This window comes from Vibrio sp. 2130-1, from assembly GCF_033339515.1.
On the sequence record NZ_JAWOUT010000003.1, the window covers coordinates 115,344 to 171,288 of the forward strand.

Consider the following 55,945-nt stretch of genomic DNA (forward strand, 5'->3'; position numbering starts at 1 on the left):
AGATGAAAACGACACGGTTGCGCGTGCATTGCTTGAAAAAGCGGTGCTTTACGTCGTACCAAACATGAACCCAGACGGTGGTATTCGCGGTCACTTGCGTACCAACGCAGTAGGCGTAAACCTAAATCGTGAATGGCAAACGCCATCAATGGAAAAGAGCCCAGAAGTCTACCTTGTGCGTCAGCGCATGCTGGAAACGGGTGTTGACATGTTTTTAGATATTCATGGCGATGAAGCGATTCCGTATAACTTCGTCGCTGGCTCAGAAGGTATTCCTTCTTACGATGAAAATCTTGCCGCTTTAGAGACATCATTTAAGCAAGCGTTACTGACTATTACGCCAGAGTTCCAAGATGAGATTGGTTACGATAAAGATGAGCCTGGTAAAGCGAATTTGACGGTCGGTTCAAATTGGGTTGCAGAGCAGTTCAAATGCTTGTCTTACACAATCGAAATGCCATTTAAAGATAACAACAATCACCCAGATCCACTTTACGGTTGGTCTCCTGAGCGTAGTGTTTTGTTTGGGCAAGATGTATTAGCTGCAACGTTAACCGTAGCGGATAAAATTTAGCGCGACGAGTTAACGCTTTTTCATTATTTCGAAAACAGCTCATTTTAAATGAGCTGTTTTTTTGTGCTCTCCATATCCACGCTCCCCTGTAAAAATTTGTTGCCATTCACAAGCTTAAATGATGATTCTTAAATTTGAGAAAGTGGCTTTTTATGGTGATTTGCGTCACAGAAAGTTGGCTTCTTTGTGATATTCTCCGCAACGAATTGACTATGGCTAAACCAACGCAACGAACTTTATTTTTCGGTTGGGTATGCGGATGAAGCTCATGAATAGATGGTCTTGAGGTTACCTTTTTCCGTTTTACGTCATTGGCGTTTGAATATCATTTTTGATTCTTTCCTACGCTATTTAGCTATTTCTATTCGAAGAAAAGAGAAAGTTACGGCTTCATATTTTACGGCAGTATGCTGCCGCGGTGTGTTGCTTTGTGTACAAGAAAAAGGAAAAGAATAATGAAAAAAATCGCTATAGCAGTGGCTACTGTACTTGCTGGTGGTGTGATCTCAAACGTTGCACTTGCTGACACTTACATGGGCGGTAAAGTAGGTTACAACTCTCTAAACGATGCGTGTTACCTAAACGAACCTTGTGACGACGACAGTTTTGCAGCATCTATGCACTTAGGCTACAGCTTCAACAAGTACGTTGCAGCAGAGTATGGTGTTGATTACCTTGGTGACTTCACTGCAAACTTCAAAAAGCCTGGCCTAAACACCGTTGATGGTGATCTTTGGGCGTTGACGCTTGCTCCTAAATTTAACCTACCGCTAACGGATTCTTGGAATCTATTCGCGAAAGTTGGTGCTGCATACATGATGGCTGGTGACGAGAAAGATTTCGTACCAACTGGCTCTCTGGGTGCTGAATACCAAATCAACTACAACTGGAGCCTACGTGCTGAATACCAACGCTACCAAGATATGTCTGATGATGTAATTGAAGACATGGATTCAGATTTCTTCGGTATCGGTTTCAACTACAAGTTTGGCTCTGAGCCTGTCGTTCAAGAAAAAGCCGTTGAAGAGGTGGTAGAAGCACGTCCTGCAACACGCATTGTAGATCACGTTTACCCTGCTCAAACAACAGCGACAGTACAATTCGACTTAGAAAGTGCAGAAGTGAAAGACGCGTCGAACCTTTCTGGTACCGTTGATTTGATGAATACTTACCCACAAGCTCAAGTTGAGATCACGGGTTACAGCGATACGACAGGTTCTGCTGCTTACAACAAGCAACTCACAGAAAAACGTGCGAAAGCCGTTGCTGACGAGTTCCAAGCAAAAGGTATTGCGGCTGAGCGTATGACAGTGAAAGGCATGGGTGAAGCTAACCCAGTGGCAAGCAACGAGACACGTCAAGGTCGTCAAATGAACCGTCGTGTTGAAGTGGTTGTTCCTGCGTTTGAATACCAAACAACTGAAAAAGCAGAATAATTCCTGCTTAAGATAAAGTTCCAAAAGCCAGCGTGTATCACGCTGGCTTTTTTGATCCCGCTTAACAAACTAAGTAGTTGTGTAGAAACATAGTTATATCGGGACGCTTTGACATATGCTCAACATACGTAAACTCAGCACCTTCATCAATTTGTCATCACCAGTTCATAGCATGGCAGCTAAATGTCTGGGAGAATGATATGCAAAGTTTACCGCCGCTCAATTTGCTCCGAGCTTTTGAAGCCACGGCGCGACTACAGAGTTTTACAAAAGCCGCAGAGGAGCTAAATGTGACTCGTGCGGCCGTAAGCCAACAGGTGAAATCGCTAGAGTCACAGCTCAATGCGACGTTATTCGAGCGCAAGGGCACGCACCTTACGCTGACCTGCTCAGCACAAGAATACTGGCCTGTGGTTAATCATGTGCTTCAAACATTATCGACCACGACGCAGCATTTATTTACTCGTCCCAAGAATACGCAAGTTAACTTACATGTCGCTCACAGCTTTTGCTCTCAGTGGTTAATGCCAAGGTTGGCTGATTTTCAGCGACAATTCCCAGACATTTCCTTTAAAATCTCGACCACTGCTAATACGGTTCCAAACGCCAGTGCGATTGCGGATATCGAAATTATTAACGGAGATGGAGATTGGCAAGAGCAAGAAGCCATACGATTAACCCAAGAAAACTGGATTGTTGTCGCAAGCCCCGGCTTTATGCATTTAAACCCGATAAATGACCTCTCGCAGTTAGCTAAAGCGCCTAAAATCTGTACTAGCGGTTATCATGAATCTTGGCAAGAGTGGCTTTCACACCAAGGTTACCAAGGGAAGGTGAGCAAAGTCGTCGCCGAGTTTGAACACTCATTGCTTGCTATTCATGCTGCGATTAATCAACTTGGCGTGTTGCTGGTAAGAGACTTTCTTGTTGAGGATGAGCTGCAACAGGGCGTATTAGTCCAGGCTGGAAATTGGCATATGCCAAGTTCTGGTGCACATTATATGATGGTTCGAGCATCCGAAAAATCACACGTAAACACCTTTGCTCAATGGTTAATACAGAGTCTTTAATGTTCGTTCAGCGAGTGAGTAGAGCGCATGTGTGGTTTAGCTATTATTAGCAGTAGCAAGTCATCAGTCTAGGACTGAGCGACATGCTTAATGACATCTAATAACCACTGATTTACCGGAGCTTGCTGTTGAGAGCGACGACAGCTCATCACGTAGCGAACATCAAGCTCTAGCCCAGCAGGAAGCGCGATACTCCGGCAACCCTTAGGAACATGTCCACTCATCGTTATGCCAAAATGATTCGTTTGCAGAAGCACTTTTTGAATCATCGCTGGATGCTCAATTTCCACTTTAGGTGTGGTTCTAAAACCCATATGTTTGAGCCTTTCCAACACTGGGTATCGGTAGTCATTCCATCCCGGCGTTTTAAAAAGTATAAAAGGGTATTCTTCTAGTTCTTGGGAGTTTTGAGCGGGATGATCTTGTCGAACAAAAAATACCGCTTTTCCTCGCCCTAGTTCGGTCTGAACAATTGACTGTGGCAGATCTTCATCAAAGTAATGAATCGCAATGGCGTTTTCACCGTCAATTAATCGTTTTTTTGCTTCGCTACCCCAGCGCAAACATGAGAATTTTGCGTTTGGGGCGTGCTTTAGTAACTCCAAGTAAAACTTGTCACCAAAGTACTCCCAAAACAATGTGTTGGCATAAATAGTGATTGAACCGTCAAAATGAGCTGGTGAAAAATGCTGTGGTTTGATGGAATCAATACTGTTGATTATTTGCTCAAAATGCGCAATGTTCGCTTCCACAAAAGCTGTTGGTTCAAAGCCATTTTTGGTCTGAACGAATAGCGGATCATTGAGCTGAGTTTTCATCTTAGTCAGATTTTTGCTGATTGCTCCTGACGTTTTACCGAGTGATTCTGCGACTAACCGGACGTTACGTAGCTCATACATCCGTTTTAATACCAAAATGTTTTGAATATCCAGATTAACGCTCATACATTCTCTCGCTTGGCTTTTGTCGACAAATCATATCGCTGAATTTCTTAAGAAAAGACAACGCTCGGTCAATTTAAGTTGCTGCCTTATCCCTGATTTATTGAAGGTAACGATAAGTTATTCTTGGTTACATCAGTTTATTAGCATGGATTTCCATTTGGTAAATAATGGCTTTCCTCGTATGAGCGCGTTTCTGTTGTTACAGTTTTTCCACCGACAGAAAGTAAGAACGATAATAGAGGTGATGTATGAAAAAACTAATCGCACTTGTTTTGATGGTTTGCTCAACAAACGTAGCATTTGCTGGCGATGGGTCATACACGGGCACGATTGATATGACGATGGCAACGAAAAATCAGGTTGACGTAGAGCGTGCAGATTCTCAATTGACGCTGAAGGGTCGCAATGAAATGGCCTATGGCGGTGTAACAATCCATTCGGATGCTGCAACTCAAAAAATTGAACTTCGTGGTCGACGTGATTAATCGAATAGTTTCTTGTTAAGAAAATGCCGCGAAGAACGCGGCATTTCTATATGTAATATCATCAGATCATAATTACCAGATAAGCGCATGGTGAGAAGCTAAGCGCAATGACCACCTGCCATTATTCGCATGGCGGTGCCATATGAATGACAGCTAAGCCCCCCAAAGAGGTTTCACGGTATTTTTTATTCATATCTTTACCAGTCTGATACATGGTTTCGATAACTTTATCTAACGAAATTAAACATTTACTTGTGCGCTTTAATGCCATACGCGATGCATTAATCGCTTTCATTGCTCCCATGGCATTTCTTTCAATACAAGGTACTTGAACCAAGCCGCCAATCGGGTCACAAGTCATACCCAATGAATGCTCCATCGCAATTTCCGCAGCAATACAAATCTGCTCGTTACTGCCCCCTCTTAGCGCTGTTAAGCCAGCGGCAGCCATGGATGAAGAAACCCCAACTTCTCCCTGACACCCCACTTCTGCACCAGAAATTGACGCGTTAGTTTTATATAAGATGCCGATAGCGCCGGCGACTGCGAGAAAGTCTTTTAGCTGTTTAACATCGAGCTCTTTGATGAAGCGATGGTAGTACATCAATACCGCCGGAATCACCCCTGCTGCACCATTCGTTGGAGAAGTGACGACTTGCCCTCCTGCTGCATTTTCTTCACTAACCGCAAAGGCGAAGAGATTGATCCAATCCATGATCTCCATCGGATCGTTTTCAACTGCAGCGTTGGCTTCGAGCTTTTTCAAAAGGTTTGGTGCTCGACGAGTGACATTTAGACCACCTTCCAAAATCCCTTCCGTATCGAAGCCACGTTGCATGCAGAGCGACATCACTTTCCAAATTTGCTCTGCTCTTTGGTTAATTTCTTCGTCTGAGCGAAATGCGAGTTCGTTTTGGAGGATCATGCCTCCCAAGCTGAAACCGTTCGTCTCGGCTTTTTCCAGCATCTCATCTGCGGATGTAAACGGAAATGGTACTGCGACCTCATCTTGTTGCGTGCCGTTCTCTAGTTCGTCGGCGGTGGCGATGAATCCGCCCCCAATGGAGTAATAAATTTCAAACGCTACTTGATCTCCAGCAGCGTCTAATGCCGTAATCGTCATGCCATTTTCATGCAAGGGAAGGTTGTCGCTATGAAAGACGATGTCATGGTCGTAGCTAAACTCAATTTGGTGTGTACCGGCGAGCATGAGCGTATTATTGTCTATGGTATTTTGTAGCGCACTTTTGGCACTGCTCATTTTGATGGTATCAGGTTTATTTCCCATCAAACCAAGGACCGTGGCTCGGTCTGTATGGTGCCCTCGACCTGTCAGTGACAATGAGCCATAAAGGTCCACTTGCACCCGATGCACTTTCGCCATAGAGTCGCTAACTAGCTGAGTGAAATGGAATCCGGCAAGCATAGGACCATTAGTATGGGAGCTGGATGGCCCGACACCAATTTTAAATATATCGAAAATCGACAGCATAATTGACTTCCTTTAGCAGTGAACCTTTATAAAGGTCTCTAGAACAGTATTGTTAACTAGATGTTAAAGCTTGTGGGTCGGGAGTGAAAGAAGATTTTTGTAACACTGCCAACTAAGCGCGAGATTTTAAAATGAAGTTAGACAACATCGTCATCGTTTTAGGTAAACGTCTCGTCAATAACAGGTTGACCTCTGAGGGCATAACAAGAGTCGAAGCTTTGTCTTGTAGGACTGCATCACTACCGACAGAGCGAACGGCGATTATTTTTTGTGGCGGAGTAACGCAAGGACAAAGTGTTTCTGAAGCAGAGGCGATGTACGCGTATTTTAGAACCCTAAACGCAGACTCTGTGAATCCGTTCCCTGAACGTCATATACTCTTAGAAACGGAGTCGTTGAACACGTTTCAAAACATGCGTTATGTTTCCCAAGTTTTGTGCAAAAGTGGGTTGTTCGAGTTATGGTCGGGGCATCCGGTTGAGGTTATCTTGCTGTCTAATGACTACCACCTCGAACGAATCATTGATATCCAGAATTTGATGGATGAGCAAGGCTTATTACGAGTACTTAAATCCGATTGCGAATCCATGGGGGTGACCCTCAATATTCCACTGGATATCAGCAAACATATTAGCGTGCCATACCCACATAAAGGGCTTATGGCGGAGACATTCTTGCTACTCGATGAACTCACAACCTACCGAGTTTATTTAGAAGGGATCAAGCATGGCGCATTTTTCCGAGATTTATCAATTGTCCGAAAAAAGCCACTTATGATCGCAAGAGATGCTATTCACAAATTGCTCTCTTTCCCGCTTGATAAAGAGGCTTTGCAACATATTGAAGAAATGAAAAAGGCCGTCGAAATGACGGCCTTGGATGAATCTGTAGGTGCTGCGGAAAAGGCATTAAGTATCTTCCATCCGATACTGACGGCATTGAACCGTCGCTTTGACCCAGAGTCTATTCATTAAGCTCGCGTTTTGTGCGGACGGCGCTTAATGCGATCAAACAGTAGCAAAGCAGTTCTATACCTTCTTCTGAGATATTTTTAACATCACGGATGTAATTTTCGTCCATCACTTGTTGCCAAAAACTGCCCATACCATACAAACGAGAGAAGACTAATAATAGCATTACAGCTCCAACTAATAGCTTCATATGTGGCACCGTTAAAATGGTCGCCATTTCGTTCATGGTACCTTTACCACCTTGGTAAGCTTTGGCGCAAGCCAGTGCGGTGACAGCAAGTGCTGGGAAAACCCAAGAGCCATGATGAATCATGTCTGTCCAATAGTCCGTTTCGCGAATAATCAGTACTGCAAAAAATCCTGCAATCAAAATAGCCGCATGCTTTAGCTGAGGCTGTTGTTTCGATAAGCTGAAAAACGACCATGATGCAATAGCAAGCATCACAAGCTGGAGCGTTTCTGTAACGGAAAGCTCGCCAAGGCTTGATCCCAACACGACATAATCAAGACGAAGACTAAGGTTAACGAGAATACTTATAGCGACAATCATCAAGGCGTTTAAACTCGATTTATAAATAATGCGCTTTGATTTTTCAGTAACAACGTTGCTTGGGGCTGACTCGGCTTCTTTTACTATTTGTGTTTTCATCTTGCTCACCTGTCCCAGAAAATGTGGAAGAAATGTGAATTAGTGTGATCTGTGTTTGGAATTTTATTGTCCAAGTGGAAAGTTATGTCAGGGGAATGTCAAGAATAGAACACTGTTCGATATAGGGTCGATGTGCGGTAAAGTCAGAGATATGTAAAAACAACGTAAGAACACTTTGATAAATCAAATAAAAAAGGAGCCCAAAGGCTCCTAAGTGATAGAGGGAAGGTGACGTATCGATAAAAATAATTAGTAGTTGTCACCCTCATTTTCTTTGTGATTCTCGCGATAGTATTCCCATTGCTCGACGCGTTCATTGTCCGACAGCACACAGTAAGTGACACGTTCGCCGTTTTCCGACACGGTATCCAGCTCACCACCTTGCTGAACACAGTATACGGCTGCGGGATTTGCAACGGAGGTATACTCAGTTGATCGGGTCGCTCCCTCGTAAGTTGAACAACCAGCCAGTACCAATGTTGCAGCCATAGCCATCATTAAATTTGTCTTTTTCATTCTTTATCTCCGCATGGGGTGGGCGAGTATTGTATTGATTATAGGCAACTTTAAGAGATTATTGTCTTATCGATGTTAAAAGTAAGAGGGACGTATAAGAATTTAGATATTCTCATTTATTGCTGATTAGCACGTCACACTTCTGTTCTTGGCGTATTGTTGTGAAGGTCATATCAATCACTTCCTGACAAGCGCTCGAACGTACCTGGCCTACAACAATGATTTAAAGTGTGAAATTCGGTAATATGCGCACAAAACATTGACCGTGGTATTTTCGATGAGACATTTAAAATCGACCGTTCATCCAGACATAGAGCATTTGGATGACAAAATTGTTTTTCAGCGCAATGCAGCGCGAGCCATTGTACTTGATGGTGAAGATGTGCTGTTGCTCTATACAGAACGTTACCATGACTACACGCTACCAGGCGGTGGTATTGATGATGGTGAAGATGTCATTGCTGGATTAGTCCGTGAATTAGAGGAAGAAACGGGCGCCCAAAATATACATGGTATTAAGCCTTTCGGAATCTTTGAGGAGTTTCGTCCGTGGTACAAGGACGACGCTGACGTGATGCACATGGTGTCGTATTGTTATACATGTAAAATCGAACGTGAGCTAGGCGAAACGGCGTATGAAGATTACGAAGTTAAAAATGGAATGCGCCCGGTATGGATGAACATACACGAAGCAATTGCACACAATGAAAAAACGATGGCAGAAAGCCCGAAAAAAGGCATGAGCATTGAGCGCGAAACGTTTTTACTTCAGTTGATTTCTAAAGAATTACTATAAACAGCTAGTTTGCATCATTACGACTTAGCTTCTGTTGGCGCTATTGTGGGCAAAGATTTTAGAGCAATAAAAAAGTCCGGACTCCCCCCCGGAACCCGGACTTATTCCAGACGCGCAAGCGAAGCGTCATCTTGATATATTAGATTTGTTTCGAACTATGAAAACAATAGCTGTTTTACATTTAGTGTGTAAATAATTATTAGGTCTGACCATTGGTTTTCATGTTTTTTTGCAAACGCAATGTGACGCATATCTACCCAATTGCCAAGCGCAATTGGGGCGCTTTTTAGTAAACCACTACTCTTTCTTATCTTTGAGATACCATACCTCAACTTTTTTGCACACGTTTGCATAGAGATCACGAGTTTTCAAATCCGCCGAACAGGATCTTGTGATTTTACGTTTCTCTGACATTGAGCTCTGTCGTAGCTTTTATCACAAATTAACTAGCGGAGGCAGTCGGCTAAAGTCGACCAGCGGTTGTGAAATCATAGGAGCGTCTGGAGCAAATAAGAGTAAAGGTTGAAATGATGAGGATTGTAACTGACCGATATCTATCAACTTTTCCAATGCATAGAAGCGGCTGACATATTGGCGAGTCTCGTTAGGCAGCGTGAGTTGTTGGAAATCTCGACTTCCTGCTCGCTGAATAGCACGTGCAACACGTCCTTCTCCGGCATTGTAGGCAGCTAAAGTGAGAGCCATATTTTGATCGAATTTGTTGTATAAAAACGCCAGGTACTTGAGCGCGGCCGTTGTGCTGGCTTCTGTGTCAAAGCGATCGTCTTGTTTTGTATTTATCGTTAATCCGAATCGTTTCGCTGTGGTTGGTATCAATTGCCAAAGTCCGGCGGCGTTAGCGTGAGAAACGGCTTTGGGGTTGTAAGAAGATTCTAACATTGGCACTAAGGCTAGGCTATTTGGTAATGAGTGGTTTTGAAGCTGTTTGAAAATGTGGTTAATTACCGGTTTGGATGAATCGATACGCTTGGCAATTTGTGGTTTGTATGGTGCTAATACTTGATACTGCGTTTGAATATCGACAGCATTTGGTTTTGCCTGGCATGTGATTGGAAGGTAGGACAGAAAGGCAATAAAAATAAAAAGGCCTACAGTACTCAGCCGAGATGGCGACTGAATCTGTAGGCAAGACGAACATCGTTTAGAACGATTTATCTTCATAAGTGTGTTGCACAGGTTGTTTGAGTTGACTGACCAACTCATGGAACGCCGCAGAGCTGTGGCCATTGCTCTGATTGTATTGTTGGCACTGACTTACCAACGTTTCCAATAGCGCCCATTGTTTTCTAGCTTGCATACCTATTTGGGCAGGCAAAGCATTGAAAATTCGTTTTACGCTGGCGTCATTACACGCTAACCCCAGCGCTCGCATACACTGGCTTCTGTCATTGGCGGAGCGGCTGAGTTTATTGAGTATCGGCATTTGTTTCTGAACATTGTCGTTCAGTGCCTCTCCATCAAACTTTAAGTACAATACCTTTTGCTGCTGAAGCAAAGGAAGCAGTTGTTGATAAAGCTTAATATCCTCAGATATAGAGCGAACAAATTGTTGAATTCGCTGCGATACTGCGCTTGCCATGATGTCTTCCTAGCGTTTTATTACTCGTGACCTGTATGGAACTGCATGATTGCCTTGGATAGCACTTTTGTATCTAGGCTAAGTTCACCACGCGCTAATGCGTTGCGTACTTGTTCTACTTTTTCCATATCAACATCAGGTAGTGATGCCATTTCAGCTTGAGCGCGATCTATCGCTACGGTATTCGCTTGAAATGCAGGCTCGTGTACTTTGCTCTGTTCGACGACGTCGACAGGCTGTTTGCTTGCTTGCTGTAATTTTGTTTGTGGGACATGACCGCCCGCGACTTTGTCGATTTTCATGCTGTGGTCCTCATCATCATGTTCTAAATTAAGTAGGCGGTTAGAATGTGATAAACATTAAATATTTTTTTTGTACTCGAAGTTCAGTGTTACTGACGAGAGCCAAAATTAAAAAATGTTACCCCGAGTCAAAAAATCAAAATTGAGTATGAACCTGGTTTAATCCAGTTACGACTGCTCTTATGACCTTGCCCGAACTTGGGTTTTCCACGTCAATTTGTTGCCCTTTCGCTCCATCTTCTAAGGCGACTCCTTTTGTGCTGGCACTAAATCCATTTTTGCTCGCAATGACTATGACTTCATTGCCTTTCTCGATTAGAGGTGGGGCCGACAAATTGGATGGATTAACCACTTGTCCAGCCCGCAAACGACGAGAGGTTTCTAAGCCTACTGCTTGCTCGGGGCGAGTATAAAAATCGTCTTGGCGAGAGATGGTTCGGGTTTCAAGCTTTATGTGTTTAGCCGTTACGACTTCATTTCGGCCAACCGTGGTTGTCGCGACCAAAACAGGCAGAGTCAGCGAAGACTTTATCGTAACGTTAATTCGCCATGGTGATGCGATATTGTCGCAGCTGACTGAGCGCTTGAGGTTACCGACTGGCAACGTGTTGTTGTCACGACCTGTGATAACTAAAGGCGATTCACATTCTGGCAAGTGATTGGCTGAACCGGGCACCCATATGTCGAAGTCTAGTTTGTACTCCCCCCACTGATTGGAGAGCGCTACGCGATCCACCTCTTGTTCGAAATCCGTTGCTACAACGGACCTTATCTCTTCAACGCTTAGGGTTTTGTCATTGGTGTTGGCGAATGCTTGTTCTGATGTCAAAGCGAGTAACGTCAGCATTATTGTTGAGGAAGTGGACACTTTCCTCTTGTTTTTAATGCTTTCCGAGAGCCGGAAGTTTGGCTTCCATCCTTGTTTGTAAGTCATTGATATATATAGCTATTTTTTATGGCACGTATCTTGTTTGTATGTTGGCGTATTCGAGCCAACTGTAAGGAAGATGCATGGCGATCACATTTGAAAATGCTTTAGGAGTACATCCAGAGGCACTTAATTTTCGCGTTCAGCGTACCAAAGTCCTCGCCAGTAACCTAGCAAATGTTGACACCCCTGGGTATTTGGCGAAAGACCTAAGTTTCACCACCGTAATGAACCAAGTAACGGCAGGTGGTGTGAACAAACCGGTGCCAAAGTTCCAGGTTCAGGCCCAATACTCGGTGCCTTACCAGAATAGCAAAAATGGCAACACCGTAGAGCTTGGTGTTGAACAAGCAAAATTCACGCAAAACAACATGGACTTTCAAACTAGCCTGACGTTTCTCAACATGAAATTTAATGGCTTAGCGAAAGCGATTGAGGGACGTTAATTATGTCATTCACTGATATTTACTCGATCACTGGTTCCGCGATGACAGCACAAACTGTGCGTCTTAATACGGTAGCCAGTAACTTAGCAAACGCAGATGCAGTATCTGCAAATCCAGAAGATGCTTATAAAGCGCTTAAGCCAGTATTTGCGACTGTGTACCAAAAAACGCAAATGACAACAGAAAATGGAGCTTATCCCAATGCAGAAGTTCGCATTGTTGACGTTGTTAAAAATGCTGGAGATGCAGAGAAGCGTTTTGAGCCGAACAACCCACTGGCTAATGATGAAGGCTATGTGTTTTACCCAGATATTGATGTAGTTGCTGAAATGGCAGATATGATGTCCGCAACACGCAGCTTCGAAACGAATGTTGAAGTATTAGCCAATGTAAAAAGTATGCAGCAAGGTCTGCTTAGATTAGGGCAGGGCAGCTAATGAGTATTGCACAATACACCCCTTTATCGTCTGACGCTCCAGTAAATACAAAAGCAAAAGACAGCAACGGTATCTCACCAAACCCTAAAGACATGAACAGTGCTTCTTCATTGGAGAATGAGTTTATTTCTTTGATGGTGGCTCAAATTCAAAACCAAGACCCACTTAATCCCCTTGATGGTACGGAATACGTTGGTCAATTGGCTCAGTTCTCGCAGGTACAAAGTACCGAGAATATGTCTAAGACAATGCAACAGAGCATGGTGTTACTGGACAACATGCAAGTGCTATCAACAGCGGGCCTTGTTGGGCAAACGGTTTACGTCAACGCGGATGAATTTCAGCTTGGTGAAGACGTACAAAACGGAAAAATCGAACTCGCTCATAGCTCAAACCAAGTCACGTTAGTTGTTAAAGATGAATTTGGTCAATCAACTAAAGTGCCACTAGGTGCTCACGGCAAAGGTGACGTCGACTTTTCAATTAATCCTGAAGAACTTGGTCTTAAACCAGGCAAATACTCAGTGGCCGTAGAAGTGCAAGAAGGGCAAGCAAGTCCAAATGTGCTGATGGCAGGCACTGTTGAGCAAGTGCGCATTCCTAATACTGGTGGCGCAGCATTAGTCAATGTCCATGGCGTTGGCAACGTTCCTTTCTATCAAATCACTCAGTTTGGTGCTTAACCAAATACGGAAATCAGAGGTCTATTTATGAGTTTTAACATCGCACTAAGTGGTCTGGACGCGACCAACACAGAGCTAAACACAATCAGTCACAACATTGCCAACGCATCAACGTATGGTTTTAAAGGTGGCCGCACAGAATTCTCCGCTGTATACAACGGCATGCAACCTGGTGGTGTGGAAGTCGCGTCAATTTCACAGAACTTCGACAAAGACGGCAGTATCACAGGAACTGGCCGTGCGATGGACCTAGCTATTAATGGCGGTGGCTTTTTTGTTACTAAAGATAATATGGGTCAAATGTTGTACACACGTTCAGGTGTGTTCTCAACGGATAAGAACAACTTTGTTACGGCTAACAGCGGTGCAAAGCTTCAAGGTTACAGTGTCGATAGCAACAACAACCTAATGACAGGTTCTGTGGGTAATATTCAGGTATCGACTTCCTCACTGAATGCTAAAGCAACAGACAGCTTAGATTTTGTTGCGAACTTCGACGCAAGCGCGTCTGTTATTGATAAAGCCGTAACGCCATTCAATCCAAAAGATCCAAGCTCATTTAACTCGTCTTACACAACAAAAGTCTACGACTCATTGGGTAACTCGCACACGGTAACTCAGTACTTTACTAAGACTGCTTCTAACTCGTGGGAAGTGAACGTTCAAGTAGATGGCGGTACGACGCCAGTAGCAACTGTGCCTGTAACGTTTGGTAAAGATGGCTCGCTTTCAACACCAACTGCGCCGTTTAATGTTTCATTCCCTGCAGCAGGCGCGAACGCGATGAGTGTAGACATTAACCTGAAAGGCAGCACGCAATTTGGTGCAGCTTTTGGCGTAAGTACTAATAGTCCTAACGGTTACACATCAGGTGAACTTGCAGGTGTACGCGTTGAAGGTAACGGCATGGTTTACGCGACTTACACTAACGGCCAATCACAGCTACAAGGTCAGGTTGTTCTTGCTGATTTTGCAAACACACAAGGCTTAGCGAAAGTGAGTGGAACATCATGGACTCAAAGCTTTAGCTCAGGTGCTCCAATTATGGGTGTTCCGGGTTCAGGTACGATGGGTGACCTAACTCCGGGTGCATTAGAAGGTTCTAACGTTGACTTAACCAGCGAGCTTGTTGCTCTAATGACTGCACAACGCAACTACCAAGCAAACGCAAAGACAATTTCTACCAGCGACAAGCTTACTCAAGCTTTGTTTAACGCGGTGTAATGGGAGTTTTGCATGGATAGTTTGTTATTTACGGCAACGTCGGGTGCCAGCCGAGTTCTTAAAGCGCAGCACGTTCGTTCAAACAACTTATCAAATGCTGATACTGCGGGTTTTCGAGCGGATATGGAGCGTGTGCGTAGTGTAGAGATGCAAGGCCCAGGTTTTGATGGTCGCACTATGGTTGTGACCAACTCTGCCTCAACACGTTTCGACGCTGGCGATATTGTGAAAACAGGACGTCCGTTGGACGTTGCGGTTATGGGTGAGGGGTATCTCTCTGTAGAAACCCCAGCGGGTAACGAAGCTTACACCCGTGCAGGCAATATTCAGGTCGATACTTTTGGCGCTCTAACAATCAATGGGTTCCCTGTCCTCGGTGACAATGGTCCTTTGGTTGTGCCGGATTATCAAAAGATTGAAATCAGCGAACGTGGTCAAGTCTCAGTGATCCCACCAGGTGGCGGCGCAGAAATTGTGGCAGGCACTTTGAAGTTGGTTAAACCGGAAATTAATCAACTGCAAAAAGAGAGCGATAGCTTGCTGCAAAGCGTAGATGGCGTGCCATTCGCGGCAGATGAAACCGTGCAACTCTCTCCTGAGCACATTGAGGGCAGTAACGTATCTGCTATTGATGAATTGGTTAGTGTGATGTCGCTGACGCGCAACTTTGAAATGCAAGTTCGCATGATGAAAACGGCGGAAACTCTAGCAAAAGCTGGTAACAAATTAATGGCGGCGAGCTAAGTCTCGCCCCGCAAGGAGTAAAAAATGCATTCAGCATTATGGGTAAGTAAAACAGGCATGGCAGCGCAAGACACGAAGATGACTGCCATTTCTAACAACCTAGCAAACGTAAACACGGTTGGCTTTAAGCGTGACCGAGTCGTATTTGAAGACCTTTTCTACAGCATTCAGCGTCAACCAGGCGCTCAAGTAGACCAAGTTAACGAACTACCAAGTGGTATTCAGCTAGGTAGCGGTGTTCGCGTTGTTGGCACACAAAAAGTGTTCACGCAAGGTAATACCCAAAACACAACGCAAGAGTTGGATCTTGCTGTAATGGGTCAGGGTTTCTTCCAAATAGAAAACTCGGACGGACAGATCATGTATACACGTAATGGTCAGTTCCATCGAAACTCAGAAGGCTTAATGGTGAACAGTCAGGGCCTGCCTTTAGAGCCTCAAATCCAGATCCCTGACAATGCGGTCTCTTTCTCTGTGGGTGTTGATGGCACCGTGACAACAACAACAGCAGACGATCCAACACCTCAGCAGCTTGGTCAAATTACACTTGCAAAATTCATCAATCCAGCAGGCTTAGAGGCCATGGGTGGCAACTTATTCCGTGAAACGGAAGCCAGCGGTCCAGCTGATGAGCTGATTGCAGGAGCTGATGGTGCCGGCATTATCAAGCAAGGTGCACTGGAAGGGTCAAACGTACAAGTAGTAGAAGAGATGGTCGACATGATCACCACTCAACGTGCGTATGAGATGAATGCGAAAGTAGTCTCTGCTGCAGATGACATGCTGAAGTTTGTTTCGCAATCAATGTAAGTATGAAATTGGTGATGATGAAGGAAAAAGCAATGAAATGGCTTTCTAAGAGTTGGGCAGTAGCCGCCGTGTTGCTGGTGGGATGTGCTGGCCGTCAGGAATTTATTCCGCCTGAGCCGAATGCTGAGGAATATGCACCACCAACGCTCGATTACACGCTGCCGGAAACCCAATCTGGTAGCCTTTATCGTCACCAATACACGATGACTCTGTTCCAGGATCGTCGTGCTTACCGAGTTGGCGATGTATTAACGGTTCAATTATCAGAAGAAACCTCATCGAGTAAAAATGCGGGTACTAAGTTCGGTAAAAGTTCAGCAATTAACTTTGTGGCGCCGACCATAGGCACGAAAACTATCGATGAGTTAGGGGTTAGCGTGGATGGCAAACGTAACTTCGATGGCAGTGCATCAAGTTCACAAGGCAACAAGCTTCAAGGTGCCATTACGGTAACGGTACACGAAGTATTACCTAATGGCGTATTGCGTATCAGCGGTGAAAAATGGCTTCGTCTGAATCAAGGCGACGAGTTTATTCGTCTAACCGGTATCGTCCGTGTGGATGATATTAACCGCAGTAACCAAGTTTCTTCTCAACGAATTGCTGATGCAAGAATTACCTACGCAGGTCGCGGAGCGCTAGCTGACAGCAACGCAGCCGGGTGGCTAACTCAGTTCTTCAACAGCCCATGGGTACCTTTCTAATGAAGACAATGCAATCTTTCTTTATGTCTCTCCTATTGGTGTTGACCTTGGGACTACCAGGCACTTCACGTGCTGAAGCGGAAATTCCGATCATGGACTTGGTCGATGTTCGCGGCATTCGAGAAAACCAACTGGTTGGTTATGGTTTGGTAGTTGGCTTAGCCGGCCAAGGTGACCGAAACCAAGTGAAATTTACCTCTCAATCTATTACCAACATGCTACGTCAGTTTGGGGTTCAAATTGATGACAGTATGAACCCTAAGCTACGAAATGTGGCTTCTGTGAGTGTGACAGCGTCCGTTGACCCAATGGCAGGCCCAGGACAAACGTTGGATGTGGTTGTGTCTTCAATCGGTGATGCAAAGAGCCTTCGCGGTGGTACGTTATTGCTAACGCCTTTACGTGGTATTGATGGCGAAGTGTACGCGATTGCGCAAGGTAACGTGGTTGTGGGCGGCTTATCTGCAGAGGGGCGAAGTGGCTCCAAAGTAGAAGTAAACACACCAACGGCGGGTCGCGTTCCGAATGGTGCGACTTTAGAGAGAGAAATCAAAACCGATTTCAACCAACGTGATGAAATCACCCTAAACCTGCGCAAGCCTAGCTTCACTACAGCAAAAAATATTGCGCGTGAAATTAACAACACTTTTGGGCCTAACGTTGCAGTTGCGATCAATAAAGCGCGCATTGATATGCGTGCACCAAAAGATACACAGCAGCGTGTCGTCATGATGTCGATGCTTGAAGAAATGAGCGTCGTTGAAGGCCGTAAACCTGCTCGTATTGTCTTTAACTCTCGCACTGGCACCGTAGTGATCGGTAAGAGTGTCAAAGTGAGTGAAGCAGCAGTAAGTCACGGTAACTTGACCGTGCGAATTTCTGAATCACAACAAGTTAGTCAGCCTAATGCGTTTGCAAATGGCGATACGAAAGTCGTTAACCAAACGGACCTTGATGTGAATGAAGATCTTGCTCAGATGGTGATTTGGCCTCCAGGCACGGAACTTAACACCATAGTTAATGCGGTAAATAGTTTAGGTGCCACGCCTACAGACTTGATGTCTATCCTGCAAGCTTTGAGTGAAGCGGGTGCATTGAACGCTGAATTGGTCGTGATATAAGGAGTTAAGGATGAAGCTAGACAGTACCAATGAACAAACTCAGTTAAATTCGATGCTTTATCACGACAATAGTGCATTGGCTAACATCAAGCATAGTCGTGATCAAGAAGGCGCACTTGAAGTCGTCGCAGGTCAATTTGAGGCAATGTTCCTACAAATGGTGTTACGCCAAATGCGCAGCAGTAGTGACGCTCTTGCTGATAAAGACAGCCCGTTTGCCAGTCAGCAACAAGGGGTGTTCCGTGATATGTATGACGGTCAGCTGGCGATGGAACTAGCAAAGAAACAGAGCTCAGGCATTGCCAATATGCTCATCCAGCAGCTGAGCCCGTCTATGCGTGAGGTTGCTTTCGATGCTGCGCGCAACATCTCATCCGCTAACGATGGTAAAGGTTCGAATTCTGAATCTATCTCACAAGTAGATTCTAAAGAGGTGGAGAAGAATTCAAGCCTATTTAATACCGCTTCTCAAGCCGTCGCCTCTGTTAAACAGGTATTCGGTGAGGCCGGTATGACTACCGCGTTTTCTCAGCCGTTGATCAGAAAAATGGAGCTGTAAATGAACCTAGTTAATATTGCCCTTTCAGGTTTAGGCGCGAACCGTGTGGCCCTAGACGTAACCGCGCAAAACGTGGCAAACGTGAATACCGTGGGTTACAGTCGTCAACAAGCGTTGATGGCGTCTGTCGATGATGGTAAAGCCAATCGCTTAAGTCCAGGTTTAGGGGTAGAAGTCACTAGCATTCGCCGCGTTACTGATCAATTTCTGATTAAGCAAACGTGGTCGACTAACAGTATGGCGGCATACGCATCTGGATACACCAGTAACATGAGTCAGCTGGAGAATACGCTTGGTGCCGATGGTTTCAGTATATCGGCTGGCTTGGACTCGCTAAACGCTGCGCTTAACGATGCGACCGTTAAGCCGGAATCCATACCTTACCGCCAGCAGATCATTAACGAATCTGAAGCTTTGGCCCGCCGTTTTAATACGCTTACCGAATCTTTATACAATCAACATAAAGACATGAGCGATCAACGTAATGCAGCGCTTAACCACGCGAATAGCCTTATGGAAAATATCGCGAAGGTGAACAAGCAACTGGTAGAGATGCAAGGTACAGGTGGTAACCCATCACAGTTAATGGATGAACGAGATAGGTTAATCGGTGAGTTATCTCAAACCATTGAAATCAAAACAACACAGCAGCATGACGGCAGTGTTCAGGTCACACTAACCTCTGGTCAACCGCTTGTGATGGGTACGGACCATGGCAAACTGGAAGCCATTCCTGACCCGAGTGATCCTTACTTGGCGGACTTACACGTCACGTTCTCGAATCAAAGTTTTGCGATTGGTGACTCGCTTGGTGGCAAATTAGGTGCGATTAATGACTATCAAACCGAAGTGTTGAAACCAAACCAATTGGCTCTGAATGACATGGCGAAAGCTCTCGCGGATGAATACAACGCCGTGCTTGCGACTGGCAAAGACTTAAATGGCAACCCAGGTAAACCTTTGTTCAGCTATGACCCAGCAAACCCTGCAGCCAGTTTGGATATTACCAAGCTAACTCCAGATGAGCTTGCGTTCTCAAGTGATGGAACACCTGGTAACGCAGATGCGTTGCAATCATTGATCGAGTTAAGCAACAAGCCAGTGGCGGTATCAGGTTACGGCTCAGTAAGCTTGAACGATGCCTTTAGTTCAATGGTGGGTCAAACCGCAATTAAAGCACGCCAAGCTAATGCTGATTATCAAGCGAAGTTAGCCATGAACAAGCAAGCGCACGCAGCTCGCGATAATGTTAGTTCCGTAAACAGCGATGAAGAAGCGGCTAACCTAATGATGTTTGCTAATGCGCACAATGCCAACATGAAAGTGATCAGCACAGCAAATCAACTGCTCGATTCTATTCTGCAGTTATTCTAAGAGGAAAGTTTAGATGCGAATTAGTGACAATCAATTTAGTCAAATGATGTTGCACAGCTTGCAGAGCAATAGCGCGGGATTAGGCGAAGCTCTGCAACAGATGTCTACTGGCAAGCGCTTAACCAAGCTGTCTGATGATCCAATGGCTTCGATCAAGTTGCTTAACTTAGACCGAGAAACCAGTGCGATTGCTCAGTACAAAAACAACATTGAAAACGTAAAAACGACGCTATCGAGTCAAGAAACCCATTTAGATTCGATCAAAGAAAGCTTAAAAAGCATGCGAGACATCGCGCTTTGGGGTGCGAACGGCTCTCTTACTGACGAAAGTCGTGGCGGTATGATTACAGAGCTTAAGAGTTACCGTGATTCTATTGAGTCGTCTTTTAACGCGCAGGATGAAGAAGGGCACTACCTTTTCTCTGGTACTAAAACGGATACTGCGGCTGTAAGTAAAGCGAGTGGCAGCTACGTAATTGAAGGTAATAGTGACAAGCGCGTAGTAACAATTGCTAAAGGTGTCACGATGGATTCCAATATGACTGCAAAAGAAATATTGGACCTTGGGGGAGGCCATAACGTGCTTAACCAAATTGATGCGCTGATCAAAGAGTTTGAGAGCCCTACCGCCAACTTCAGAGCTGAAGTTGAGGCGAGTATCAGCGCTATCGACGATACTTTTTCAAACGTACTAGGGACCATGACTGAGATTGGTGGTCGACACAACAACTTAGATCTTGTTGGTGGCGCGCACAGTGAAAACAAGCTGTTCGTTGACAAAGTATCTGGAGACCTCTCTGCTCTGGACTATGGTGAAGCGTCGGTACGATTGAGTAATTACATGGCCGCTTTGCAAGCAACGCAAGCAAGCTATGTGAAGATCGATGGTTTGTCGCTGTTTGACCGTTTATAAGGTTAGGAAGTTCTTTTTATGGTAATGAGTACAGTAGAGGTTAGACCCCATAGCATACGCTTAGGTGGACAAGAACAAGCCTCTATCATGCCGACCCGTTCTGCAGACTCAAGTACGGCAATTAAACCGCGCCCGGCGCAAATTCAGGCTGACACTGCGTCAGCCTACTCTGTATCTGGTATTCAGCTTACGCAGGGTCAGCAGCAAGCCACGGCGGTTCAGATCGCGTCCAAATCGCTGCAGGTGATTGGCAAAGAGCTCACGCAAATTAAACGTGGTTTGACGCAAGCTATTAATCAAGGCGTACAAAATGTTCCTGGTTTGCAGGATACATTGGTTCGTTCTAAAGCCACCATCCAAAAAGTCGTTGAGCAAGCACGTTTCGATGGCCAGAAAGTCCTAAATAACGAACTGCATTTAAAACTGGATAAAGCGGATATTCGTCGCTTTTCTATTCCAGGTTTGAATGTTCATCGCTTAAGCGACAAGGCCGAGCAAATCCGTTTGGATTTTCCTCAAGGTCAAGCGGTGATGATTCAGTTTGATGGACAATCAGACGGTGAGCGAACGGTCAAAATGCTGGATCGCAGCTTGATTGCGTTAGGAATGCGAGCCTCATTAGCCGATGATGGCAGCATTTTATTTGAAGCCAGAGACAACGCTTATCAACAAATGCAGCAAAAGGTGATGGTAACGGGGGAAGGGCACCGATTCCCTGCGGGACAGCCTAACGTTTTGAACTTAAAGTCTGAGCCAGATGGTATTGCGGAGCTCGGGTTTGATCTAGGCTCACGCGACGGCATCAAGCAGACGATTGCCAAAGTAAATCAGCATCTGAAACAAGTTCAAACGAGCTTGCAGGAAGCGAAAGCTTTTCATGGTGAACTGAATACTCAAATGCGTTCTATCCAAACCAAAACCGCACAGCTTTCAGTCAATGAGGTGAATGCAAAACTGGATGGATTCATGCAAAAGTCTGGCGAGTTTACTTCGACTTTTCAGGCATTGAATGCGCAAGCAAACGTGCGTCGTCATACCGTGGTCGCTTTACTGAAGTAACGAACACTCCAATGATTCCCGGCTTTACACTGTTATCATCCCCCAATAACGAAAACAGCGCACTGTCGGGAATCTCTCTTTGACTCGTCTAGGGCTCGAGTGCTTTTGCCACCGAACGATTCAATTTCTGGAATAGCCATCCAAGTGCTATCAAAGATGCACCTAAGCCTAAGAAGCTTATTGCTCGCCAGAACCCATCCAGAGAGCTCACATCCCATAAGAATACTTTCAGTGCGACACCGGCAAGGACCACTAGACCGACACGCTGCATCATCAGCCCCTGTTGGGTCACGCCGCGCCAAGTCAGCAATCCACCTACGAGCAAGCCAGCCACTGAATAACTGAACAACTCTGCCATGCTGGTTGGCTGATACAGCATCATCGATGTGGTTTGCCAGAATTGACGGATAGACATCCCCAACCAAATGGCTGCAAGTAAAAAGCCTAGACTAGCAATCGCAAATCGATGAACTTGCAACGTATTCCAGCGCTTAAACGTTGCGATAAGCAGGATGCAAGCTGGTAACAGCCAGCCGATACTCAGCATGTTAAAGATGGGAAGTGCTTGTGCCGAGACGTTATCAGTCACCAACGGCGATTCTGCCGTATTAAGCAAAATAATCAATATAGCGAACGCGCACCAAAGCAAGTAACTATAGATTTCGTAGATACGGCTTAAGCGTTGCGCAAATTGGCTGCGGTAGCTGTATACCAAACCCATAACTAATGCTTGATTGGCAAAGACTGCCGCACTTGTGAAGTCGATGTGCCCCAAGTAACCATATTGCCCCGTTAACCAGTAGTTAGTTTGGGTGAACAATGCCATTAAGAATACATGTAAAAACGCCCCTTCAAACCAGTTGGTCAGTTCTCGGTCCACTTGTTTTAGTGTTGAACGAGCATAAGACAAGATGAAGAGAGAAGGCATATAACTCACAAGAACCCAAGCCCAATGCCCAGCTTCTACCGGTTGCCATTCGGGTATGAAAGGTAGCAGCGTGAGTCGGATAACCAGTATTCCCATTGCCACTTTAATCGCCCAACTCGCAGGTCGAAATAACCCGACTTGAGCCTGTAAGGCCATTATCGCAACTTGTATTGAGATTGCTGTTGTTAACCAAGTATCGCTCAACCAAACAAAAGCAATACCTATGATTAAAGCATGCATAACGGCAGAGCATTCTAATGCCAACGAACGTGCACGCTTACCAAGCACAACGTAGTAAGTGGCCATCAATGCGCAGAATGCAGTCCAATACCACAGGTAGCCCTGCATAAATTCGTCAATATAAAACAACGTAATTAAGCTCATCGCGGGAGCCAGTACCAGCAGAAGCAGCCCACTGAGTTGCGAACGGTCACTAAGTGATTGGCAATATGTTCGATAGCAGATCAGCGCAATACTCACCGCCAATGCGAATAGGATGCTAGCTTCTCGCTCTACCATATACAGCGCATCAAAAGCGATGGTAAGAACTATCAGCGCGGTTGCCGAGACGAGTATGGATGGCAAAAATACACGTAATGACCAGCCTGTACGAAGTGCTGGTAGCCAGATGCTCGCAACAAGCAGCGTATAACAGTACGCCATTTGTAGAGTGTTCAGCTCCGGCATTCTGGTGACGGCAGAAAAGGTCAATAAAGCAGTTGCGAGAGCGGTAGCGGTCGGCGAGTTTGTCCACTTGCTTTGATAGTGACGAAAGCGAGGATTGAGCATCCAACCCATTCTCGGAACCGCGAAAATGAGATACAAAGTGATGGAGAGATAAATCGCGAGCCACGAGAACAACAGTTCTGTTGGTACACTCTCAATCAACAGCAACATCCAAATGAAATGTGGAATCGCGATACTTGGCGTAATCCATGCCCTACGCACTTTTTGCATCAATAAGGTCGCCGCGAACGAAATCGCGCAGATGTATCCGGCTAACAAAAAGTAGTTGGGTTCACTACCTCCAATCCACAGTGGTGCTGTGTAGCCACCAATTAAGCCAAGCACGGCCATTAACGGCCCTTGTCGCAATGATAATGCTAAACTGAAAAATGCTGCTGAAGCCAAAATGATCAACGAGATACTTGGCGTTAGCATTTGATAAACCACAAAGGCAAAAATGACGGTGCAGTAAATGCCCGTTAATCCCGTACCGGTAACGGCAGCAGGAACATACGTAAAGCCTTGGGCTCGTGCTGCCCGTTGCGGATTCTGTTGTTCTTTACGGTGAAACCACTCGCCAACAAGCACCATAAGTAATGAGATCACAAAGGCAAAGGACACTCGCATAAATGGCGAAAACTGGATGTGACTACCAATCACCTGTACGAGATAACCTCCACCGATCAGCATGGCTAATGCGCCTACCCAAACCAACCAATTTTCTTGAATGTTGCTAAGCAGGCTCTGAACTTTACTCTGAAGGAATGACTCATTTTCTTGACTAAAAACATCCAGTTGCACTTCTCTTGTCTGGGCGTACCCTTGATTCGCAGCGCTCTGGTCCAAGTCTAGGTTGGCAGCTGGTTCATGTTCCCCAAAGGATGAGACATTTTTCTGTTGTGATTCTATGTGAGGTGACGTCGCTACAGATGGTGTGTCTTTTTCGATGCTGGATTGTTGGTGTACTTGTTGGTTTGAGCCCCCATGGACACTGGCTCGTAGTGATGTGACTTCCTCACGAAGTTTGGTTAGTTCTTTTTCTAAAAGTGCAGCTCGGTTGGCGGCTTTCACTCCGATGAGGATGGCGAGACACGCCATGAACAGTGCTAGTATTACGTACAATCCATTTCTCCTTGCGTACGTCGCGTGACCCACGATTCTTAACTTTGAGCACTTACGCTAAAGCTTAGTTCATGCTCTATGCCTTAGCCTCATATAGTGCTAGGTTCCGCGCTTTCTTCAGAAATCATTCTACATAATGAAACTCAATGCGTAATGATGAATTCGACAAAGTCGCACACTTGTGTGCCACTTTAAGACCTGATGAACAAAAATGAGTCGTTAAGTCATTGGGGGTCAACTATATTCATAGTTCTGATGCGATCGCCAAAGGACTTCAAACATGTGCGTTTCGTAGCGATGTCATCGAAGGTCAGTCGTTTGATTTGCACGTTCGGTTGTTTCTATTTGACCGTAAGGCTGAATGTATTCGGGTATAGCGCATTCACGCGAAAAAAGACAAAAACAGGTAATTATTGATGCAAGTGGGTAATGAAGCGCTGGTGCTGTCAGCGGTTGGGGTTATTGGTTTAGGTTGCCAATGGTTAGCTTGGCGATTGCGTTTGCCAGCGATTTTATTTTTGTTGTTGGCAGGGCTGATCGTCGGGCCATTTATGCAGTGGTTAAATCCTGATGAGATATTAGGTAATTTGCTCTTTCCGTTGGTCTCTTTGGCGGTGGCAGTGATTTTATTTGAAGGCAGTTTGACCTTAAATTTTAAAGAAATTCGTGGCGTGAGTGGTTCGGTATGGAGCATTGTTTCCATCGGGGCGATCATTTCGTGGGCGGCGACCAGTATCGCAACACACTATTTCCTCGGTTTTACTTGGGAGCTTGCCATGTTGTTCGGCAGCTTAACCGTAGTAACAGGGCCGACGGTCATCGTGCCACTTCTACGAACCGTAAGACCTAACAGTACGCTTGCTAACATTTTGCGATGGGAAGGGATTTTGATTGACCCGCTCGGTGCGCTTTTTGTTGTGATGGTTTACGAGTTTATCGTATCTCACAGCGCGATAAATAGCGTCGAAGTGTTTGGGACGATCATTGCTGTCGGTGTCATGCTAGGTGCGGCCTCAGGCTATGCAGTTGCGACGATCATGCGTCGCTCTTGGCTACCGGAATATTTGCAGCCATTTGCGGTTTTGATGGTGGTTCTAGGTGTATTTTCGGTCTCTAACCACATTGAGTCTGAAGCTGGGTTACTAACCGTCACCGTAATGGGTATGTGGCTCGCAAACGCTAAAGACATCAATATTCAGCAAATTCTGCACTTTAAAGAGCATTTAACCATTTTACTGATCACCGGATTGTTCATCTTCCTTGCGGCTCGAATCAGTCTGGATGATTTTGCTGCGCTAGGTAGCGGTGCGTTATTGTTGTTTGTATTTATGCAGTTAGTGTCGCGTCCGTTATCGATTTTTCTTTCAACCTTCCGCAGCAACTTGCGTCTTAAAGATAAGCTGTTTTTGTCTTGGGTTGCACCGCGCGGTATTGTTGCTGCTTCGATTTCGTCTCTTTTCGCGATCAAATTGACCGAATACGGCATTGATGAAGCGATTTTACTGGTCCCTATGACCTTCATGGTGATTATAGGAACGGTCGTGTTACAAAGTGCGACGGCACGTCCTGTAGCGCTGACGTTGGGCGTTGCAGAGCCAGCACCACGCGGCTTCTTGTTGATTGGAGCTAACCGAGTAGCAAGAGAAATAGGGCAGGCGCTGGCGCGTTATGACCGCCGCGTATTAATGACTGACTCAAACTGGGAGTACATCAGTCAGGTTCGTATGTTGGGGTTGGATTACTATTACGGCAACCCTATTTCTAGTCACGCGGACGACAACTTGAACTTGATAGGAATAGGTCAAGTGGTTGCATTAACGCCCGATCAGCATTTCAACATTATGGCTTGCATGCAATTCGTCGACGAGTTTGGGGAAGATAAAGTTCACTGCTTACAAAAAGTGAAAACCAACGGCAATGGCAGCGAGAAGCACTCCGTGGCTCAGGAGTACCATGGTAAATTGCTGATGGGCGGCAATGTAAGCTATACCCAGCTAGCCAGTATGTTAAGTCGTGGTGCAGAGGTTAAACACACGAAATTGAGCGATAACTTCACGTATCAAGATTATTTAGCGCATCACAAAGGTAGTTCAGTTGTACCGCTGTTCCATGTAGAAGAAAAAGGAAAAATTCAATTCTGTGATGATCCCGAACAGTTTGAACCAACGACGACAAGCACTGTTGTGTCGCTAATTCTGTCGGACAGCGTAAAGTAAACTACAGAGCAATGTGATCCATTTTCATCATGGGTATCGTACGCTGATTATCTCAATTTGAAGAGAAACTTGCCGGCTTGTTTAAAACGGAAAGCGAGTTTCTTTTCTTATAATGTCAGGGGCAGTCGAGATTCATTACTCGTTTCGGAAAAGTAATCCGGCAAATTCACAAAATTCGCATTGACGTTACTGATAAGGATCGCAATACTGCGCGACTGTTTTACTTTAGGGTGACATTATGGCTCCGCAAACTAACCGAAAAGATTTACACCTAGATGCTGTTTTACATCATGATATGAGCATGAAGCATAAAACGGCGGTTTTTGAGTCTGTCGAGTTTGAACACTGTGCGCTGCCAGAATGTGACTTTCACGCGATCGATTTATCGACAGAGTTTCTTGGTCATCAATTAGCGCTACCGTTTTTGATTAGCTCGATGACTGGCGGAGCAAAAGACGCAGAAACGATCAATTGTCGTTTAGCTGAAGCAGCAAGTGAATTAGGTATTGCCATGGGTGTGGGCTCGCAACGGATTAGCTTAGAAGAAAGTCAGCATTCGGGCTTGGGTAAAACCATTCGTGAGTTGGCGAAAGAAGTACCGTTGTATTCCAATCTTGGAGCCGCTCAATTGCTCGATAAAGGTAAACTCGATAATGCGCAACGTGCGGTTGAGGCGATTCAAGCCGATGCCTTGTTTGTGCACGTTAATCCAATGCAGGAAGCGTTTCAGAAAAATGGCGACCACAATTGGGTTGGTGTTTTCCAGGCAATTGAGATGCTTAAATCTCGCGTGAAGGTTCCTATCATTATCAAAGAAGTCGGTTTTGGTATTAGCGGACACGTTGCGCAGCGATTAATTGATGCTGGTGTGGATGCAATTGACGTTGCGGGCGCGGGTGGCACAAGCTGGAGTGCGGTTGAAGGGTATTGCCAAGATAATCCGAAAATGCAGCGTGCAGCCGAGCTTTTCCGCGATTGGGGTGTCCCTACAGCAACATGTTTGGCTCAAATCCGCGCACTGCATCCTACATTACCCTTGATCGCCTCGGGAGGTGTTCATAACGGACTTGAAGCGGCGAAAGCCATTCATTTGGGGGCTAATCTCATTGGGCAAGCTGGTGCGGTATTAAAAGCTGCGACGATCAGCACGCAGTCTGTCGTCGATCACTTTGAACAAATGGCATTAGAGCTGCGTTTAACGTGCTTTGGTACTGGCTCTTTTAAGGTTGGTGAGCTAACAAAAGCGCGCTGCCTATAGCTTTTAGAATGGCGCGCTTTACACAGAGTCGCTCAATAATTTTTCGATGTCTTAACACGTAGACTGATAATTTCGTTATAGTTGATACAAAAGTCACTTCAGCTAGTGACGCCTTTATTCAGACACTTGAATGGGCACGTGTTGAAGAGATTGAGTTTAATTTTACTATTGTTTGCAACTGGAACCTTAAATTTATGAAAAAACTAGTCATGCTGATGTTGGCGGCTTCTGCTTTGACCGCTTGTAGTGATGAAGTGGGCACTGAAGGCTGGTGTAACGACATGCGCGATAAGCCAAAAACAGAATGGACAGCAGACAACGCGGTAGACTTTGCAAAGCATTGTGTTCTGCAAGATGGTGTCGGCAGCGAGCAATGGTGTGAAAACCTGAAAGATAAGCCGAAAGGTGACTGGACTGCAAACGAAGCGACCAGCTTTACTAAACACTGCATTTTTTAAGCACAGCGGAAAGCGCCTTTTCTGAGGCGACATTCTGTGAGGTAAACACCAAGCGTTATTGCTTGGTGTTTTTGTATCTAAAATAGCTCGATTTTTCACGTGTCAGCGCACTTCCCTCTGAATGGAAAGTTTTACATTTTCGTTTCATTTTTGAAAACCTGTATTGCCTGTCTTTAATTTTTCGTATTGCAATGGCATGGTGTCGAGATAGCCATCTAATTCAATTAGATTCATAACAAAAAGGAATTCAAATGGAAGTACTAAAAGGCTCATGTCTGTGCGGCAAGGTAAAGTTGGAAGTGGCAGATGAATTTAAGTACATGGGAAATTGCCATTGCTCTGAATGCCGCAAGTTCACAGGTTCTGACTATTCATCTGCCGGTGGTATTGCGTTGGATAAACTGCTTATTATCCAAGGGAAAGAAGATATTCAAACTTATCAGAAAAGCGAAAATACCATGCTATGCTTTTGTCGCCACTGCGGATCGAGCCTGTATTCGAAAAAGAACAATGGGATCGTCAATATTCGCCTTGGTATCTTGGATGACACACCTTCTCACAAGCCCGATTTCCATATTTTTGTCGCGTCGAAAGCGCCGTGGCTCGAGATATCGGATAACCTGACTCAATTTGATGCAGGGCCAAAATAGAGTTGTTGTAGATAAGTATTTAGAAACAGAGCGCGTTACAATACGCTTGCGACGCGCTCTGTGCTTTTACTTTGTATATTAGAACGGAGACGACTATTTGGCGTCTTGTAGTTCTTCTAAGCCACCTGCATTGTGCAGATTCGTAAAGCCTTGCGATTGTAAGTATTGATACGCTTTGCCAGAGCGGTTACCACTGCGACAGTACAACACGATAGCTTGATCTTTATCGACGTCTTGAAAATGTTTATCAAGTTCAGATAAAGGGAAGTTGACGGCATTATCCAAATGCCCTTCAGAAAACTCTTGCGGCGTGCGCACATCGACAATCATCGCGCCCTCGTCAATCAATTGCCAACCTTGTTCAGCGCGTTCAGAAGCTGACACGTTGGGTGAGAGGAAGCCAACGCATAACGTTGCAAGAAATAGAGATACGGCCTTTTTCATTGTTTGATTATCCTTTTTAAGAGTACGTAACCACTCTAGATTTGATTGAGCACATTTTCCATCATAAAGAGATGCTAAGTGGTTGTGAATGCGATAATTCGATAGAAAATTTTATTTAATTTAATAAAAAATTTTTATCAAATTCACCTCTTGAACTCTAATTTTTCGACCTTATTATTTTCATCGAAAGCGAGCTGTCGACTCGCAAATCCATCTTGATGTTTATTTTGTCTTTTATTTTTGGTTCCAAGTAGGAGGCACTTAAAAATGAAAATTCGTCCTTTAAATGACAAGCTAATTGTTGAAAGACAAGAGGTGGAAAATAAATCTGAAGGGGGAATCGTTTTAACTTCTCAGTCGGTGAAAAAATCAAACCGCGGGAAAGTCATTGCTGTTGGTTTAGGTAAACGTCTTGAAAATGGCGAACGCGCTGCGATGGAAGTCAAAGTGGGCGACCAAATCATTTTCAATGACGGTTACGGCGTGAAAACCGAGAAAATTGACGGCGCAGAATACTTAATTCTGTCCGAATCTGATGTGTTAGCAATCGTTGAGTAATTATTTTTGTAGTAGTTTTTTGAGGAGATAACCATGGCTGCAAAAGACGTATTATTTGCTAATGACGCACGTCAAAAAATGCTGAAAGGTGTGAACTTACTGGCGGACGCAGTAAAAGTGACACTAGGCCCGAAAGGCCGCAACGTTGTGCTTGATAAATCTTACGGCGCGCCAACCATCACCAAAGATGGCGTGTCTGTAGCGAAAGAAATCGAACTGAAAGATAAGTTCGAAAACATGGGCGCACAAATGGTGAAACAAGTGGCGTCCAAAGCGAATGATGAAGCGGGGGACGGTACAACGACCGCTACCGTACTGGCGCAATCTTTCATCAATGAAGGTCTTAAAGCGGTAGCCTCTGGCATGAACCCAATGGACCTAAAACGTGGTATCGACAAAGCCACTGAAGCGGCGGTTGAGAAACTACGTGAAATGTCTAAGCCATGCAGCGACAAAGAATCTATCACCCAAGTGGGTAGCATTTCTGCAAACAGCGATCGCGCGATCGGTGAAATCATTGCAGAAGCGATGGAGAAAGTGGGTCGCAATGGCGTGATTACGGTTGAAGAAGGCCAAGGTCTAAACAACGAATTGTCTGTGGTTGAAGGTATGCAATTTGACCGCGGTTACTTGTCGCCATACTTCATCACTAACCAAGAAAATGGCAGCGTCGAGCTAGACAACCCTTACATCCTATTGGTGGACAAAAAAGTCAGCAGCATCCGCGAGCTATTGCCTGTACTAGAAGAAGTGGCGAAATCTTCTCGCTCGCTATTGATCATTGCTGAAGACATCGAAGGTGAAGCGCTAGCGACATTGGTTGTGAACAACATGCGCGGCATCGTGCGTGCGACCGCGGTGAAAGCGCCTGGCTTTGGTGACAACCGTAAAGCGATGATGGAAGACATTGCGGTACTAACTGCTGGTACGGTCATCTCTGAAGAAATCGGCCTAGAGCTCGAAAAAGCAACGTTAGAGCAACTAGGTAGTGCGAAGAAAGTGACCATCACCAAAGACACAACAACCATTGTGGGTGGTGCAGCAGAAGCAAGCGCGATTGCTGATCGTGTGGCTTCGATTGAAAAACAAATCGAAACAACCACCTCTCAATACGATAAAGACAAGCTTCAACAACGTGTTGCGAAGCTTTCTGGCGGCGTAGCGGTGATCAAGATCGGCGCTGCAACCGAAGTTGAGATGAAAGAGAAGAAAGACCGCGTGGACGATGCGCTACACGCTACCCGCGCAGCGGTTGAAGAAGGTATTGTTGCTGGTGGTGGTGTTGCCCTAACTAAGATCGCGAAAGAATTGGCGGATCTAAAAGGCGACAATGATGACCAAAACGTGGGTATCCGAGTTGCGCTACGTGCAATGGAAGAGCCTCTTCGTCAAATCGCAACTAACGCAGGTGACGAAGCTTCTGTTGTGGCGAACGCTGTCAAAGCGGGTGATGCCGATTACGGTTACAACGCTGCAACAGGTGAATACGGCAACATGATCGAAATGGGCATCTTGGACCCTGCGAAAGTAACACGCTCAGCGCTTCAATTCGCTGCGTCTGTTGCTGGCTTGATGATCACCACTGAAGCGATGATCACCAACCACGTTGAAGACAAAGAACTTGATATCTAACGTCATCAATCGTTAGTGATTAAGTAAGCGTTAAAATAACAATAACATTGCAAAACCTAAGCGGGCTCGCTTGAGCCCACTAATCAGTCATTTGAGGTAAGTGTTATGACCCGTTTACCTGCGTTTTCTTTCTCAATATCTGAGCCGGGCGGTAATGAAGCTTCGTCAACGTGGCCGACTGCTATTCACTTCCCCCTCGTTCCAGCTGGGCCAGAGTTTTCGATCGAAAATGCTCTGCCTAAACGTCCGACGGTGACGATATTCACTATCGATCTGTCTCAGTTATTTAAAGGGGACGCTCGGGTCATCCATTAACTGTATCGAAACAGCCAGCGCACGTTGGCTGTTTTTTCTAATTTAAGGTATTGATAATGCAGGTTTTTATTTGATTACAGCCACTTGTTCAATGATCAATTTGAACTGGGGTAATCGGACCGCAAGCGTACTACACTTTTAAGCCCAGCATCGCGCCGAAAATGATTAATCCCGCCCCACATGCTTGATTGAGTCGATGCTTAATCTTCAACAAGAAAGCTTGTAGCTGGGGTGACGTGAATAAAACAGCAACGATAGAAAACCAAATACCATGCAGCGCAATCATATAAATCCCGTAGAACAAGGCGATGTGTTGCTGACTAGAGTCGGGAGAAATCACTTGGCTAAAAATACTCAGAAAAAACAGCATCGTCTTGGGATTGAGTAAATTACACAGAAACCCCTGCATGAAAAATCGCCACATTGAATACTCGCTCTGTTGAACGGTTTCTGAGTTTGATGCAGGTTGCGAGGAGAATATTCCTTTAATCCCAAGGTAGACAAGATAAGCGGCCCCAAGATAGCGCACGAGATTAAACAACCATTCATTTTGTGAAATTAAGTAACTGATCCCCAGCATGGAGTAAGCGATGTGGATGCTTATCGCCATGCTGATACCAATCGCACTGTATACGCCTGCTTTTCGTCCTTGATTTAAGCTATTTCTTAATACCAAAACAAAGTCTGCGCCAGGGCTAATGACAATAAGCACACCTAATAACGCAAGAGTTACAAATTCCATATCGATTTCCTGTTTGAATGATGAAGTCTGGGATGTAGCGAAATTGTAGGCGTCTTTATTACTGACTATAATCGAAAAACATTCCCATATTGGTGAGAAAAACTCACAGATGCGTCACCTGAAATCTTTTTATGTCTTCCACGTTGCGGCGAGTTCTTCAAGCTACACTGAAGCGGCTGACAAACTGAACATTACTCACGGAGCCGTGAGTAAGCAGATCAAGCAACTTGAGCAATATCTGTCTCAACCTTTGTTCTTCAAAGAGGGCAGGAAAGTCGTGTTGACGGCGGAAGGCGAATTACTCAAGACATACACAGAAACGGCATTCCAAACGCTAGAAACAGGCGTGAATACGCTTATTCAAGAGAAGCATCAGCATCTTGAAGTGTCTTGTGAACCGACATTAACCATGCGCTGGTTGATGCCAAGGTTGGCCGCGTTTAATGATGAACACCGTGCTGATGTTCGTTTGTCGACGGCTGGTGGCCCGGTAACATTAGGATCAACTGGGCTTTCGATGGCGATTCGTCGAGACGATTTTGCGCAGCATCACGATTACGACAAAACCATTCTTGTGGAAGAGTGGGTGGGGCCGGTATTTTCTCCTGAGTATTGGCAATCCATTAAAGACAATTTGAAAGCAGCTCGATTGTTGAATAGCCAAACCAGACCGAATGCTTGGGCGGATTGGCAGCAATCAACACGTTGTGAAACTTTCAACGGCAACACTCAGCAATCATTCGCGCATTTTTATTTTTGCATACAAGCAGCGGTGGATGGCTTAGGCGTCGCAATGGGATCGTATCCTTTTGTCATGGACGATATTAAGCGTGGTAATTTGGTCGCACCATTTGGGTTTTCTCCATCAAGTTGCAATTACGTTTTATTGAGTCAAGATAAAAAGCGTACAGAACTCGAACATAAATTTATCACGTGGTTACAAACGCAAATGGCAGAGTGTGTGCCACTGTCATCACAGCAGATTACGCAAGGCGAATAGAAGGCATAGAGCGAGATTACGTCAGTCAGTTTTATGGAAAAAGGCTTAGGAAATTGGAAATGGAAAACCTCAATATTGTTGAAATCAAATCATTTGTTCCGGCGAAAGATTACGCGCTATCAAAACGTTTTTATGAGGCGATTGGCTTTGAAATGGCATCGGACTTCGGTGATGTAGCATACTTCTCTCAAGGTAGCTGCGCGTTTCTTTTACAGAATTTTTATGAGCCAGAACACGGCAATAACTTCATGATGCACTTGCTCGTAGAAGACGCAGAAAGCTGGCATCAGCACTTATCCAAAGTGGGTCATGAAGAATTTGGTTCGCGTTTGACAGAGCTAGTCGAGCAACCTTGGGGCATGCGCGAATGTTGTTTGTTTGACCCTAGTGGCGTTTTATGGCGAATTGGCCAGAACATGAATACTGACTAACGCCAGTCTTATTTTCACCACATCTACGCGCAGATATTGAGATCTCGATATCTGCGCGTTTTCTTTTTTTACTTAGCCTTGCCAACGTTTGTAGCGCACTCACGCCTTTTTCGAGGTGGTGTGCGATGGGCTAACGCCAAAAAACTCCTCAAGCAGCATGGCTTTGAGTTCCGCTCTGACTTCTGCGCCACCGATTAACGCCAAAAGTGCGAGTCCTCCTGGAATAAGGATGACCATTAATATCGGTCTTAAAATATACGAAAAGCAGAAGATGGTCGGGAAGAAAATCAATCCTTGGCCTAGTTTGTTTAATACGTACATGAGCGATTCCTTTTGTTTTTATATAAAATGAGCGTGCTCAATTTTATAAATGAGCGCGCTCAATTTGTCAATCTCAACCACGCAAGGTATGATCCTTTCAGGCTCATTAAGCAGACACATCAATGACGAAGCGACAACAAACCAGAGATAAAATTCTAAAAGCCGCATGGGCATCTTTTGCTCAAAATGGCTATGACATGACGACCACAAGGCAGATAGCGAGAGAAGCAGGAGTAGCCGATGGTACAGTGTTTAGCCATTTCCCGACTAAACTGTCGATTTTGCGCGAAGGGATGCTGGCGCAACTGCAACAGATCAGCCAAGAAACGCTAGTCAGTGTGGAAGGTAAAACCGATATCGACATTGGTTTGGCGCTGACGGAGAAATACTATCGCTACTATTTTGCGAACGTTGAGCTGAGCCGAGCTTTGTTGAAAGAAGTGATTTGGGATTTGGATTATTATCAGTCGTTTAACCAAGCTTTGTTTCAATCTGTAAACGGAAGCTCCGTCCTTGAGGGAAAAATACCGCTGATTTTTGACTGCTATTTTATGACGTTAATCTCGCACTTGAGCCGTGCAGAACCGGATGTTGAAGCGGCACTTGAAGAGCTTCATGCTAAGTTTCAGCAAATCATTGCGACTGCATAACATGGCCCCAACGCAGGATCTGAAAGAATATACTGCCTGTCATTTTATTTGCTGGGCTCCCATTTTCTCGTTTCAGTTGGCGTCTCACCAAATAGCCGCTTGTAGCTTTGACTGAACTGCCCGAGATGGAAAAAACCAAAGTCAAAAGCGATTTCTGCAATTGTTCGATTATCTTCAGGGCTTTGTAGCACTCTACGTACTTGATTCAAGCGCATTCGATGTATGAACTGCTTTGGGGAAGTATTACAACAATGTTCAAAGGTGTACTGTAGTGTGCGACGACTGACGTGTACTGCGTCACACAGTTCACTGACGGTTATCGGTGTACGGTAGTCTAGATCCTGTAGCTGTTGTTTTATACGGTGCATCACGTGTTGACGATGAGAGATTGATATCGGATGGCTCGTGTGCAGTGAACTGAGTGAGAACAACTCCAGCACAATATCTTTTAAGATTGCTTGATGTGTGGTTTCAGACCATCTTGGCTCGGCGGAACCAAGTAACGTGCCTAAGTAGTATTTAAGTTGTTGAATGTGTTTTTCCGTCAAACCCGTTAAGTGTAATGTGTTGTTTTGGATACTCCCAAGCTCAAGTTGATTTTCTATGATGTGAACGAAGTTTTTGTCGAGCACTATTCCATAGATAGAAAACTGCTCCGGTGTCATTAACTCAAAATCAGCGCCACCTTGCCTAAGCAAAAGTTGGCTTGAATTAAACTGACTGTGATTTAGGTGTAGCGGCTTATTTTCCGCACTCAAACCCAACCAAATACCTCCCTCTTCAACCCTGCATTGCTGTCTTAGCGAGCGGTTACTGTCTTCACGAAACACATGGAAATTGGGAAATCGTCGTTCTCGAATTTGACCTAAAAATCGACCATCGCTGAGTTGGTCATATTCCTGTTGCCAGTTTATCAGACTCGCAGCTTGTTGGTTTGCATCCTTAGTGTGATGGATGCACAGCATTGGTGCAGTTTGGGGCATTTGGTTACTCATCCTTGTGATGCTCATTCCTTTTTTGTGAGTCATGTTGGAGCAGTATTTACATAACTCATTGTTTATTATTGGTTTATAAATGTTGCCAGTTTTTGATAACGCTACGGAACACATTTGGCAATACTTTCTTAAAGCTTATTGATAGTTCAGCAAAAAGCGAACCAAATAGTGAAGAGGAAGAGCAATGACGGCAACTTATCGTCGGCAACAAGGAAGTAAAGTCTATACCTTTAAGTCATTAGCTGACTTGATGGCGAAAGCGACACCGGAGCGCTCAGGCGATGCGTTAGCCGGGGTTTGTGCTCAGTCAGCGGCAGAACGTGTAGTCGCACAAATGGCGCTGTCTGAGTTACCACTTAAAACGTTTCTTAACGAGGCGGTTATTCCATACGAAAGCGACGATATCACTCGCCTAATTATCGATACGCATGACCTTGAAGCCTTTAAGCCGATTGAGCACTTGACGGTCGGAGATTTTCGAAATTGGCTGCTGAGTGAAGAAGCCGATGGTGAAACATTGGCTAAAATTCGTCAAGGTTTAACACCAGAAATGGTGGCCGCAGTCAGTAAGATTATGCGCAACCAGGATTTGATTCTCGTTGCTAAAAAATGCCAAGTTGTCACGGCTTTTCGGAATACGATAGGTTTGCCGAGTCGCCTGTCTACTCGCTTACAGCCGAATCATCCCACTGATTCTCTCAACGGTATCGCAGCGACCATTTTTGATGGTCTGATGTACGGAAATGGCGATGCGGTTATCGGTATCAATCCGGCAACAGATAATGTACCTCAAGCTATTAAGTTAATGAACTTAATGGATGAGGTGATTCAACACTATCAAATACCGACTCAGTCTTGTGTGTTAACTCATGTCACGAACACGATCGAAGCCATTGAAATGGGTGCACCAGTCGATCTCGTTTTTCAGTCGATAGGTGGCACGCAAGGGACGAATGATACCTTCGGAATCGACTTGTCGATTTTGAAAGAGGCCCATGAAGCCGCGTTGTCTTTGAATCGAGGTAGCGTAGGAAACAATGTGATGTATTTTGAAACCGGACAAGGTACCGCGCTGTCTGCGAATGCATTTCATGGGGTCGATCAACAGACTTGTGAAGCCCGTGCTTATGCTGTCGCGAAACAGTTCGATCCTTTGTTGGTTAATACAGTTGTTGGGTTTATTGGCCCTGAGTATCTGTTTGATGGCAAACAGATCATTCGTGCTGGGCTTGAAGATCATTTTTGTGGGAAGCTGCTTGGTTTACCTATGGGTTGCGACATCTGTTACACCAATCATGCCTATGCCGATCAGAATGACATGGATAATTTGCTGACACTGTTAGGCGTGGCCGAGTGCTCGTTCATCATGGGTATTCCAGGGTCTGATGACATCATGCTCAACTATCAAACTACCTCATTTCACGATGCCCTTTACGCAAGAAAAGTACTCGGTCTGAAGCCAGCTCCAGAGTTTGAACAATGGTTAATGGAGATGCAGATTTTCGAGAGCGTGCAAGACGTTCGGTTAAGTGAGCAAATCTCTCGCTCGTTTTCGGGAGCAATTAACCAACTGAATAAGGGGTATTCTCATGGGTAAAGTAATCACCATTGCTCAGTCCCCACAAGATGAGTCTGGAGTTGTCACACACAACCCTTGGGGCAAGTTACGCGACTTCACCTCTGCTCGGATCGCTCTGGGTCGCAGCGGAAACAGTGTACCAACCAACGAGTTACTCTCATTTCAGCTGGATCATGCCCAAGCTATGGATGCAGTGCATTGCAGTTTGAATATTGAGTCTCTCGTTGCTGGTTTGTCGGACTCTTACTCGATTCTTGAAAATACCTTAGAACCTCCAGTGGTAGTGAGCAGTCAAGTGAGTGACCGGCTTATGTACCTGCAAAGGCCCGATTTGGGAAGGCAGCTCGATGAATCTTCTTGGCAAACGCTCAACTTGATAGCAAATGAGCATAACACTGACATTGATCTTGCGATTGTTATTGCTGATGGACTTTCTTCCGTCGCAATTCAAAACCATGCCGTGCCTGTTGTTACTCGATTGATTTCTCTTTTAAGCGCTGATGATGGACATCAATGGAAATTCGCACCTATCACAATCGTAAAGCAAGGAAGAGTAGCGGTAGGGGATGATGTTGGTGAATGTTTTAACGCCAAGGCCGTGCTGGTTTTAATTGGAGAGAGACCCGGTCTAACTTCTCCGGATAGCATGGGTATGTATCTCACTTGGGGGGCTAAACGAGGCTCTAAAGATTCCCAAAGAAACTGCATTTCCAATGTGCGTCCCCAGGGGCTCAACTATGACGATGCCTGTGAACGCGCATTTTACTTGCTCAAGGAGGCTCGAAAATTACAACTGTCAGGAGTGAACCTGAAAGATCGCTCCGATATCAATGAGCCAAGTGGCGCAAGCGTTGAAGATAAATACAGCGACAACTTTTTAATTTCATCAAAGTAGAAGGATTTACCATGTCTAAACATCAGGAGTACTTGGCCAAAAGGCAGCTAAAAAGAGGCACCGCAGGTTGGATTTTACTTGCTGGCTTAGGTGTCTCGTATGTTATATCTGGTGACTTCGCCGGTTGGAACTTTGGCATCGCTCAAGCAGGATGGGGAGGCTTTCTTATTGCTGCTATCGCGATGGCAGTAATGTATTTCACGCTAGTATTGTCTTTAGCTGAAATGTCTGCGGCTATTCCTGCTGCGGGTGGTGGTTATAGCTTCGCAAGACAGGCGATGGGGCCGACAGGTGGCTTTTTCACTGGCTTATCAGTTTTGATTGAATATGCGCTCGCGCCTGCTGCGATAGTGATTTTTATTGGCTCAGCAGTGAATGAATTGGTTGGTATCGATGGCCCTGTTGTTTACGCACTTTTCTACGCCGTCTTTATCGCTATTCATATGGCAGGGGTTGGCGAAGCTCTCAAAGTAATGATGGTCATCAGCGGTTTGGCTGTGCTAGCTATTCTCATTACTGCTGCTGTGCTTATTGGTCACTTTGACGTTAATAACTTATTCGATATTGCTCCGGCGACGGCTCAGGCAACAGAAATCTTGCCGTTTGGGTGGTATGGCGTATGGGCTGCGTTGCCATTTGCAATGTGGTTGTTTCTTGCGGTTGAAGGTGTGCCTTTAGCGGCAGAGGAGGCAAAAAATCCGGCAAAAGATGTTCCCAAAGGCATCATTGGTGCGATGCTGTTTTTATTGCTAACCGCAACTCTCGTAGTCGTCCTTTTGGCTGGTGCGGTTGGCTCAAAGGTCATAGGCGATAGCGCGGTGCCATTAGTTGACGCCCTAAAGCTTACGGGCAATTCAACGGTAGCAATGGCCGTGAACTTACTTGGATTGGCTGGCCTTATCGCTTCTTTCTTTTCAATCATTTATGGTTACAGTCGCTTGGTGTTTGCGCTTTCCCGCGCGGGTTATTTACCGCAAACTTTGTCATTAACCAGTGACAAAAAAGTGCCTTCTCGTGCGCTTTTGGTTCCGGGCGTTTTTGGGTTCTTGGTTTCACTTACGGGTGAGGGGGACTTAATCTTGGCGATGGCTGTTGTCGGTGCGACTGTATCGTACGCATTAATGTCCTTGAGCCATATTTTATTGCGAATTAAACAGCCGGAATTAACTCGTCCATATAAAACGCCTGGTGGGATAATTACTTCGAGTATTTCTCTGGTGCTTTCTTTGATCGCAATGACAGGTGTTTATGCTTTTGATCCCTCAGCCTTTTTCATGACAATGGGATTGTTTCTTATCGGTGGTGTTTATTATGGGTTATACAGCCGCAACAAACTGGTGGCAGCAACCGCCGAGGAAGAGTTTGCCATGCTGTCTGTAGCAGAGCTAGAGCTTGAATCAGATGTCGTACGATAGTCACTTTGATTCTTGTTATTCAGCATATTAAGGGAGCCATAGGCTCCCTTTGTCATTTCTATCAAAAGTGCATAGCGCACAAATGCATCACTTTAACTTTATAAGCGGTTAATCATGTGAAAGTCTAGTCTGGATAACGATGGCGAAGATCCATCACAGGTAAAGGTTAAGTTTTCAAGGAAAGAGCATGATAAACAAGGTATTTAATACACTTTTGGGAACAGAGTTACCGATTATTCAAGCGCCAATGGCCGGTGTGCAAGACAGCCAAATGACCATAGCCGTCAGTAATGTTGGCGGGCTTGGCTCGTTACCTTGTGGAATGCTGAACAAAGACGCCATCGTAAAAGAACTTCAATTTATCAAGCAGGCAACTAACCGACCGTTTAACCTCAATTTCTTTTGCCATGAAATGCCGGAGTATGACGCCAACAAGCACGAAAAGTGGCAAAAAACGCTGCAACCGTATTTTTCCGAGGTTGATGCAACCGTTCAGGCTCAGCCAAACGCTCCGACAAGGATGCCTTTCAATCATGATATTGCTGACGCGATTGAACCATTTGCACCGCCAGTGATCAGTTTCCACTTTGGTTTGCCAGACGATGATCTGTTAGCTCGAATTAGAGGGTGGGGAGGGAAGATCCTTTCGTCAGCGACCACGGTGGACGAAGCACTTTGGCTAGAAGCAAAAGGCGTTGACGGTATTATCACCCAAGGCTTGGAGGCTGGTGGACACCGAGGTATGTTTTTATCGGATGATTTAACTACTCAATTAAGTTTGATGGCGTTATTACCACAAATCGCCAAACGGGTGAATTTGCCCGTTATTGCTGCAGGCGGAATCGCTGATAGAAGAGGGGTGGAAGCCGCGTTGAGATTAGGAGCGAGTGCCGTTCAAGTTGGCAGCGCCTATTTGTTGTGTGATGAGGCGAAAACATCGTCTTTACATCGATATGCCATTGCCAGTGAACGCGCGCAACATACCGCTGTGACCAATGTTTTCTCGGGCCGACCAGCGAGAGGCATTGTGAATCGCGCGATGTCGGAGCTAGGCTACATCAGTGAGTTTGCGCCGAAATTCCCATACGCCTCCATTGAAATGGCTCAACTAAGAGCGCTTATGGAAAAGCAAAACCGAGATGAATTCACACCGTTGTGGTGCGGACAAAACTCGTCGGGTTGTAAGGAAATATCGGCGGCAGAAATGACATTGTCATTAGTGGAAGGCATCGATTTAAACTGATATGCATCTTGCCTTTTAAAGCGATGCTGACTGAATGGTTACGAGTTATCCCTGTATTTATGTAGTAAATCTAATGGGATGTGGCAGTAATCATTCGGAAAGTTTGTGAGTCTGTCTTGGTGCTCATCATCACTTGGCACATAATTTGTAAGTGGCAGTACTTCTACGGCGATCTTGTCGGCGTCCGGTCGCGCTGCGATAAACGCTTTCGCGATGGTGAGATGCTGTTCGTTTTGGCTATAAACACCAGTACGGTACTTCTTACCTACGTCTTCACCTTGCTTGTTAACGCTGTAAGGGTCGATTATCTCAAACAAATACCCCATTAAAGTTTCAACCGAAACTTGCTCAGGGTCGAACTGGGTTTTCACGCACTCTGCGTAGCCATCGTATTCGGATTGAGTGTTATCCGTTGTGCCATTTGCTCGCCCTGCTTCTGTGTTGATTACGCCCGGAAGGTGGCGCATAAATTCTTGCACGCCCCAAAGGCAGCCGCCAGCGAAGTAAATTTCTTCCATCACTTTTATCCTAGTCTTTACCGTTGTTGGGATGTAGGGAGCTAACCCCTCTTCTTCCATCCCATTTTCGTTGCCCTATTATCTGTTGATGGGAGCGATATTCGCAAGGTGCAGCTTGGCTAATCAGACCACGTGCTTTTTCCTTTTTACTTTCAAGTTCTTTTCATATGAAACATCAGGTGAGTATACTGTAAGCTCATCAATAAGGAGCGAATCTGTGAACCCAAGACAAAATGAAATTCTGCAATTAGTGAACGACCGTAAACGCGTTCAAGTCACGGAGCTTTCTGACATCATTGGCGTGTCGGGCGTGACCATCAGACAGGATTTGAACTTTCTGGAGCAACAGGGCTACCTAAAGCGCGTTCACGGCGCAGCTACCGCGTTGCAAAGTGATGACATTGATGCCCGCCTAGAAGTACGTTTCGATATTAAACAATCGCTCGCAAACCAAGCTGCGGATTTGGTCGCACCGAATGAGACAGTGCTGATTGAAGGAGGCAGTGCCAATGCGTTGTTGGCTCGGACATTGGCTGAGCGCGGCGATGTGACCATTATTACGCCATCGGCGTATATCGCCCATCTCATCCGTAACACTTCTGCCAACATTATCTTGCTTGGTGGCGTGTATCAGCACCAAGGCGAGAGCTTGGTCGGACCGCTGACTAAGTTGTGTATTGAGAACATTCATTTCAGCACGGCCTTCTTGGGTATTGACGGCTTCCATCAAGACACTGGCTTTACTAGCCGCGACATGATGCGCGCTGAGATTGCAGAAACCATCATTGCGAAAAAAAGGCGCAATATTGTTCTAACGGATTCTAGTAAATTTGGGCAAATTTATCCCTCATCAATTGGTAAGACTGACGAAATATCAGTGCTGCTGACTGACAAAGCCGCTCCGAAAAGCGACCTTGAACAAATCAAAAAGCGAGGTGTGGAAGTTATATTAGGCTGATTAAGCCACGCTTCGTTTTCTCTTCGCGAGCATTGCTGTTGGGGAGAAACCGGTGACTAGCATAGTGCCGCTAAGCACTAGAATTGTTCCTATGATGGTGTTAGAGCCGACGGGCTCATCTAGCACCAAGTAGCCCCATAAGATACCAAAAACAGGAACAAGAAAAGTGACAGTCAGTGCTGACGCTGGGCCGATATCAGAAACTAAGCGGAAATAGAGCAAATAAGCGAACCCTGTGCATACAACGCCGAGCGTGACAACAGAGCTCCATTCGAAATGACTTGGTTCTGCACGCATTGGTAAGAATGGTAGCAGCGGCAGTACCCAAATAACCGCCGCCCACATGCTGCCGTGAGCATTATCAAAAGCAGGTACTTGTGGCGCATTTTTAGTGTAGTTGGTAGCAATGCCATAGCTGAAAGAAGCCATCAAACTGGCGGCAATAGGGAGCATGGCTTCTTCACCTATGGTTGAAGTATCTAAGCCGACCAAGACTGCAACGCCTCCAATGCCTATTAGCATACCGAGAACAGATTTCGCTGTGAGTGGGCTGCGGTACCAAACAAAGCCAACTAGTGCTCCCCATATTGGGGCGGTTGAGTTCAATATTGCTAAAGTTGATGCATTCAGTGTCTGGGCTGCGTACGCAAAGAGTAAAAATGGAACTGCGCTATTGAATAAGCCAATAATAAAGAAGTGTTTAGTATGCGCAGTTAACGTGAGTTTCTTCTTCAAATATACGGCGATCAATAACAAAGCGATGGCGGCAAATGTAACTCGAAATTCGATTAAGTAAGCCGGCCCGAATGTGTTGGCGGCGACTCGCATAAACAGAAACGAGCCACCCCAAATAGCAGCGAGGCAGAGTAAGCGAAAAAAACTGACGGCAGTCATTTGACATCCTTGGTCGAGGTCTAGCGCCTCATCGATTAATTGTTGCGCTAACAGTGAATTAAACCAAGGATGAGGTCAACCAGAAATGTAATGCCAGTTCCGGATCTGGCTAGCTTGGGCTCACGTTGATGGTGTGTTGTTGATTTGTGATCACTTAATGGCTCTCTGACCATACTGCGAATTCATTTCCACTCGGTTCAGTGAAGTGGAATCGACAGCCGCCGGGGAATTCGAAAATAGGGCGGATAATTTTTCCACCATGCTGCTCTACTTTTGTCTGAGTGGCCTGAATGTCTGAGCTATAAAATACTAAAAGTGCGCCACCATTTGCGATTTGGTTTATAAACTCAGATTTGAAGAATCCGCCATCCAATCCTTGTCCTGAAAATGCAGAATATTCTGGACCATAATCGGTAAAGCTCCAGTCAAAAGCACGCTCAAAAAATTGTTTAGTCGCACTGACATTAGTGGAACCAAATTCAACGTAATTCAATTTTTCATGTTGATGCATGGTGAAATCCTTCTCGGTTACTATCGTTTCTAGGCGAACTTTTCTACGATGATGTCGTCCGCTTTTTCGACAAATAATGCGCCATTATCTCTGAGCTCTGTCAGCACATTCTCTACATTATCAGGCAGCACCGCACGAGTTGAAGCAAGATTAACTACCACATTGTAGCCAAGTTCCAGCGCTTGCATGACGGATTTTTTCACGCAAAAGTCTAAGGCAAGGCCACCGATAACTAAGGTATCAATCCCGTTGAACTTTAGAAATTCATGCGCACCTGTCGTTTTGGTGTCGGCAATATCATGGAAAAAAATACCGTAAGGGTGTGCGTCAGGATCCATACCTTTATTAACTTGAAAATCGTAGTCCAACACGGGTGGTAAGCCATCTAGCAGCTCAGAACCTGTTGTGCCAAGCACACAGTGACGGTTCCACTTTATATCCACATTCGGTAAACCAACGGGCTCAAGCATATTGGCTGGCGATTCTGCATCCCATTTTGCTTTCGGTGGGTGCAAGTCACGACTGACCAGTTTTAATCGGCCTTTGGCATGATTGTTCAAAAGTTCCGGTACGATTTCCAACGCACCTGCAACGGGCAGTTCATCTGAACATAACTCACTAAAGCCTTTCTCTGGATCAACGTCGATCACTGCTGTAGTTTGATAGTTTACTCGAACAGTCATGGCAGACTCCTTGTCTGTCTGATTGTCTGCGTTTATCCACGCAAACAGTTTTGAAAAAAGGTTACTTCGTCGCTAGTCAGCGTATATACCATTGCGGGTTTTCCACCTTTACCTTTGTTGGTAGAAGCGACTTTATTAGTGGGTTTTAGTACGCCCGAATCTATCAAGCGGCGCTTAATCGTCATTCGGCTGATATCAATACCAAACTCTTGATAAGCAGAAATGATGTCCGCAACCAAAAACTCTTTGTCTAATGCAAACAAAAGAACCGATGTGTATTCAATGGATGCACGAAGCTTTTGCCACGCTTTTTCAATGGTTTTTTGATGATCAAATGCGAGGGTTTCTTCTCCATTGAGAATAGCCTGTAGCGAAAACCATTTAAGTTGGCATTCCGGTACACCTGCATTATTTATTTGCTCTACATTGTTACGATCAACTAAGGCGTAGTGCGTAATGTTTAAGCTCCAGTCTTCTGGATCGCGCTTTGGATCACCGTCGATAAATGCTTCGCTAAAATGGCGAGGGTAGGTATGGATTTTCTCACGGCAAATTCGGCGACGCGCCGCTTCAAAGTTTTCATCGGCCGGGCGTCCGCCTTCACTGGTTAAGTCTTTATCAAAGACAAATCCGCCCGGTAGTGCCCAGACTCCATGGTATGGCCGATTTGGATTTGAACGTTTAATCAACAACACTTCCAATCCCTTATCGGCACAGCCAGATAGCCTGAATGGAATAATGTCGACAGATACGATCATGGTTGGGTCCTAATATTGATTTGTAAATAATCTAGCGCATAACAAGTGGTCAATCAATGGGTAAGTAACGAGTTGTTAGAAACGTTTTAGGTAGTGTTCGTAATACGATTTGAGCATAAATTTACGGTTGACTCTGACTTATTCACAATGCTTGCTCGAATTCTAGACAAAAAAACCTTATAAAAATGAGTGGTTAGTAACAAAAGTTGACAAACTATAGATGGGTGTTTATTGTTTACGCAAATTAGTTAGTAACAAAAAGTTATATACCCAGGAAGGGCATGTAGAAGGGCACCTAATGACCACCAAACTATTTTCTTCCCGCATCATTCAAAGCGCTTTGGATTTCGATGTCTACAAAGTCAATATGATGAGCGCTGTAACAGCGCTTTACCCTGATGCGATGGTGTCATATAAGTTTATCGTGCGCAGTGAGGAAGACCTCTCTGAGCTTTTGCCCGAGGTAAAAGCCGAAGTCCTTAAACTGCAAGATATTCAATTTACGCAAGAAGAAATTGAATATATTAAGCGTGTCGCGCCTTACCTGAATCCTGACTTTGTTGATGCACTGCGCCATTTCCGTTTCAACCCACAAAGTGATGTCTCTTTCCATAATAAAGCCATGGCTGATGGCTCAAGCCAGTTAAGAATTACCATTAACGGTTTGTGGCGAGATACCATCTTGTACGAAACGATCATCATGAGCATCGTGTCTGAAGTTCGTAGCCGTCAGCGTTGGTCAGATATCCCTGTTGCGCAATTTACCACTGTTTTAGAAGAGAAAGTTCGGCACCTAAAGTCGGAACTAAAACGTCGTAACATCACTAACTTTAAATTTTCTGACATGTCGACGCGTCGACGTTTTTCCTTCCAAGCTCAGCGCACTATGCTGGAATATTTGTGCCAGGAAGTGCCGGAATGTTTGACAGGAACAAGCAACTATCACTTAGCAAAAGAGCTGAATTTGACGCCTATCGGCACCGTTGCTCATGAATGGTTTATGGGACACCAAGCTCTGGTGAATGTGCGAGATTCGCAAAAAGTGGCGTTGCAACGTTGGCAAAAAATGTTTAATGGTGCACTAGGTATTGCGTTAACCGATACGATTGGTATCGATGCTTTCCTTAAAGACTTTGATGAAGAACTAAGTAACGCGTACTTCGGTGTACGTCACGATAGTGGTTGCCCTTATAGCTGGGGTGAAAAAATGATTGCACACTACCAGTCGCTGAATATAGACCCATTAACAAAAACACTGGTGTTTACCGACGGACTTAACTTCGAACAAGCGTTAGATATTTGCGAGTATTTCCAAGGACGTATTCAGGTGAGTTTTGGTATCGGTACTTTTCTTGCCAATGATATGGGTGATTATGTCAATAAAGATGGTGAAGCCTACCAGCCACTTTCTATCGTGATAAAAATGGTCACGTGCAATGGTTCACCGGTCGCCAAAATCAGTGACGAACCTGAGAAAGCCATGTGTGAAGATATCTTCTTTTTGATGAATCTCAAGCGCCGCTTTGAACAACCTCTTGATTTAAATGAGTGTCGTAAAATGATTGATCGTTTAGAAACTGAAGGTCAAAATTATCTCATCGACGCGTAGGCGTTATCCTCTCTCCATGATAAGCACCCTCTATCGTTACGACAAATTTATATAGGTAAACGTGGAGGGTGATTTCGTTATAGTAATATACAGAAGTAACCAGATACAGCGCAGGAAAGCACTCAAAAGTTGATGTGTTATCTGCCTTTGATAGGTGTAAATCGATACGTTACAGCATCGTGGACGGTGTATCTCATCCGACACTAAACGCAGTCTAATCACGTAGTTTATTCCCACGTACCATGAGCTCACTCGGGTATAGACGTCTATCTGCTTTTATGACTTTGGGCTTCACGTAGTTGCTTGAATCAGGAGTCAAAATGAACCTAGTAGTACATTTGCAAAAGAAAGCGATCCGAAAATATGGCTATGAGATGGCCACTCGCCAAGCATGGAAGTGTGGTATCAAGGCAAATCTTGTAAAGCGCGTGATTGGCCTTTTTAAAGGACAAATTGTTTGTGTGGTTGAAGGTTGCCGAGCAGAGTTTTCTTCTCCTCTTAATAACCCCCTTCACGAAGATGGCAAGCAGGGGCGATATGTGTTTGTTGGCGGTGTATGCTGGGAACCAAATAACATTATAGCGCCTGGTTTCCCTGATTTTATGTTTATGCACGTGCGTAATCTAAGCCACCGTCATAAGTATTTAACGGATGACGAACTATTTTTGAGCTTGGCTTAAAAATAAATCTCATAGACTAGTCCAGTCCAATCATAATCAGTAGTGATACAGTTTTAGCTCTGTTGACATTCTGCTGAGTGTTTCTTGACGTACCCCTTATAAAACAGTGTTTCTTTACTTGTTAATAACAGAGGGTTTGTTTTCGTCTGATGTGATTTCCCTTTTGCGATTTACCATAACGCTCATCAAAGCAAACCATACTGGGATGTAAATCATGAATATGAAATCTATCGCAATTGCAACGGCAGTTGTTGCTGTACTAGCAGGCTGTAAAGACAAAACGCCACCAGCTCCAACTCAAGCAAACATTACTTTGGTTGAAGCGGTGACTGAAACGGTGAAAAAGCCGCACCAAGTATGTAAAGATGTGGTAGTAACCGAGCAAGTTGCCCCTGCGGATGATAATAAAATTATTGGTACGGTTGGTGGCGCAGCAGCTGGAGCTGCGCTGGGCAACCAAATCGGTGGTGGCTCAGGTAAAGTGATTGCAACTGCAGCTGGTACGATTGCTGGTGCACTGACAGGTCGTAAGATCCAGGAAAATGTGCAAAAAGGTGATGTAGTAACAACGACGAAAAAACAGTGTCATACAGAATATACGACATCTGATAAAGTAGTGGGTTACGACGTCACTTACGAAGTTTCAGGTGCACCAACGACGGTTCGTTTGGCGAGCAAACCAGCGACAAAAACGTTCCCAATTCAAGATGGTAACGTTGTTCTACCACAATAGTTAGCGACTTAACCGAAGCGATTAACAAGCCCTTTTATCTTTGAGATGAAAGGGCTTTTTCACATAAGCGGCGTTTTCATCTGTTTTCCCATTGGAATGTGCGGCCAGAAATACCCGTTAATTTCCGCGTTCGATACAATCACTTTTCTTAAAGTACGAACGGAAAAAACATGGAAGATTTTTACCTGACCGAGCACGGTTTGGCTGGTTATTTCGAGGCGCAATGGTTCGACAAGTTCATTGAGGAGCAACAGATTGAGATGATAACCAGTCGCTCAAAACAAGTCCCACTTTCTTTTTTGTCATCACCTCACTGCTCCCAAGTTGCTGATTTTATTGCGCAAGCGGTAATCGAAAGCAGCGTTCAGCCGTATTCCCTACTTGAGGTTGGGGCGGCGCTGGGAAGAAATTATTATGAGCTAGTGCAACGCTTACCTAACCTTAAAGAAGCGACGCTTGTGGAGCCTTCAAATAGGTTAATGGATGGCTTGAAGCAACTATTAATAGAAGAACAACGCGTCGGGCTTACTTACCTTCACGATGTGAACACCTTAAACACTTTAGAGGTAGAGAATAGAGATATCGTACAGAAATGTGCTCATGTTGATTTGACGCTAATTAACCAGCCTTTTGAGCTCGATATTCTCCAATCTCGCTTTGATTTAGTCGTATGTTTAAATGTGATTGATCAATGTGAGTCGCCACTTAGCGTGATCAATGCTCTAAAAAAAACCACCAATGTGGGTGGGCTGATCGTTGTCTCTTGCACTTATCAGTGGAACGCGAAACACATCAAAAATAAAGAAGAGGCGGTTGATGATATCAAAGAATACTTTGCTGAAGGCTGGCGTCTAGTGTCGGAAGCCGAGCATGAATATCGCATCCGGTTTAATGATCGCTTTGCAAGGCAGTTTTTATCTCACGTAGTCGCTTACGTAAAAACCGATTAGAGCCACATAAAAAAACCGAGCACTTACGGCTCGGTTTTTTAGTCTTTGGGTTAGAGCACAACTTTAAGTAACGTGCGCTTCTTGTTGCTCTTGCAACTTTTTCTTGCGACGCTCTCGTTTAGAAAGCCAAACCAGAGGCACAACAATCATAATGGTTCCTATTGCCATAAATATATCAGGCACTTCTCCAAACCAAATCAATCCCACAAACACGGCACCAATTAAGCCACTGTATTCAGCGCTGGCAATTTTGTTGCTATCGATCGAGCGGTAAGCGATGACACATGTTGCTGCATAAATCATGATGAACAAACTTGAGCCAGCAGCAACAGGGAAAGCACTCCAGTCCCAAGGTTCTGCTTCGATCAGAACAAGCAAGAAGGCTACTGGAATACCTGCCAAGTTTGTCATCAATAATGTTTGCATCACAGACTGATTTTTTGGCAGTTTTCGAATGAGCAAGTTATTGATTGCTAAAGTAATTGCAACAACTAAAGCTGAAATGGCTGCCCAATCGATTTGGTCTGGACGAATGATGACCAACACTCCAGCAAAGCCCATGATCGCAGCCGCGACCGATTGTTTAGATAGCTGTTCTCCAAAAAAGATCGCTGCAAGCGGCAACATGATCAATGGCGCGGCGTAAAAGATCGCGTTCGCAGTTGCGAGCGGTAAAGATGAGATCGCCAAAACCATGAATATTGCACCAAGTAACCATACGTGAGCGCGAACAGCATGCCACTTAAACCCTTCAAGAAAAGGCGCATTTTTTGTTAGCAGGTAGACTGGCAGCAGGAAAAGCACCGCTGAAATTTGTCGGAAAAAGACAAATTGAAAAATAGGCACTTCATTTCCGACACTTTTAATTAAAGAGTCCGAAAGCACCGCAATGAGATTTCCAACAATTAATAGCAGCATCGCTGCTCCGACCGATGTAACTTTCACTTTTTCCTCTCCTCTTTCTTTGCCAAAGAGTAGGTGATGTCATAGGATGAAGTGAAGTGATATTTATTAGTTTAAGTATGAGATTTTTAGATAATGAAATTGCCACCACTCAGAGCGGTTCACTGTTTTGAATCTGTTGCCAGAAACTCTAGCTTTTCGCTTGCTGCTGAAGAACTCAATGTGACGCAAAGTGCCGTTAGTCACCAGATACGATTATTAGAAGATTATTTGGGTGAATCATTATTTATCCGTCAAGGCAGAAAGCTCTCTTTGTCCGATACGGGCACCCGCTATTTAGAGGATATTAGCCCAGCAATTAGCTCAATTGCGATGGCCAGCCAAAAGGTGCGAGAAGGGGACAAAGGCAGCATACGGTTGGCGATTTATAGCTCGCTTGCCGTAAAGTGGCTTATTCCGCGTTTGTCTGATTTTAAGCGCTTACATCCAGAAATCGATCTGACACTCAATATGGTCGTTGGTGATCCTGAACAGACAGACAGCGTTGGCGATTGTTTTATCACGGTAGAAAAGCCAAAGCGAAACTACATGTCGGTAAAGTTATACGCGGAGACGCTGTATCCGGTCTGCAGCCATAAAATTTGGAAAGAGTTGCAAGATCAACCGATTCCAGAAGCGCTTTGGCGATACCCTATTTTGTCGACAGACTCAATTTATCGTGAGAGAGGAAAAGACTGGGCTGAGTGGTGCAGAGCGGGCGGTTACACCTTGCCGAAAGATGTCGATGTTCAACATTTTAGTCATATGTTGTTGGCAATAGAGGCGGCGCGTTATGACCAAGGCATCGCATTTGCGAATGATTTTATGCTCAATGAAAGAGATAAAGCGCACGATTTGGTGTACATCCCTTCTCATGGATTGGAAACCGGCGACAGCTTTTATTTTATTCATAAAAAGAGTCGAGCCAAGCAAGCGGAAATCATCAAACTCACTAACTGGTTGAAGCAGCAATGCTTGTGAAATGACTAAATTGTCAAAATTAAGAAAGAAAGTGGCAAAGTTGTGTCTAAATATTTCATGTTTTATTGAGTTTTTATTCATTAACATCCACTTGGTTTTGAAACCAAGTGAAATGGATAGCATGGCATGCTTAAGGATGGGCAAAACACAACCTCAATAATTAACAGGCAGTGAAATACAATGTTTAAAAAAACATGGCTAATGACAGCCCTTCTAGCAACATGTTCTGTTGCAAACGCAGCTCCTTACGTTGGTGCATCTGTAGGTCAAGCATCGTTTGGTGATGTTAATGGCTCTATCAATGGTGGTGGTACTAACGCTAGCACTAAACTTAAACTTGAAGATGACTCAAGCCTTTCAGGCAAAGTATTCGGTGGTTACAAATTCAACGAATACATTTCTCTAGAAGCAGCCATTGGTGGTTACGATGCTTTAGACGGCAAAGTTGTTACTGTTGGTGATATGAAGTATCTATCGATTCAGCCAAAAGCGACTCTACCGATTGGCGATCGTTTCAACCTTTTTGCTAAAGCTGGTCTTTCTTACTTCAATGCTGAATTCAAAATTAGCAACTCTGTGATTGACGGTAGCGCAGGCCATACCACCATTTCTGACAGCACTGTAACAGGCATGTACGGTTTAGGCGCAGAGTTCGCTATTACTGAAAACTTTGCTCTACAAGTTGAATGGGAATACATGATGCCTGAGCTAGACATTGCGAAATTTGGCAATGAAAAAGTAACGGTTGATGCAGACATCAATGTATTCTCTGTAGGTATGAGCTACCGTTTCTAAGAATACTTATTCAAGTTACCTCTTGGCTTAGTAAACGTTTTTGACTTCTGTTGGTCGAGCTGAGTCCAAGCTTTGAATTTGTTTAGATATAGCACAGGAAGTTTAGTTGCTAAGCGTCCTGTGCTATTTTTTTGCTTTGGAATAACTCTTAGGAATCTTTGTGAACGATGTCAATCTTAGGTATCTGGATCTACTGTTAAAGCACTTTGAACCTCACCAGTATCACCTTGTTACGCTTTCTGAGCTAGAAGCGGTGATTTGCACGTCGAGGCGCAATGTTTCTATTGTGATGAAAAAGCTTGCCACTTACGATTGGGTCGATTGGCAACCTGCGATTGGCCGAAGTAACGCTAGCCGTCTCAGTATTAATATTTCCCTCCAACAAGCGATGACCGAGTTTTTGGTTGAGGAGCTTGGCAGAGGAAGAATGAACTCAATAACGAAACTTATTGATTGGTTCGGTCAAACCGCGGTTAGAGCACTAACTATCGCTTCTGAAAAAGTGAATCGATTGAATGAATCAAATAACGCTATTTTGATTTCTTCTTACCCTTGGGTATCCAAAATCGACCCTGCGAATACTTACCGTCACACTGAATTACACGTCGCGAAAAGCGTTTATGACGTATTGCTGACCCAAAATTCCAATGGTGGTATCGAGCCATCGTTAGCACACGAATGGAAAATGGAAGGCAAGGTAATGACGTTATGGTTGCGGCCAGGCATATATCGCCATGATGGCGAGCCCCTTAACATACAGGATGTGGTTTGGAGTATAGAAAGACTCAGGGAGATAAAAGGACCAGTTCACGAGCTCTGGCAATGCATTGATAGCGTGGTTGCAGAAACATCTAACTGCTTAAAAATCATATTGAAGCATCCGAACAAGTTGTTTCCATACATGCTAGCAACTCCTCATGCGTCTATTCTGTGTCGAGATGTCGTCTCTTTCGGTTCTAGTTATTCCTACCACATAGGGACTGGACCATTTAAAATCAGCGGCTGGAACCAGGAGAGTATGACTCTTGAAGCGCACAAAGAGTATTTTTCAGCACGCGCATTGTTAGATCAAATAACGCTGTCTCATGGTGATGTTAAAACCTTAAATATGTTGAGCTTTAACCAAAGCTCCGATCACGTTGAAGTGGAAAAAATTAGCGCATTTTCATATGTGACCTACCGCGAACGCGTGGAATCCCAACTCACAAAAGAGACTTGGTATCAACTCGCTGATTACATCCATGTGCAAAAGCGAATTTATGATGCGCCAAGTGCCGTTGACAACATTCAGTTAGAGACTCATGAGCAAGATTTATCAATAACAGATGGTGGTGTGATACCTAAACTGAAAGGTAAAGTGGTATTAGCTGAACCTGTCTGGACGATACCGAGTCTAATTCGCCATTCCGAATGGTTGCACAGTGTGATTCGTGCAACGGGATTAGAGTTAGAGATCATTGTTATTGATGACATTAGTTTTCCTGAGGTAGTGTCTCACCAAGCAGACTTGCTCTTCATTGAGGAAGTCATGGAAGCACCATTTGAATATGGCATCTTCGAATGGCTGTCGATAGCAACTGGACTGCGTTTTAGTTTTGATCAAAGCCAGATGTTAAGCCATAGAGAAAAGGTTCGCAGAGCGATGGCAGATGAGCACTCGCTACAGTCTTTATTAAACCTAGAGAAAGCGCTGCGCGATCAGTACCTATATTTGCCTTTGTTTGTTGGCTACGAAGAAGTGACAAAAACACAGCAAGTGCGAGGTGTGCAGGTGAAGAATACAGGCTATAGCGACTTACATAGGTTATGGATTGCTCATTCACACTAGAGTCTGTGTTCAAGATTATGCAAATGTCCAACGCATAAAGCCATCGAAATGATGGCTTTATAAGGGCGTATCGGATTAGAAGTTGTACGACACACTTGCGCCAACAACCCATTGGTTTGCACTATCAACGATAGAAGAGTTGCTGATACCGCTGCCTAGGCGCGTGTATTGTGTCATTTGGCTTACTTGCCAGTTGTCGTTGATTGGCATAACAAGTTTGTAGCCCACACCATAGCTTACCGTTGAATCACCTTTGTATGCTTTGCGGTTTGCGTTTGCTTCGCGTTGTTTTACACCAAAGTAGTAATCTACGTAGTCTTCACTTTGATAAGTTAGGTTAGCAAAAGGAACAAAATCAACACTACCGAATTTCATGATGTGGAAGTAAGTCGCGCCCGCTAAGTAACCTTTATAAGCACCACTGATATCGTGCTGAAGGTACGTAGAAATGACGTTGTTTTGATCCAGTGTAAAGTCTGCGTTTAAACCTAGATCGACGGCGAAACGGCGTTTATCTGTGCCTTTCAGGCTTTTCGCTGTATCACCGTCGCGCATTACACCGCTACCTACAAGGTAGGCACTCATGTTGATTAACTCATTGGTGTTACCGAAGAAGCGGTAGTTAATGCCACTTAGGTCGGCATTAAAGTCGTCACCATGGTAACCACCGTTGAGAATTGGTGCTGTATTATGCTTTTGATCTTTGAAAAGATCGCTGCCTTGAGCCACACCAGCTTCTACGTTCCAACCGCCTTCGTTGTTGTAGATATTACCGTTACGAATGTAAGTATCGCCAGCGAAAGCTGAGCCAGCAGCTGTCAAAGTAAGTAGTGCAATTAATGTTTTTTTCATCATTTTTCCGAGTTGTTCTGTTTTGTTTTGAACACTGTACAAAATGATGTTGTAAGCATCTATCGGCAAAGCGTATGGAAATGTAATGAATAATCAGGGTAAGAAGCGGAATGTTGCTTCAGAATAGAAAGGTTGCTGGAATAGCGTTCGTTAAAATAACGAAAAATCCGAGCTGGGGTGGCTCGGATTTGGGGTATTTATCAGGTATTGATACTAACTTCTTACTGTTTCGTTAAGTTGTATAGTGGTGCTAGGTCACCCGTTACTTTTTCGCCATTCATGTCTAGCTTCATAAGTACGTTTTCACCAACAAAGTATTGGTTTGGTGCATCTTCATTTGTCAACGTTACGATGCTGCCATTTGCGTCCCAAGTGAATTGACCTTCAGATTTTGATTGACCGTCTTCTTTGTCTTGGTAGCTTTCTTCAAGTACGTAAGTGCCATCTTGATTTAGTGTGATGGTCATATCGATACCAGCACAATCCGCGCAAGGTAGTGTTCCTTTGTAGGTGCCGTTCCAGTCCAGAGCACTTTGTGCGTTGTGTTCAGAGTCAACAAATGTCTCTTCAGTAATTACCTGTTCTTCTTCTACTGGTAACGTGTCAATTGTCTCAGTCGTAACGTCTGCACTGGTGGTGACTTCAGTTTCCGTTGCCTGAGGTACTTCAACTGCGCTTGTTTCGGCAGGTTTCTCATCTTGACAGCCTGCAAGAATGATTACCGCGCCTGTTAGTGCCAACATTGTCTTTTTCATTTTATCCCTCTTTAAATCAAGATTTTGTATGAGAGTAATAGTAGACATTTATCGAGGATTTGCGTCATCAAAAAGCAATAGAA

At 44.7% G+C, this 55,945-nt stretch carries 61 protein-coding genes (1 of these 61 running past the window's edge); 40 read left to right on the forward strand and 21 right to left on the reverse strand.

Annotated features, from left to right (window positions below):
- From R7Q09_RS05245 to R7Q09_RS05255, 3 genes are all read left to right on the forward strand, one after another.
- Positions 1–574, forward strand: partial view of a M14-type cytosolic carboxypeptidase gene (locus R7Q09_RS05245; protein ID WP_130546464.1) — the 3' portion only. Its footprint begins 551 nt before the window's first position; 574 of the gene's 1,125 nt are visible here — the last part of the coding sequence; the start codon falls outside the window, past its left edge; the stop codon is at positions 572–574.
- A 455-nt stretch (positions 575–1,029) separates the two neighbouring features.
- Positions 1,030–2,010 (forward strand): OmpA family protein, encoded by a 981-nt coding sequence (locus tag R7Q09_RS05250; RefSeq protein WP_005374035.1) that lies wholly within the window; start codon positions 1,030–1,032, stop codon positions 2,008–2,010.
- A 200-nt stretch (positions 2,011–2,210) separates the two neighbouring features.
- The gene (locus R7Q09_RS05255) at positions 2,211–3,080 is read left to right on the forward strand and encodes a LysR substrate-binding domain-containing protein (RefSeq protein WP_064369425.1); all 870 of its coding nucleotides are present in this window, start codon (positions 2,211–2,213) and stop codon (positions 3,078–3,080) included.
- Positions 3,081–3,148: 68 nt separating this feature from the next.
- Here the strand turns inward: R7Q09_RS05255 and R7Q09_RS05260 are convergent, their stop codons facing one another.
- The gene (locus R7Q09_RS05260; protein WP_005384388.1) at positions 3,149–4,024 is read right to left on the reverse strand and encodes a LysR family transcriptional regulator; all 876 of its coding nucleotides are present in this window, start codon (positions 4,022–4,024) and stop codon (positions 3,149–3,151) included.
- 248 nt (positions 4,025–4,272) lie between these two features.
- Between R7Q09_RS05260 and R7Q09_RS05265 the strand changes: the two genes are divergently transcribed.
- Positions 4,273–4,509, forward strand: a complete 237-nt coding sequence (locus tag R7Q09_RS05265; RefSeq protein WP_005374030.1) for a hypothetical protein — start codon at positions 4,273–4,275, stop codon at positions 4,507–4,509.
- Positions 4,510–4,630: 121 nt separating this feature from the next.
- Here the strand turns inward: R7Q09_RS05265 and R7Q09_RS05270 are convergent, their stop codons facing one another.
- A complete protein-coding gene (locus tag R7Q09_RS05270; RefSeq protein ID WP_017819764.1) occupies positions 4,631–6,001 on the reverse strand; it encodes an L-serine ammonia-lyase in 1,371 nt (456 codons plus the stop codon).
- Between the two features lie 131 nt (positions 6,002–6,132).
- Between R7Q09_RS05270 and R7Q09_RS05275 the strand changes: the two genes are divergently transcribed.
- On the forward strand, positions 6,133–6,975 hold the full coding sequence (locus R7Q09_RS05275; protein ID WP_318070571.1) for a YdcF family protein: 843 nt from the start codon (positions 6,133–6,135) through the stop codon (positions 6,973–6,975).
- Here the strand turns inward: R7Q09_RS05275 and R7Q09_RS05280 are convergent.
- Together R7Q09_RS05280 and R7Q09_RS05285 are read right to left on the reverse strand one after the other, a co-directional pair.
- A complete protein-coding gene (locus R7Q09_RS05280; protein WP_005374025.1) occupies positions 6,965–7,621 on the reverse strand; it encodes a hypothetical protein in 657 nt (218 codons plus the stop codon). The two genes, R7Q09_RS05275 and R7Q09_RS05280, sit on opposite strands and share 11 nt — an antisense overlap.
- A 249-nt stretch (positions 7,622–7,870) precedes the next feature.
- Complete coding sequence (locus tag R7Q09_RS05285) at positions 7,871–8,137, reverse strand: DUF333 domain-containing protein (RefSeq protein WP_005374023.1); 267 nt, start codon at positions 8,135–8,137, stop codon at positions 7,871–7,873.
- A 277-nt stretch (positions 8,138–8,414) separates the two neighbouring features.
- Between R7Q09_RS05285 and R7Q09_RS05290 the strand changes: the two genes are divergently transcribed.
- Positions 8,415–8,933, forward strand: coding sequence for an NUDIX hydrolase (locus R7Q09_RS05290; RefSeq protein ID WP_005374021.1), 519 nt, complete (start codon positions 8,415–8,417; stop codon positions 8,931–8,933).
- 435 nt (positions 8,934–9,368) lie between these two features.
- On the opposite strand, the gene R7Q09_RS05295 is transcribed toward R7Q09_RS05290, so the two are convergent.
- From R7Q09_RS05295 to flgA, 4 genes are all read right to left on the reverse strand, one after another.
- The gene (locus R7Q09_RS05295; RefSeq protein WP_318070572.1) at positions 9,369–10,115 is read right to left on the reverse strand and encodes a lytic transglycosylase domain-containing protein; all 747 of its coding nucleotides are present in this window, start codon (positions 10,113–10,115) and stop codon (positions 9,369–9,371) included.
- Positions 10,096–10,533, reverse strand: a complete 438-nt coding sequence (gene flgN / locus R7Q09_RS05300) for a flagellar export chaperone FlgN (protein ID WP_005374018.1) — start codon at positions 10,531–10,533, stop codon at positions 10,096–10,098. The genes R7Q09_RS05295 and flgN overlap by 20 nt, the downstream gene beginning before the upstream one ends.
- 20 nt (positions 10,534–10,553) lie before the next feature.
- Positions 10,554–10,835 (reverse strand): flagellar biosynthesis anti-sigma factor FlgM, encoded by a 282-nt coding sequence (gene flgM / locus R7Q09_RS05305; protein WP_005374016.1) that lies wholly within the window; start codon positions 10,833–10,835, stop codon positions 10,554–10,556.
- Positions 10,836–10,971: 136 nt separating this feature from the next.
- Positions 10,972–11,769: a flagellar basal body P-ring formation chaperone FlgA gene (gene flgA / locus R7Q09_RS05310; protein ID WP_064376169.1), complete on the reverse strand. Its 798-nt coding sequence runs from the start codon at positions 11,767–11,769 to the stop codon at positions 10,972–10,974.
- A 77-nt stretch (positions 11,770–11,846) separates the two neighbouring features.
- Here flgA and flgB point away from each other — a divergent pair, with 77 nt between their 5' ends.
- From flgB to R7Q09_RS05370, 12 genes are read left to right on the forward strand one after another with little or no spacing between them, the layout of a single operon-like run.
- Complete coding sequence (flgB, locus tag R7Q09_RS05315; RefSeq protein ID WP_005374013.1) at positions 11,847–12,209, forward strand: flagellar basal body rod protein FlgB; 363 nt, start codon at positions 11,847–11,849, stop codon at positions 12,207–12,209.
- A gap of 2 nt (positions 12,210–12,211) precedes the next feature.
- Positions 12,212–12,646: a flagellar basal body rod protein FlgC gene (gene flgC / locus R7Q09_RS05320; RefSeq protein WP_005374012.1), complete on the forward strand. Its 435-nt coding sequence runs from the start codon at positions 12,212–12,214 to the stop codon at positions 12,644–12,646.
- Positions 12,646–13,329 carry a flagellar hook assembly protein FlgD gene (gene flgD, locus R7Q09_RS05325; protein ID WP_005384410.1) on the forward strand — a complete coding sequence of 228 codons (684 nt, stop codon included), beginning with the start codon at positions 12,646–12,648 and terminating at the stop codon, positions 13,327–13,329. Before flgC ends, flgD begins: the two co-directional genes overlap by 1 nt.
- A gap of 27 nt (positions 13,330–13,356) precedes the next feature.
- A complete protein-coding gene (gene flgE, locus R7Q09_RS05330) occupies positions 13,357–14,553 on the forward strand; it encodes a flagellar hook protein FlgE (RefSeq protein ID WP_017635110.1) in 1,197 nt (398 codons plus the stop codon).
- Positions 14,554–14,565: 12 nt separating this feature from the next.
- The gene (gene flgF, locus R7Q09_RS05335) at positions 14,566–15,297 is read left to right on the forward strand and encodes a flagellar basal-body rod protein FlgF (protein WP_318070573.1); all 732 of its coding nucleotides are present in this window, start codon (positions 14,566–14,568) and stop codon (positions 15,295–15,297) included.
- Positions 15,298–15,321: 24 nt separating this feature from the next.
- Positions 15,322–16,107: a flagellar basal-body rod protein FlgG gene (gene flgG / locus R7Q09_RS05340; protein ID WP_005374008.1), complete on the forward strand. Its 786-nt coding sequence runs from the start codon at positions 15,322–15,324 to the stop codon at positions 16,105–16,107.
- 32 nt (positions 16,108–16,139) lie between these two features.
- Complete coding sequence (gene flgH / locus R7Q09_RS05345; protein WP_017635111.1) at positions 16,140–16,811, forward strand: flagellar basal body L-ring protein FlgH; 672 nt, start codon at positions 16,140–16,142, stop codon at positions 16,809–16,811.
- A complete protein-coding gene (locus R7Q09_RS05350; protein ID WP_086026720.1) occupies positions 16,796–17,932 on the forward strand; it encodes a flagellar basal body P-ring protein FlgI in 1,137 nt (378 codons plus the stop codon). The genes flgH and R7Q09_RS05350 overlap by 16 nt, the downstream gene beginning before the upstream one ends.
- 10 nt (positions 17,933–17,942) lie before the next feature.
- Positions 17,943–18,491 (forward strand): rod-binding protein, encoded by a 549-nt coding sequence (locus R7Q09_RS05355; protein WP_005384422.1) that lies wholly within the window; start codon positions 17,943–17,945, stop codon positions 18,489–18,491.
- On the forward strand, positions 18,492–19,865 hold the full coding sequence (gene flgK, locus R7Q09_RS05360; RefSeq protein ID WP_005374000.1) for a flagellar hook-associated protein FlgK: 1,374 nt from the start codon (positions 18,492–18,494) through the stop codon (positions 19,863–19,865).
- Between the two features lie 13 nt (positions 19,866–19,878).
- The gene (gene flgL / locus R7Q09_RS05365) at positions 19,879–20,778 is read left to right on the forward strand and encodes a flagellar hook-associated protein FlgL (RefSeq protein WP_005373998.1); all 900 of its coding nucleotides are present in this window, start codon (positions 19,879–19,881) and stop codon (positions 20,776–20,778) included.
- Between the two features lie 18 nt (positions 20,779–20,796).
- Complete coding sequence (locus R7Q09_RS05370; RefSeq protein WP_005373996.1) at positions 20,797–21,837, forward strand: flagellin; 1,041 nt, start codon at positions 20,797–20,799, stop codon at positions 21,835–21,837.
- A gap of 88 nt (positions 21,838–21,925) precedes the next feature.
- On the opposite strand, the gene R7Q09_RS05375 is transcribed toward R7Q09_RS05370, so the two are convergent.
- Positions 21,926–24,589 (reverse strand): DUF2339 domain-containing protein, encoded by a 2,664-nt coding sequence (locus tag R7Q09_RS05375; RefSeq protein ID WP_411913103.1) that lies wholly within the window; start codon positions 24,587–24,589, stop codon positions 21,926–21,928.
- A gap of 440 nt (positions 24,590–25,029) precedes the next feature.
- On the opposite strand from R7Q09_RS05375, the gene R7Q09_RS05380 reads away from it, so the two are divergent.
- From R7Q09_RS05380 to R7Q09_RS05395, 4 genes are all read left to right on the forward strand, one after another.
- The gene (locus R7Q09_RS05380) at positions 25,030–26,829 is read left to right on the forward strand and encodes a sodium:proton antiporter (RefSeq protein WP_318070575.1); all 1,800 of its coding nucleotides are present in this window, start codon (positions 25,030–25,032) and stop codon (positions 26,827–26,829) included.
- 238 nt (positions 26,830–27,067) lie between these two features.
- Positions 27,068–28,087 carry a type 2 isopentenyl-diphosphate Delta-isomerase gene (gene fni, locus R7Q09_RS05385; RefSeq protein WP_318070576.1) on the forward strand — a complete coding sequence of 340 codons (1,020 nt, stop codon included), beginning with the start codon at positions 27,068–27,070 and terminating at the stop codon, positions 28,085–28,087.
- Between the two features lie 194 nt (positions 28,088–28,281).
- Positions 28,282–28,545 carry a DUF3012 domain-containing protein gene (locus R7Q09_RS05390; RefSeq protein WP_005373992.1) on the forward strand — a complete coding sequence of 88 codons (264 nt, stop codon included), beginning with the start codon at positions 28,282–28,284 and terminating at the stop codon, positions 28,543–28,545.
- 251 nt (positions 28,546–28,796) lie between these two features.
- Entirely contained in the window at positions 28,797–29,195 is a 399-nt protein-coding gene (locus R7Q09_RS05395; RefSeq protein ID WP_005388696.1) for a GFA family protein, read from the forward strand.
- 93 nt (positions 29,196–29,288) lie between these two features.
- Here the strand turns inward: R7Q09_RS05395 and R7Q09_RS05400 are convergent, their stop codons facing one another.
- Positions 29,289–29,639 carry a rhodanese-like domain-containing protein gene (locus tag R7Q09_RS05400; protein WP_033906293.1) on the reverse strand — a complete coding sequence of 117 codons (351 nt, stop codon included), beginning with the start codon at positions 29,637–29,639 and terminating at the stop codon, positions 29,289–29,291.
- A 267-nt stretch (positions 29,640–29,906) separates the two neighbouring features.
- On the opposite strand from R7Q09_RS05400, the gene R7Q09_RS05405 reads away from it, so the two are divergent.
- The 3 genes from R7Q09_RS05405 (at position 29,907) to R7Q09_RS05415 (ending at position 32,144) form a co-directional block, all read left to right on the forward strand.
- Positions 29,907–30,197 carry a co-chaperone GroES gene (locus R7Q09_RS05405; protein WP_005373989.1) on the forward strand — a complete coding sequence of 97 codons (291 nt, stop codon included), beginning with the start codon at positions 29,907–29,909 and terminating at the stop codon, positions 30,195–30,197.
- A 33-nt stretch (positions 30,198–30,230) separates the two neighbouring features.
- Positions 30,231–31,829 (forward strand): chaperonin GroEL, encoded by a 1,599-nt coding sequence (gene groL / locus R7Q09_RS05410; RefSeq protein ID WP_005388702.1) that lies wholly within the window; start codon positions 30,231–30,233, stop codon positions 31,827–31,829.
- A gap of 105 nt (positions 31,830–31,934) precedes the next feature.
- Positions 31,935–32,144, forward strand: coding sequence for a hypothetical protein (locus R7Q09_RS05415; RefSeq protein ID WP_005373984.1), 210 nt, complete (start codon positions 31,935–31,937; stop codon positions 32,142–32,144).
- A gap of 130 nt (positions 32,145–32,274) precedes the next feature.
- On the opposite strand, the gene R7Q09_RS05420 is transcribed toward R7Q09_RS05415, so the two are convergent.
- Positions 32,275–32,886, reverse strand: a complete 612-nt coding sequence (locus tag R7Q09_RS05420; protein ID WP_005388704.1) for a LysE family translocator — start codon at positions 32,884–32,886, stop codon at positions 32,275–32,277.
- A 109-nt stretch (positions 32,887–32,995) separates the two neighbouring features.
- On the opposite strand from R7Q09_RS05420, the gene R7Q09_RS05425 reads away from it, so the two are divergent.
- Both R7Q09_RS05425 and R7Q09_RS05430 read left to right on the forward strand, forming a co-directional pair.
- Positions 32,996–33,886, forward strand: coding sequence for a LysR family transcriptional regulator (locus R7Q09_RS05425; protein WP_005388706.1), 891 nt, complete (start codon positions 32,996–32,998; stop codon positions 33,884–33,886).
- Between the two features lie 59 nt (positions 33,887–33,945).
- The gene (locus R7Q09_RS05430; RefSeq protein WP_005373979.1) at positions 33,946–34,317 is read left to right on the forward strand and encodes a VOC family protein; all 372 of its coding nucleotides are present in this window, start codon (positions 33,946–33,948) and stop codon (positions 34,315–34,317) included.
- A gap of 99 nt (positions 34,318–34,416) precedes the next feature.
- Here the strand turns inward: R7Q09_RS05430 and R7Q09_RS05435 are convergent, their stop codons facing one another.
- Positions 34,417–34,638, reverse strand: a complete 222-nt coding sequence (locus tag R7Q09_RS05435) for a hypothetical protein (protein WP_017635120.1) — start codon at positions 34,636–34,638, stop codon at positions 34,417–34,419.
- A 122-nt stretch (positions 34,639–34,760) separates the two neighbouring features.
- On the opposite strand from R7Q09_RS05435, the gene R7Q09_RS05440 reads away from it, so the two are divergent.
- On the forward strand, positions 34,761–35,288 hold the full coding sequence (locus tag R7Q09_RS05440; RefSeq protein WP_005373975.1) for a TetR/AcrR family transcriptional regulator: 528 nt from the start codon (positions 34,761–34,763) through the stop codon (positions 35,286–35,288).
- Positions 35,289–35,332: 44 nt separating this feature from the next.
- Here R7Q09_RS05440 and R7Q09_RS05445 read toward each other — a convergent pair whose 3' ends face one another.
- Positions 35,333–36,283, reverse strand: a complete 951-nt coding sequence (locus tag R7Q09_RS05445) for a helix-turn-helix domain-containing protein (protein ID WP_005373973.1) — start codon at positions 36,281–36,283, stop codon at positions 35,333–35,335.
- A gap of 184 nt (positions 36,284–36,467) precedes the next feature.
- Here R7Q09_RS05445 and R7Q09_RS05450 point away from each other — a divergent pair, with 184 nt between their 5' ends.
- The 4 genes from R7Q09_RS05450 (at position 36,468) to R7Q09_RS05465 (ending at position 41,415) form a co-directional block, all read left to right on the forward strand.
- The gene (locus tag R7Q09_RS05450; protein ID WP_005388715.1) at positions 36,468–37,880 is read left to right on the forward strand and encodes an ethanolamine ammonia-lyase subunit EutB; all 1,413 of its coding nucleotides are present in this window, start codon (positions 36,468–36,470) and stop codon (positions 37,878–37,880) included.
- Positions 37,873–38,757 carry an ethanolamine ammonia-lyase subunit EutC gene (eutC, locus tag R7Q09_RS05455; protein WP_318070577.1) on the forward strand — a complete coding sequence of 295 codons (885 nt, stop codon included), beginning with the start codon at positions 37,873–37,875 and terminating at the stop codon, positions 38,755–38,757. Before R7Q09_RS05450 ends, eutC begins: the two co-directional genes overlap by 8 nt.
- Positions 38,758–38,768: 11 nt before the next feature.
- Positions 38,769–40,172 (forward strand): ethanolamine permease, encoded by a 1,404-nt coding sequence (gene eat / locus R7Q09_RS05460; protein ID WP_005373969.1) that lies wholly within the window; start codon positions 38,769–38,771, stop codon positions 40,170–40,172.
- Positions 40,173–40,359: 187 nt separating this feature from the next.
- The gene (locus R7Q09_RS05465) at positions 40,360–41,415 is read left to right on the forward strand and encodes a nitronate monooxygenase (protein ID WP_318070578.1); all 1,056 of its coding nucleotides are present in this window, start codon (positions 40,360–40,362) and stop codon (positions 41,413–41,415) included.
- A gap of 38 nt (positions 41,416–41,453) precedes the next feature.
- On the opposite strand, the gene R7Q09_RS05470 is transcribed toward R7Q09_RS05465, so the two are convergent.
- Positions 41,454–41,933 (reverse strand): peptide-methionine (S)-S-oxide reductase, encoded by a 480-nt coding sequence (locus R7Q09_RS05470; RefSeq protein WP_017635126.1) that lies wholly within the window; start codon positions 41,931–41,933, stop codon positions 41,454–41,456.
- A 217-nt stretch (positions 41,934–42,150) separates the two neighbouring features.
- On the opposite strand from R7Q09_RS05470, the gene R7Q09_RS05475 reads away from it, so the two are divergent.
- Complete coding sequence (locus tag R7Q09_RS05475; RefSeq protein ID WP_017635127.1) at positions 42,151–42,891, forward strand: DNA-binding transcriptional regulator YciT; 741 nt, start codon at positions 42,151–42,153, stop codon at positions 42,889–42,891.
- Here R7Q09_RS05475 and R7Q09_RS05480 read toward each other — a convergent pair whose 3' ends face one another.
- From R7Q09_RS05480 to R7Q09_RS05495, 4 genes are all read right to left on the reverse strand, one after another.
- The gene (locus R7Q09_RS05480; RefSeq protein WP_262649074.1) at positions 42,892–43,785 is read right to left on the reverse strand and encodes a DMT family transporter; all 894 of its coding nucleotides are present in this window, start codon (positions 43,783–43,785) and stop codon (positions 42,892–42,894) included.
- Positions 43,786–43,939: 154 nt separating this feature from the next.
- Positions 43,940–44,296: a VOC family protein gene (locus R7Q09_RS05485; protein ID WP_033906300.1), complete on the reverse strand. Its 357-nt coding sequence runs from the start codon at positions 44,294–44,296 to the stop codon at positions 43,940–43,942.
- Positions 44,297–44,325: 29 nt separating this feature from the next.
- Entirely contained in the window at positions 44,326–44,979 is a 654-nt protein-coding gene (locus R7Q09_RS05490; protein WP_318070579.1) for an isochorismatase family protein, read from the reverse strand.
- 32 nt (positions 44,980–45,011) lie between these two features.
- Entirely contained in the window at positions 45,012–45,737 is a 726-nt protein-coding gene (locus R7Q09_RS05495; RefSeq protein WP_005373953.1) for an NUDIX domain-containing protein, read from the reverse strand.
- Between the two features lie 298 nt (positions 45,738–46,035).
- Between R7Q09_RS05495 and pncB the strand changes: the two genes are divergently transcribed.
- The 4 genes from pncB to R7Q09_RS05515 all read left to right on the forward strand — a co-directional run bounded on the left by pncB (position 46,036) and on the right by R7Q09_RS05515 (position 49,709).
- Positions 46,036–47,346, forward strand: coding sequence for a nicotinate phosphoribosyltransferase (gene pncB / locus R7Q09_RS05500; RefSeq protein WP_042523435.1), 1,311 nt, complete (start codon positions 46,036–46,038; stop codon positions 47,344–47,346).
- A gap of 320 nt (positions 47,347–47,666) precedes the next feature.
- Positions 47,667–48,026: a hypothetical protein gene (locus R7Q09_RS05505; protein WP_033906302.1), complete on the forward strand. Its 360-nt coding sequence runs from the start codon at positions 47,667–47,669 to the stop codon at positions 48,024–48,026.
- 214 nt (positions 48,027–48,240) lie between these two features.
- Positions 48,241–48,759 (forward strand): glycine zipper 2TM domain-containing protein, encoded by a 519-nt coding sequence (locus R7Q09_RS05510; RefSeq protein WP_005373945.1) that lies wholly within the window; start codon positions 48,241–48,243, stop codon positions 48,757–48,759.
- A gap of 170 nt (positions 48,760–48,929) precedes the next feature.
- Positions 48,930–49,709 carry a methyltransferase domain-containing protein gene (locus R7Q09_RS05515; protein WP_318070580.1) on the forward strand — a complete coding sequence of 260 codons (780 nt, stop codon included), beginning with the start codon at positions 48,930–48,932 and terminating at the stop codon, positions 49,707–49,709.
- Between the two features lie 63 nt (positions 49,710–49,772).
- Here the strand turns inward: R7Q09_RS05515 and R7Q09_RS05520 are convergent, their stop codons facing one another.
- On the reverse strand, positions 49,773–50,654 hold the full coding sequence (locus tag R7Q09_RS05520; RefSeq protein ID WP_005373940.1) for a DMT family transporter: 882 nt from the start codon (positions 50,652–50,654) through the stop codon (positions 49,773–49,775).
- A 93-nt stretch (positions 50,655–50,747) separates the two neighbouring features.
- Here R7Q09_RS05520 and R7Q09_RS05525 point away from each other — a divergent pair, with 93 nt between their 5' ends.
- From R7Q09_RS05525 to R7Q09_RS05535, 3 genes are all read left to right on the forward strand, one after another.
- The gene (locus R7Q09_RS05525; protein WP_005387224.1) at positions 50,748–51,632 is read left to right on the forward strand and encodes a LysR family transcriptional regulator; all 885 of its coding nucleotides are present in this window, start codon (positions 50,748–50,750) and stop codon (positions 51,630–51,632) included.
- A gap of 180 nt (positions 51,633–51,812) precedes the next feature.
- Positions 51,813–52,427: an outer membrane beta-barrel protein gene (locus tag R7Q09_RS05530; protein WP_005373936.1), complete on the forward strand. Its 615-nt coding sequence runs from the start codon at positions 51,813–51,815 to the stop codon at positions 52,425–52,427.
- A gap of 160 nt (positions 52,428–52,587) precedes the next feature.
- Positions 52,588–54,255 carry an ABC transporter substrate-binding protein gene (locus tag R7Q09_RS05535; protein ID WP_253657279.1) on the forward strand — a complete coding sequence of 556 codons (1,668 nt, stop codon included), beginning with the start codon at positions 52,588–52,590 and terminating at the stop codon, positions 54,253–54,255.
- 75 nt (positions 54,256–54,330) lie between these two features.
- Here the strand turns inward: R7Q09_RS05535 and ompV are convergent, their stop codons facing one another.
- Together ompV and R7Q09_RS05545 are read right to left on the reverse strand one after the other, a co-directional pair.
- Positions 54,331–55,107 carry an outer membrane protein OmpV gene (gene ompV / locus R7Q09_RS05540; RefSeq protein WP_262658203.1) on the reverse strand — a complete coding sequence of 259 codons (777 nt, stop codon included), beginning with the start codon at positions 55,105–55,107 and terminating at the stop codon, positions 54,331–54,333.
- Between the two features lie 221 nt (positions 55,108–55,328).
- Positions 55,329–55,862, reverse strand: a complete 534-nt coding sequence (locus R7Q09_RS05545; protein WP_005373930.1) for a copper resistance protein NlpE — start codon at positions 55,860–55,862, stop codon at positions 55,329–55,331.
- Positions 55,863–55,945 lie beyond the last annotated feature (83 nt).

Coding starts and splice junctions, on each gene's coding strand:
- R7Q09_RS05395 (WP_005388696.1), top strand. CDS start 28,797: ATGGAAGTACTAAAAGGCTCATGTCTGTGCGGCAAGGTAAAGTTGGAA.
- R7Q09_RS05280 (WP_005374025.1), bottom strand. CDS start 7,621: ATGAAAACACAAATAGTAAAAGAAGCCGAGTCAGCCCCAAGCAACGTT.
- ompV (WP_262658203.1), bottom strand. CDS start 55,107: ATGAAAAAAACATTAATTGCACTACTTACTTTGACAGCTGCTGGCTCA.
- R7Q09_RS05480 (WP_262649074.1), bottom strand. CDS start 43,785: ATGACTGCCGTCAGTTTTTTTCGCTTACTCTGCCTCGCTGCTATTTGG.
- groL (WP_005388702.1), top strand. CDS start 30,231: ATGGCTGCAAAAGACGTATTATTTGCTAATGACGCACGTCAAAAAATG.
- flgD (WP_005384410.1), top strand. CDS start 12,646: ATGAGTATTGCACAATACACCCCTTTATCGTCTGACGCTCCAGTAAAT.
- eutC (WP_318070577.1), top strand. CDS start 37,873: ATGGGTAAAGTAATCACCATTGCTCAGTCCCCACAAGATGAGTCTGGA.
- flgK (WP_005374000.1), top strand. CDS start 18,492: ATGAACCTAGTTAATATTGCCCTTTCAGGTTTAGGCGCGAACCGTGTG.
- R7Q09_RS05510 (WP_005373945.1), top strand. CDS start 48,241: ATGAATATGAAATCTATCGCAATTGCAACGGCAGTTGTTGCTGTACTA.
- R7Q09_RS05355 (WP_005384422.1), top strand. CDS start 17,943: ATGAAGCTAGACAGTACCAATGAACAAACTCAGTTAAATTCGATGCTT.
- R7Q09_RS05255 (WP_064369425.1), top strand. CDS start 2,211: ATGCAAAGTTTACCGCCGCTCAATTTGCTCCGAGCTTTTGAAGCCACG.
- R7Q09_RS05295 (WP_318070572.1), bottom strand. CDS start 10,115: ATGAAGATAAATCGTTCTAAACGATGTTCGTCTTGCCTACAGATTCAG.
- R7Q09_RS05265 (WP_005374030.1), top strand. CDS start 4,273: ATGAAAAAACTAATCGCACTTGTTTTGATGGTTTGCTCAACAAACGTA.
- flgA (WP_064376169.1), bottom strand. CDS start 11,769: ATGACTTACAAACAAGGATGGAAGCCAAACTTCCGGCTCTCGGAAAGC.
- pncB (WP_042523435.1), top strand. CDS start 46,036: ATGACCACCAAACTATTTTCTTCCCGCATCATTCAAAGCGCTTTGGAT.
- R7Q09_RS05250 (WP_005374035.1), top strand. CDS start 1,030: ATGAAAAAAATCGCTATAGCAGTGGCTACTGTACTTGCTGGTGGTGTG.
- R7Q09_RS05490 (WP_318070579.1), bottom strand. CDS start 44,979: ATGACTGTTCGAGTAAACTATCAAACTACAGCAGTGATCGACGTTGAT.
- R7Q09_RS05370 (WP_005373996.1), top strand. CDS start 20,797: ATGGTAATGAGTACAGTAGAGGTTAGACCCCATAGCATACGCTTAGGT.
- R7Q09_RS05400 (WP_033906293.1), bottom strand. CDS start 29,639: ATGAAAAAGGCCGTATCTCTATTTCTTGCAACGTTATGCGTTGGCTTC.
- flgH (WP_017635111.1), top strand. CDS start 16,140: ATGAAATGGCTTTCTAAGAGTTGGGCAGTAGCCGCCGTGTTGCTGGTG.
- R7Q09_RS05290 (WP_005374021.1), top strand. CDS start 8,415: ATGAGACATTTAAAATCGACCGTTCATCCAGACATAGAGCATTTGGAT.
- flgF (WP_318070573.1), top strand. CDS start 14,566: ATGGATAGTTTGTTATTTACGGCAACGTCGGGTGCCAGCCGAGTTCTT.
- R7Q09_RS05545 (WP_005373930.1), bottom strand. CDS start 55,862: ATGAAAAAGACAATGTTGGCACTAACAGGCGCGGTAATCATTCTTGCA.
- fni (WP_318070576.1), top strand. CDS start 27,068: ATGGCTCCGCAAACTAACCGAAAAGATTTACACCTAGATGCTGTTTTA.
- flgE (WP_017635110.1), top strand. CDS start 13,357: ATGAGTTTTAACATCGCACTAAGTGGTCTGGACGCGACCAACACAGAG.
- eat (WP_005373969.1), top strand. CDS start 38,769: ATGTCTAAACATCAGGAGTACTTGGCCAAAAGGCAGCTAAAAAGAGGC.
- R7Q09_RS05260 (WP_005384388.1), bottom strand. CDS start 4,024: ATGAGCGTTAATCTGGATATTCAAAACATTTTGGTATTAAAACGGATG.
- R7Q09_RS05375 (WP_411913103.1), bottom strand. CDS start 24,589: ATGGCGTGTCTCGCCATCCTCATCGGAGTGAAAGCCGCCAACCGAGCT.
- R7Q09_RS05270 (WP_017819764.1), bottom strand. CDS start 6,001: ATGCTGTCGATTTTCGATATATTTAAAATTGGTGTCGGGCCATCCAGC.
- flgN (WP_005374018.1), bottom strand. CDS start 10,533: ATGGCAAGCGCAGTATCGCAGCGAATTCAACAATTTGTTCGCTCTATA.
- R7Q09_RS05505 (WP_033906302.1), top strand. CDS start 47,667: ATGAACCTAGTAGTACATTTGCAAAAGAAAGCGATCCGAAAATATGGC.
- R7Q09_RS05515 (WP_318070580.1), top strand. CDS start 48,930: ATGGAAGATTTTTACCTGACCGAGCACGGTTTGGCTGGTTATTTCGAG.
- R7Q09_RS05450 (WP_005388715.1), top strand. CDS start 36,468: ATGACGGCAACTTATCGTCGGCAACAAGGAAGTAAAGTCTATACCTTT.
- R7Q09_RS05285 (WP_005374023.1), bottom strand. CDS start 8,137: ATGAAAAAGACAAATTTAATGATGGCTATGGCTGCAACATTGGTACTG.
- R7Q09_RS05470 (WP_017635126.1), bottom strand. CDS start 41,933: ATGGAAGAAATTTACTTCGCTGGCGGCTGCCTTTGGGGCGTGCAAGAA.
- flgM (WP_005374016.1), bottom strand. CDS start 10,835: ATGAAAATCGACAAAGTCGCGGGCGGTCATGTCCCACAAACAAAATTA.
- R7Q09_RS05525 (WP_005387224.1), top strand. CDS start 50,748: ATGAAATTGCCACCACTCAGAGCGGTTCACTGTTTTGAATCTGTTGCC.
- R7Q09_RS05495 (WP_005373953.1), bottom strand. CDS start 45,737: ATGATCGTATCTGTCGACATTATTCCATTCAGGCTATCTGGCTGTGCC.
- flgL (WP_005373998.1), top strand. CDS start 19,879: ATGCGAATTAGTGACAATCAATTTAGTCAAATGATGTTGCACAGCTTG.
- R7Q09_RS05435 (WP_017635120.1), bottom strand. CDS start 34,638: ATGTACGTATTAAACAAACTAGGCCAAGGATTGATTTTCTTCCCGACC.
- R7Q09_RS05380 (WP_318070575.1), top strand. CDS start 25,030: ATGCAAGTGGGTAATGAAGCGCTGGTGCTGTCAGCGGTTGGGGTTATT.
- flgB (WP_005374013.1), top strand. CDS start 11,847: ATGGCGATCACATTTGAAAATGCTTTAGGAGTACATCCAGAGGCACTT.
- R7Q09_RS05420 (WP_005388704.1), bottom strand. CDS start 32,886: ATGGAATTTGTAACTCTTGCGTTATTAGGTGTGCTTATTGTCATTAGC.
- flgC (WP_005374012.1), top strand. CDS start 12,212: ATGTCATTCACTGATATTTACTCGATCACTGGTTCCGCGATGACAGCA.
- R7Q09_RS05530 (WP_005373936.1), top strand. CDS start 51,813: ATGTTTAAAAAAACATGGCTAATGACAGCCCTTCTAGCAACATGTTCT.
- R7Q09_RS05275 (WP_318070571.1), top strand. CDS start 6,133: ATGAAGTTAGACAACATCGTCATCGTTTTAGGTAAACGTCTCGTCAAT.
- R7Q09_RS05425 (WP_005388706.1), top strand. CDS start 32,996: ATGCGTCACCTGAAATCTTTTTATGTCTTCCACGTTGCGGCGAGTTCT.
- flgG (WP_005374008.1), top strand. CDS start 15,322: ATGCATTCAGCATTATGGGTAAGTAAAACAGGCATGGCAGCGCAAGAC.
- R7Q09_RS05440 (WP_005373975.1), top strand. CDS start 34,761: ATGACGAAGCGACAACAAACCAGAGATAAAATTCTAAAAGCCGCATGG.
- R7Q09_RS05485 (WP_033906300.1), bottom strand. CDS start 44,296: ATGCATCAACATGAAAAATTGAATTACGTTGAATTTGGTTCCACTAAT.
- R7Q09_RS05405 (WP_005373989.1), top strand. CDS start 29,907: ATGAAAATTCGTCCTTTAAATGACAAGCTAATTGTTGAAAGACAAGAG.
- R7Q09_RS05415 (WP_005373984.1), top strand. CDS start 31,935: ATGACCCGTTTACCTGCGTTTTCTTTCTCAATATCTGAGCCGGGCGGT.
- R7Q09_RS05465 (WP_318070578.1), top strand. CDS start 40,360: ATGATAAACAAGGTATTTAATACACTTTTGGGAACAGAGTTACCGATT.
- R7Q09_RS05350 (WP_086026720.1), top strand. CDS start 16,796: ATGGGTACCTTTCTAATGAAGACAATGCAATCTTTCTTTATGTCTCTC.
- R7Q09_RS05390 (WP_005373992.1), top strand. CDS start 28,282: ATGAAAAAACTAGTCATGCTGATGTTGGCGGCTTCTGCTTTGACCGCT.
- R7Q09_RS05430 (WP_005373979.1), top strand. CDS start 33,946: ATGGAAAACCTCAATATTGTTGAAATCAAATCATTTGTTCCGGCGAAA.
- R7Q09_RS05445 (WP_005373973.1), bottom strand. CDS start 36,283: ATGAGTAACCAAATGCCCCAAACTGCACCAATGCTGTGCATCCATCAC.